A 41,741-nucleotide genomic window follows, 5' to 3' on the forward strand; every position below is an offset into this window, starting at 1 on the left:
CTTTCGTGTCCGAGATCGTCGCCAAACGCTCGAATACGAGTAGAATCAACACCGTGCGCCATGTCCACCAAATTTAAACCGGACAGCAGTGGGACAAGCCCGAGGATGACGTCGAGAGTAGGTAGCGGCTGGCAGCGATCTGGTGACGATAGCGCTCCGGCCACGGTCTTTTCCCCTTAAGCAGCCCGCCCATATTCCGCCTGCCGCCGGCTGGCCGTGGCGAGCTGGAACTGCGCGAGCAACTCGTTGAGCGCCGCCGCTTCCGAGGCGAGGCCATGACTTGCTGCCGTCTGTTCCTCGACCATGGCGGCATTTTGCTGCGTGCCCTGATCGATGGTGTTGATGGCGGTGTTAATTTCCTGAAGACCTGTCGACTGTTCGCGCGATGCGGTGACGATCGCGTCGATATGGCGGTTGATCTCCTGCACTTCGCGGACGATGGTTTCCAGCGCCTTGCCGGCATTGCCGACGAGTTCGACGCCGGACTGCACCTGCGATGTCGAGGCGTTGATCAGCGTCTTGATCTCCTTTGCCGCATTGGCTGAGCGCTGGGCAAGCTCGCGCACTTCCTGGGCGACGACGGCAAAACCCTTGCCGGCCTCACCGGCGCGGGCGGCTTCAACACCGGCATTCAGCGCCAGAAGGTTGGTCTGGAAGGCGATTTCGTCGATCACGCCGATGATGTTGCTGATCTCGGACGATGATTTTTCGATACCTTCCATGGCGCGCACGGCATCTTCCACAATGACGCCGGATTGTTCGGCATTGCCGCGGGCGCGGTCGACCAGACGGCCGACTTCTTCGGCGCGACGGGCGGAATCCTTCACCGTTGTGGTGATTTCCTCGAGTGCTGCTGCCGTCTCCTCAACGGAGGCCGCCTGCTGTTCGGTGCGTCGCGCCAGATCATCGGCCGACTGGCGGATTTCACCCGCACCCGCATCGATTGCGAGGGCGTTCTGGCCGACGGTGCTGAGGGCTGCGTTCAGCTTGGCGACGGAATTGTTGAAATCATCGCGCAGACGGTCGATGCGGGTCACGAAGGGCGTGTCGATGCGGTAATTGAGGTCGCCATCGGAAAGATGCGCCAGTCCCCGGGCAAGTGAATCGACTGCGAACTGGATATCCGCCGCGTCTTTTGCTGCCGTTCTTTCACGCTCGTTGCGCTCCTGTTCGGAGAGCGTACGGTTCTGTTCGGCGTCGCCTTCAAGGCGCAGTCGTTCCATGGCGTTCGAACGGAACACGGCAACGGCTGCGGCCATGGAGCCGATCTGGTCGGTGCGCTCCTGACCGGGAATGGCGACCTCGAGATTGCCCGCGGCAAGGCCTTCCATGGCGGACGTCATCTGCGTGACGGGGCGGACGATGAAGCGGGAAAGGACGGTTGCGAGAAGTCCGATCATGATCGTCGCTGCGAGGATCGTGGCGATGGTTGCCGCGAGCCGGAACTGGCCGATTGCGCTGTAGGCAACATCGGAATCGACGACAAAGCCGAGATACCAGTCGACCGAGGGCAGGCCGGCGACCGGAATGAAGCTGGTGATCTTGCCCTTGCCGTCGATCTCGGTCTGGGAGATCGCGGAGGAAATCGCTGGCGTATTGACCTTGAAGAGATCGGCCATCGGCTTGTCGACGAATTTTGGGTCGGGATGGATGAGTATCTTGCCATCCTTGCTGACGAGGAAAGCATATCCATCCGCGCCGGCATCCACCGACTTGATCATCTTCACCAGCGAGTCCAGCGAGAAGTCACTGCCTGTCACGCCAGCAAGCTTGCCATCGATGGAAACGGGAATGGCGGCGGTGATGATGAGGCCGCCGGTCGATGCATCATTGTAAGGTTCGGTCAGAACCGTCTTGCCGGCTTTCACCGCATCCAGATACCATGGGCGCTTGCGCGGATCATAACCCTCAGGCAGCGGCGTTTTCGGGAAGGTGGTGAAGCTGCCGGTGTCGGCATTGCCGAAATAGGTCGACATGAATTGTGCCGTCAGCACGTCGTTTTCCAGAAAATGCAGCTTTGCTTCGTTATCCGGAAGCTTGGCCAGCGTCTTTGCCACCGTTTCGGTCAGCATGATGCGGCCATTCAGCCAGTTGGCGATGCTTTGCGCCGCTTGTTTGCCGGATGAATCGATGTTTTCCGCCACCGCTTCCGTCGTGACGCGATGCTGAAGGCTGTCGATGTAAAAAGAGAAGCCGGCAAAGGCGGCGACGACAAGTGATGACGCAGCAACGAGAATGCGCGTCATGAGATTGGTTTTTTTAGGCAAGCTACACGTCCTTGAAACCGGGTGAATCCGTTCGGCTCATCTAGGGAAATGGTGGGGAGAGACATGCCTTAAAGGCGGGAATATTCTGCGTCATGCAGCTTTTGGTTTAGAAGAACTACGCAATATTCTAATAAGTAAATTGAAATGGTAAAATTCGGCTAAATTTGCCTTTCGTCACTGGATGTAGGCCAAAGGGCGCGTCGGATTGCCGTTTTGCGTAAATTTTGATCATCGATCTGCAAAGGTTGCGTGCAGGAGGGGAATATTTTATTCATCACCGTGCTGCCGTTGCGCAATTCGCGGGCAATGGCCAAAGTTCAGGTGAATTACAATGTCTTCGTCGGTTGTTGCAGAAACCGTTCCGTCTGGATCGGGGTCGTGGTTTTCGCATTTCAAGGCTACGCTTGTGCTGGGAATTCCGCTTATCGGCGCGCAGCTCGCGCAGCTTGGCATCCATACCACTGATATGGTCATCGTCGGCCAGCTTGGCGCCGAAAAGCTGGCGGCCATGGTGCTGGCCGGACAGTTCTTTTTCGTCGTCTTCATTTTCGGCTCCGGCTTTTCCGTCGCTGTTGTACCAATGGTAGCGCAGGCTTACGGGCAGGGTGACGCGACATCCGCGCGCCGCTCGCTGCGCATGGGCATGTGGGTGGCAATCGCCTATTGGCTGCTTGCATTGCCGATTTTCATCAATGCCGAGCGCATTCTCATTTCTCTTGGGCAGAACCCCAATGTGGCGGCGCTGACCGGCCATTATCTCGCCATCGCGAAATTCGGCCTTTTGCCGGCGCTGCTGTTTTATGTCCTGCGCGGGCTTGTCAGCGCCATCGGGCGCGCCGGCATCATTCTTTATGTCACCATCATCATGCTGGTGATGAACGGTGTGCTGGCCTATGCACTGGTGTTCGGCCATTTCGGATTGCCCGCCATGGGCATGAACGGTGCTGCCGTGGTTGCCGTCATCGTCAATGCCTTCAGTTTCATTTTCATTGTCGTCTATGTGCAGACGCGTGAGGAAACGAAGAGATACGAGCTGTTCGTGCGCTTCTGGCGGCCGGACTGGCATGCGCTCTTCGAAGTGCTGCGCCTCGGTCTGCCGATTAGCATCACCATTCTTGCCGAAGTGACGCTGTTCGCCGCCGCTTCGATCCTGATGGGGCAGATCGGCACCGTCCAGCTTGCGGCGCACGGCATCGCCCTGCAGCTCGCCTCCATCGCCTTCATGATTCCGCTTGGTCTTTCCCAGGCGGCGACGGTTCGTGTGGGCGTGGCGCGGGGGCAGGGGGATTTCAGAAATCTGATCCGTGCCTCGATCATGATTTACGCCATCGCCTGCGGCATCGCCATTTGTGGCGGCATCCTGTTTGCGGCGGTGCCGGAATTTCTGGCGAAGTGGTTCCTCGATCCGAAATTGCCTGAGGCCGCCGAGGTGCTCGCTTATGCCAGCAGCCTTGTGGTGATTGCCGGCATCTTCCAGCTTGTCGATGGCATTCAGGCGGTCACAGCAGGCCTGCTGCGCGGGTTGAAGGATGCGCGCATTCCGGCGATGCTGGCGCTGATTTCCTATTGGCCAATTGGGCTGGCGCTTGCCTGGACCATGGCTTTTCCGCTCGGTTTCGGCGGGCGCGGTGTCTGGTTCGGCTTTGTGATCGGTCTTTCGACAGCCGCCGTTCTTCTCACCATCCGCTTCGTGCTGCTTGTGAAGCGTGAAATGCAAACGGCCCGCTGAGAAGCGGGCCGCATGTAACGTCCGGATTGAAAAAGTATCAGCGCTCCGCGAGCGCTGCCTCGCCCTTCTTTTCACGCAGCAGGTTGACGAAGCGGCGGAAGAGATAGTGGCTGTCCTGCGGGCCTGGCGATGCTTCCGGGTGATGCTGGACAGAGAAGACCGGCTTGCCGGTGATGCGCAGGCCGCAATTGGTGCCATCGAACAGCGAGATATGGGTCTCTTCGACGCCCTCGGGCAGCGACTTGGTATCCACCGCAAAGCCGTGGTTCATCGAGACGATTTCCACCTTGCCGGTCGTGAAGTCCTTGACCGGATGGTTCGCGCCGTGGTGGCCCTGATGCATCTTCTCCGTCTTTGCGCCAACGGCAAGGCCGAGCATCTGGTGACCGAGGCAGATGCCGAAGATCGGCAGCTCGCTCTTGATGAGGTTCTGGATAACCGGCACGGCATATTCGCCCGTCGCGGCCGGGTCTCCCGGGCCGTTGGACAGGAACACGCCATCCGGCTTCAGCGCCAAAATGTCTTCGGCCGACGTTTGGGCCGGAACGACCGTGACCTTGCAATCCAGACCGGCAAAGAGGCGCAGGATGTTGCGCTTCACACCGAAATCCACGCAGACGACGTGATATTTCGCATCGGCTTCACCGAGCGTGCCGTAACCCTTGTTCCAGACCCAAGGCGTTTCCGTCCAGGTGGAGGACTGGCCGGAGGTGGCTTCGATGGCGAGGTCGAGGCCGACGAGGCCGCTCCATGCCTTGGCTTCCGCCTTCAGCGCTTCGATGTCGAAGACGCCGTTCGGGTCATGGGCGATCACCGCGTTCGGCGCGCCGTTTTCGCGGATCCACGCGGTGAGCGCGCGGGTGTCGATGCCGCAAAGTCCGATGACGCCGCGGGCCTTCAGCCAGGCATCAAGGTGCTTGACGGCGCGGAAGTTCGACGGATCGGTGATATCGGCCTTGAAGATGACGCCGACCGCGCCGCGACGGGCGGCGGGTGTCAGGTCTTCAATGTCTTCCTCATTGGTGCCGACATTGCCGATATGCGGGAAGGTGAAGGTGACGATCTGGCCGAGATAGGAAGGATCGGTCAGGATTTCCTCGTAACCCGTCAGCGCCGTGTTGAAGCAGACTTCGGCCTGAACCTTGCCGGTTGCGCCGATGCCCGTTCCTTCAATCACCGTGCCATCGGCAAGAACAAGCATTGCGGTCGGTTTGCGGGTAGTCCAGGGCGCTGTCTCGGTCATCTCGTTCCGTTTCTGCCGCTTCGCACCCCGCCTCTTGAAAGGCAGGGGGTAAGGGGCCATTTTTGTCGCAGGCTTCGTGACATAAAGGGGCGCGCGATAAAGCTCGCGTTCCGACCCTTCGTTAAAATCTCGTGCAGGTGCCGGAAAATAACGAAAGCAGCCCCAGCGGTCAACCGCAGGGCCAAGATTTACGTGGAATTAAACCACCGTATTTTCAAGGTCTTATGCATTTGATTTGCTTGAGCGTGTCTGCTCGTTTATGTCGTTTCGCAAAATGAGGTGGAAAGTTTCCGTATCGAGAAGCTGCGGAAAGCGCTTTCCCAAGGAGAAGAAAAATGATGCGCGACACGTTCGCAAACGCTTTGAAGGACGCATTGAAGGCTCGTGATGCACGCCGCACCTCGACCGTGCGCCTCATCCAGACCGCCATCAAGGATCGCGATATCGCCAATCGCGGCGTGGGCAAAGACCCCGTCAGCGATGAGGACATCATGCAGATCCTGACCAAGATGGTGAAGCAGCGGGAGGAATCCGCCAATATCTATGAAGGCGCCGGCCGCCCCGAGCTTGCCGCTCAGGAGCGCGAGGAAATCGTCATCATCAAGGAATTCATGCCGGAAGAAATCCCGGCCGAGAAGGTGCGCGAACTCTGCCAGGCCGTCATCACTGAGACCGGCGCGTCCGGCCTGCGCGACATGGGCAAGTGCATGAATGCGCTGAAGGAGCGCTACCCCGGCCAGATCGACTTCGCCAAGGCTTCCGGCGTCGTCAAGGATTTGCTGAAGTAAGTTCGGGCATCCTTAAAAAGTAAAGGCAGGGCAGATGTGGGCTGCCCTGCCTTTTTTCTGTCGACGAAAACGCATTCCGGCGGATCAAAATGCGGTCCTTCACAGGCTTTTTTCGGGGGACGTGCCTGCGGGCGTCGGCAGATTATACGGAGGTCAATTGCTGCCTTCGCTGATGTTTTTACATCGCCGCCGCGGCCGGCTCAAATTACAAAAACATAATTTTTGGTGATGCTGCGGTGCCATAAATTTGCCCGAAGCGGGCGCAATGGCGATGTGATTTCGCCGTCGTGGCCTGTGAATATCGGGTATTCCTGTTCTTTAAGTTTTGTGCCGGCCTCTTTCCGCGCTTATATGAAAGACTGGCCTCGAATAGGTAACCCATGCGCTTTTCCAACTCTTTCCTCGATGAGATACGCGACCGCGTGCACATCTCCGATGTGATCGGCCGACGTGTGTCCTGGGACAAGAAGAAGACCAATACGTCGCGCGGGGATTATTGGGCCTGCTGCCCGTTCCATGGCGAAAAAAGCCCGAGCTTCCACTGCGAGGACCGCAAGGGGCGGTATCATTGTTTCGGTTGCGGCGTTTCCGGCGATCACTTCCGCTTTCTGACTGAGCTTGAGGGCCTGAGTTTTCCGGAGGCCGTGCAGCAGATTGCCGATATGGCCGGCATTTCCATGCCGCAGCCCGATCCGCAGGCGGAAAAGCGCGAGCGCGAGCGCACCTCGCTTCAGGACGTTATGGAAATGGCGACGCTGTTCTTTCAGGACCAGTTGCAGACCGCTCTCGGTGCGCGGGCGCGGGCTTACCTGCGCGATCGCGGGTTGACCGGGCGCACCATCGAGACTTTCCGGCTGGGTTATGCGCCCGATAGCCGCAATGCGCTGAAAGAGCATCTGGCGAGCAAGGGTGTGACGAAGGAACAGATGGAGGCCTGCGGGCTGGTGGTGCATGAGAATGTGCCGGTCTCCTACGACCGCTTCCGCGACCGCATCATGTTCCCGATCCTGTCTTCGCGGGAAAAGGTGATCGCTTTCGGCGGCCGCGCCATGGCCGCGGATGCGGTGGCGAAGTATCTGAACTCCAACGAAACAGAGCTCTTTCACAAGGGCAATGTTCTCTACAATTTCGCCCGCGCCCGGCGCGCCTCGCAGGCGGCCGGCGGTTCGGTCATCGCCGTCGAAGGTTATATGGATGTCATCGCGCTCTATCAGGCGGGTGTGGAAAATGCCGTCGCGCCGCTCGGCACGGCGCTGACCGAAAGCCAGCTCGATCTCCTCTGGAAAATGTCGCCGCAGCCGATCCTCTGCTTCGATGGCGATGGCGCCGGCATTCGCGCCGCCAACCGTGCGGCCGATCTTGCCCTACCGCATATCAAGCCGGATCGTTCCGTCAGCTTCGCGCTTCTGCCCGATGGCAAGGATCCGGACGATCTCGTGCGGCTTGAGGGGCGTGCGCCTTTCGACCGGGTGCTGTCTGAAGCCAAGCCGCTGGCCGCGATGATCTGGAGCCGCGAGACCTCCGGCGTCACTTTCGATACGCCGGAAAAACGCGCGCAGCTTGAAAGCCGGTTGCGGCAGATCGTGGCCGTTATCGGCGACGAGACGGTGCGCCGTTTTTACCAGCAGGATATGCGCGACAGGCTGAACGGCTTTTTCCAGCCGCGTTTTCAGCAAGGCGGGGCTCAGAACGGCAATTTCCGCCGCAACGGCGCGCAGCCCGCGGGACGCGGCTTCCAGCGCAATGCGCCGGGGCGGGGCGGGGCGATGGCCGCGCCGGCCAGCAGCATTTCCGACCGGTTGGCGCAATCCGGTCTCGTCAGGGGCTATCAGACCAAGCCTTCGCTCCGGGAAAGCGTTCTTGCCATCACCATCGTCAACCATCCCGAATTGCTGCTCGAGGAATATGACGAGATCGCCGCTATCGACTACGAAAACCGCGATTTGCAGCGCCTGTGGTCGACGGTGCTGACCTATGCGGCGGAAAGTGCGGCGGATATTTCGCGGGCGGGGCTGATCGAGCGCCTGTCACAGCAGGGTTTCGAGGTGCTTTTGAAGGCCATGGACCAGCAGGTGCGCAATGCCCGCCTGTGGACGGCGACGGAGCAGGCGGCGATGGAGGATGCGCGCGAGGGTTATGTGCAGGCGCTTTCCCTGCATAAGAGGACGAAATCCCTGCTCTGGCAGAAAAAGGAACTGGAGCGGGAAATCGCCGAGGCGACGGATGACGAACGCGGTACATTGCTGGTGCGGGCGCTGGCCGAAGTGCAGCTGGAAATCGGCCGTATGGAAAATCAGGAGGCGATCATCGATGGTTTCGGGGTCATGTCCGGCCGGGTGAAGGGGCCGGCCGTCGGCCATGGCTGAGGGCGGGCGACAGAATTGAAAGGTGTTTGGGGTTGCCTTTTGCGGCAGGCATCCTAAATAGGGGATAGTCTGGTGATAATCCGCAAAATGCGGCTCTTTTTAAGAATTTCCTTGGCTGTCTCGCCCTCAAAGGCTTGACGGGGCGGGAAATAGCGGGAATCACCATTTCAGGAAAAGTAAGGTGGAATGAGCCTTGGCGGATAGAAATTGCATGAGCAAGCATTTCCGGGTGCACTGTCTTTGCATTCTGCCTGAGGCTGCCGTGGTTAATCGGCAATTAAAGATCACTCCGTTAGGTGTCTGACAGTGATTCGCGGCAATGCGCCGGATGCTCAAGGGGCGGACGGCGATGCTGCGGAACAGGTGTTAGCGTCAGGGAAAGCGACGAGATAGATGGCAACCAAAGTCAAAGAAAACGAAGAAGCAGAAAACGAACGCGACGGTGCGACGGACGGCCCGCTTCTCGACCTTTCGGATGACGCGGTCAAGAAAATGATCAAGGCCGCCAAGAAGCGCGGCTATGTGACGATGGACGAGCTGAATTCCGTTCTGCCGTCTGAAGAGGTGACCTCCGAGCAGATCGAGGACACGATGGCGATGCTGTCCGATATGGGCATCAACGTGATCGAGGACGAGGACGCCGAGGAAGCCGCCAGCAGCGACGACGACAGCGATTCCGATAGCGACGATTCCGAGGGCGGGGAACTTGCCCCTTCCGGCGGCACCGCGCTTGCGACCGCCAAGAAGAAAGAACCGACCGACCGTACCGACGACCCGGTGCGCATGTATCTGCGCGAAATGGGTTCCGTGGAGCTTCTGTCGCGCGAAGGCGAAATCGCCATCGCCAAGCGTATCGAGGCCGGCCGCGAAACGATGATTTCGGGCCTGTGCGAAAGCCCGCTGACGTTCCAGGCGCTGATCATCTGGCGCGACGAACTCAACGAAGGCACGACGCTGCTGCGTGAGATCATCGATCTCGAAACCACCTATTCCGGTCCGGAAGCCAAGGCGGCTCCCCAGTTCCAGAGCCCGGAAAAGATCGAAGCGGACCGCAAGGCCGCTGAAGAGAAGGAAAAGACCCGCAAGCTGCGTGCGCCGACCGGCGACGAGGATGTGACGGATGTGGGCGGCGATGGCCTTCCGCCGGAAGAGGAAGAAGAGGACGACGACGAGTCCAATCTTTCGCTTGCCGCGATGGAAGCCGAACTGCGTCCGCAGGTCATGGAAACGCTCGACACCATCGCTGACACCTACAAGAAGCTGCGCAAGCTTCAGGATCAGCAGGTTGAAGCGCGTCTTGCCTGCACCGGCACCCTGTCTTCCGGTCAGGAGCGTCGTTACAAGGAACTGAAAGATCAGCTAATCACGGCCGTCAAGTCGCTGTCGCTGAACCAGAACCGTATCGACAGCCTTGTCGAGCAGCTCTACGACATTTCCAAGCGCCTGATGCAGAACGAAGGCCGGCTGCTGCGCCTTGCCGAGTCCTATGGCGTCAAGCGCGACAGCTTCCTTGAGCAGTATCACGGTGCGGAACTCGATCCGAACTGGATGAAGTCGATTGCCAATCTGGCCGCGCGCGGCTGGAAGGAATTCGCCCGCGAGGAAAGCAACACGATCCGGGAAATCCGTCAGGAAATCCAGAACCTCTCCACGGAAACCGGCATTTCCATCGCCGAATTCCGCCGCATCGTTTCGATGGTGCAGAAGGGTGAGCGCGAAGCGCGCATCGCCAAGAAGGAGATGGTCGAGGCCAACCTGCGTCTGGTGATCTCGATTGCGAAGAAATACACCAACCGTGGTCTGCAGTTCCTCGATCTCATTCAGGAAGGCAATATCGGCTTGATGAAGGCGGTCGACAAGTTCGAATACCGTCGCGGTTACAAGTTCTCGACCTATGCGACCTGGTGGATCAGGCAGGCGATCACCCGTTCGATTGCCGACCAGGCCCGCACGATCCGTATTCCGGTGCATATGATCGAAACGATCAACAAGATCGTTCGCACCTCGCGCCAGATGCTGCACGAGATCGGGCGCGAGCCGACCCCGGAAGAGCTGGCCGAAAAGCTCGCCATGCCGCTGGAAAAGGTGCGCAAGGTTCTGAAGATCGCCAAGGAGCCGATCTCGCTCGAAACCCCCGTGGGTGACGAAGAGGATTCGCATCTCGGTGACTTCATCGAGGACAAGAACGCGCTGCTGCCTATCGACGCCGCCATTCAGGCGAACCTGCGCGAGACGACAACCCGCGTTCTGGCTTCGCTGACGCCGCGTGAAGAACGCGTTCTGCGCATGCGCTTCGGCATCGGCATGAACACGGACCATACCCTGGAAGAAGTCGGGCAGCAGTTCTCGGTTACGCGTGAACGTATTCGCCAGATCGAGGCGAAGGCGCTGCGCAAGCTGAAGCATCCGAGCCGCTCGAGAAAGCTCCGCAGCTTCCTCGACAGCTAAGCTTTTGGCTTTATAAAAAAATTGAACCCGGTCAGTCGGCTCTGGCCGGGTTTTTTATTTCCCGCACTGGCGAAGTCTGCGACAAGCTTTATGTGTGAAAGTGAGCATGTCGTTCTGATGGACATGCTCAGCCTCGATCTGGTTCGATGAGATGCAACATGTTTCGGCAGGCAGGTGGCGACGCGGAGGATGGGCTGTGCCCGTCTCCGTATTGCTGCATCTGGCAATTGTCGCGCTGTTCTTTTTTGAATTGCCGGAGCGGATAGACGAACCGCAGGAGCCGGAGAGCGTCAGCGTCGAACTGGTGCCGCCGCCCGAGGAGAAAAAGGCGGAAGAACCGCCGCCACCTCCTGCGCCGACCGAGGAAGAAAAGCCAAAACCGCCGCCCCCGCCGCCGCCGCCGCCGCCCGCGCCGCCAAAGGACGAGGCAAAACCAATGCCGCAACCGCAGGCAACGCTGCCGTCTATTGCCATGCGGCCGGAAGAGGCTCTGGCAGACCCAAAGGATAAGCCGGGCAAGATGGAGGAAGCGGAAAAGACGCAGCCATCGGCCGAACCGGCGAGCCAGCCGGAGAAAACTACGGAAGAAAAGCCGGCACTTGCTGCCGCGAACAGCGACCTTGAGGCTTCCGCCGAGCAAGGAGAAATCGCAGTTTCCAGCGTTAAAGAGGAGGCTCCACCGAAAGAGCCGCCTGTTCCCCATGAAAAACCAGCAGAGGAAAAGCCTTCGGAGGTGGAGGAAAACAAGGTTGCGCAACTTCCCGCAGCCAAGAACTTGCTGTCATCAACTCTTCTGACACCGGCGCAGAGACGGCAGATGTTCGGCGACCTACCGCCTCGACGGCGTATCGTGCAGCTCTGCAGCACGGAAGCACTGGCGCAAATTCAGGGTGCTGGTTTTGCCGCCAGAGGCATGATCCCATATTCCGATACGGGCGGCAGAATTTCCGGCAATACGATTGATGCTTCCGGGGGGGCATTCAATACCGGCAGTGGCTGGCACGACGTGTCGTTCCAGTGCGAGGTTGATCTGGAGAACTACGCCGTAACGGGCTTCCGATTCAAAATCGGGAATGAAATAAGCGCGGAAGATGCGAAAAAGCGCGGCTTTACGAGATTCCAGTGACCGCGCTTTTTTCGGTAGTCGAGGGCCGATGGCGGTCTTGCGATATCCCTCGCTTTACCCATTTGCTTGTCCGCCTCTTATACCCGTTCGATATTCCCCACCAAAACCGCAATACCTGCCATCAGCGCGTCCTCATCATAAGGCTTCCTTATCACAGGCACCGTGCCAAATTCGTCAGGCACCATGCTGCCATCGGCGTAGCCAGTGGCGAACATGAACGGGATGCCGCGGCGGTGGAGTTCGCGGGCAACCGGGATAGAAGTGTCGCTGCCGAGATTGATGTCGAGAATGGCGACATCAGGCTCATACGTCTTCAGCTTCTCGACCGCCATCGCTGATGATGTCGCCGTTTCGATCGTCTCGATGCCGTTATCCTCCAGCATGTTCTCGACGTCCATGGCGATCAGCATCTGATCTTCTACGAGTAAGACTTTCAACGGCTCCTCCCGATTATAGCGCTTGGGCTGCGGCGCGGGTTCATTCTCGGCTGGCGTGTCGGCACTCGGCGTGGCTGATGAGACGTGACGGAAAGGCAGGAGGATTTCCGCCTCCAGCCCATCTTGCAGATAGCGCAAGGTGCTGCGCCCGCCGAGATCATAGGGAATGCTGCGGCTGATGAGCGCCGTGCCGAAACCAGCCCGGGATGGCGTTGGCAATTTTCTCGGCAGTATTTCCCGCCATTGGATCTCGCAGTCGCGGTTTTCGTTGACTTGCCAGCGCACATGCAACTGGCCGCCATTTTGCGACAATGCGCCATATTTGGCGGCATTCGTCGCCAGTTCGTGCAGAACGAGCGCCATAACGGAGAAAGCGCGGGAATCCAGCGTCACCTGGGGTCCCTCCAGATTGACCGTGGTTTCTGGAGAACGATGCGGCGACAACTCCGCCTCGAGAAGATCGCGCAGGGCACCGCCACCTTCGCCGCGTATGATCTGGTCGTGAGCAAAGGATAGCGCCTGAATGCGGCCCTTGAGCGCCGTTACATACTCCTGAAGCGTCTTTCCCTCCTGAGAGGGATTGCCGACCAGCGATTTGATGATGGCAAGGACATTCTTGACGCGGTGGTTGAGTTCTTCGTTCAGCATGCGCTGGCGAACTTCCGCGCGTTCTCTTTCACCGGCCATAAGTTCGCTGTGGTGAAAGGCAACTTCGACCAGGGCTATTCTGGCTGCCTCGGCAATTTCGCGGTCGTCTTCCGACCAAGGCTGCGCTTGCAACCGAACCGTTTCTTTCCAGATTGCAAAGCTTTTGCGGGGCGTCAGCCGGTCGCCCATCGGACCGCTTTCGTACTGCTTTTCGGGATTCCCGGCCCAGTTCAGGTTCTGCACGATCTCCTTGCGGAAGAAAAGCAGGTAATCGTCCTTTACCTGGGAGAGCGGGATGGCAAGCATGCCCGCAGCCGTGTCAGCGTAAATTTCGGCTTCCGGTATGGCATGCGAGAGGGCATGGGTCGCCCAGACCCTGCCTTCAGATGCAGATGCAGCGAAACGCACCAACCTTGGAATAAAGTCCTGGGGCGGTGTAGCGCCATGGCCATGCCAGTTGTTTCCCACCCAGAGGCCGACGCCGTCGCAAGGCATAAGCTCGGCAAAATCCTGAAAACTGTCGATCAGCAGCTCTTCGATATTAGCGTGATGGGCGGCAAGGTGAAGAAAGCGGTCAAGCGCCGCATGGGCGCGGTTTATCGTGTCGAGCCGGCGCTTCTGCTTCAGGACTTGCAGATGCATCGAGAAAAACTCGCCGAACATTTCCGCTGCGATCCTGACCGGCATGGAGAGCACGCGCGGCGAATAGTGGTGACAGGCGATCAGGCCCCACAGGGCGCCGTCAACGATCACCGAAATGGACATGGAGGCACCGACGCCCATATTGCGCAGATACTCGCAGTGAATGGGAGAGACGCTGCGGAGATGCGCGTAAGAGAGATCGAGCGGCTCACCGGAGGCATCGATTTCCGGAAGGACTGCGACGCGTGCGCCGCTGGCATCGGAGATGATACGCAGCGTGTTTTTGAGATAGAGCACACGTGCCTGTTGCGGTATGTCGCCCGCGGGAAAGTATTGCCCGAGAAAGCTTTCCAGTTCTGGCTGCTTTGCCTCCGAAACGACCTTGCCTGCGCCATCCTCTTCAAAACGATAGATCATCACCCTATCATAACCGAGCGTTGCCTTGATCAGCCGGGTCGTTCGGGAAATCAGACTTTCGACGCTATCGGCCTCGCGAATGCGGTCTACCATCTTGCGCGCTGTGCCAAGCGGCTGCGTCTCTTCTCTCGACGGTTCAAACTCGATGATCGTCGTGGACTTATAGCGATGAAGCGCGATGTCGAAGCTTCGACCGTCCTCCATTTCCGTGGCGGGCAACATGGCCGGACGCGTGGTTCTGCCGGTGACGGTGAGCGCGTTGCGAAGGTCGTGGACGAGTTTTTTGCCCAGCACCTCTTCGGCGGATTTGCCGTTTATCTCGCCTTCGATCCCTAGTATGTCGCGACAGTTCTCGGAGTGCCGCAGGACGACGCGCATGACGTTATCGCACGCAATGAGACAGCCGTGCGGTTGTATATTGCCTGGAATGTGTATGGGTTCGCGATCGCAGTTGGTGAGGTCTAGTCGGTAATCACTGGGCGCCATCTATCAGTCTTTCGCGGCCAGTTCGTGTGAGCGGCCAAGGCATTGCTTTCGCTCAAGGTAAGGGAAGCCGAAATCATTCATTCTGGTAGGTCTGCCCTTCCTCGGTGTGCAACCAATAACGGCTTTCTTTGTTCTGGAATTCAGACACCGCAGCTGCGTTACTTCTGTATACCTAGCGATGCCGGATACATTTTGACACTACAAAACGTGGAAAATGCTAATTTTGTTCCGACTAAAAAGAGAGAAAACATGTGCCGCAGAAGAAAATAGCCATCTCGACGCGCGGGCAGGGGCTTTACGAGTTCACACGCCAGGCAAATGAACTGGTAAGGGATGTGGGGCTCGAAGAAGGGTTGCTGACGATCTTCGCCCGGCACACATCCTGCTCGCTGCTTATCCAGGAAAATGCCGATCCCGATGTGCGGCGCGATCTCACGGTGTTTTTCTCCCGTCTCGTGCCGCCTTCGGACGATCCTTCCATGCGCTGGATCATCCACACGCTCGAAGGCCCTGACGATATGCCCGCTCATATCAAATCGGCGCTCACCACGGTTTCCATCGGCGTGCCGATCAGCGATGGCAGGCTCGTGCTCGGCACCTGGCAGGGCCTTTATCTTTTCGAACACCGCGATGAGCCGCATCGACGCGAAATCGTGCTGCATATCTCGCCGTGATATCCGGATCCGGATCGAGGCGTTCCGCGTTAACCTCCCTGAACGCCTGCTGAACATTCGGTTCTGCTGATATTCAGGCGGGCGAGTCTAGGGTCTCGTCAATCGCCGGGGGATGTGCCCCTGTCGGCAAAGAAACAACGGAGTGAGTTCATGTTCAGCACCTTCGCAAAAGCCGGCCTGGCTGCCCTCATCGCCCTCGGTGGAATTTCCTTTACTGCGCCGGCGGCTTCCGCTGGCTCGGATGTTCAGTTCAGAGTTCAGGTTCAGGATGGCTATGGCCATCGTCCCGGCTGGGGTCGCCCGGATCGCCCGCGCCGTGGCTGCTCGCCCTGGCTGGCGGAAGAAAAAGCGAGCCGCATGGGCCTTCGCCGCGCCCGCGTGGTTGATGTATCGCCGCGCCGTGTCGTTGTGGCAGGCTTCAACCGTTACGGCCGCGACCGCGTCGTTTTCGCCAATGAGCGCGGCTGCCCCGTCATCCGCCGCTAAAATGTAATCCGCCGCTAACAGCGGCGACCTTATCGATCTGCCGATATCCCCGTATGGTAGATGGATCAAAAATGCCCCTCGCTTGTCCGGAAAGGCAGGCGAGGGGCATTTTATTTCGGGTTATGTGAATGGCTGAACGCAAGATGGGGCAGGAGCGGCGCCGAGGCGCCGCCCGCCGTCGATCTTATTGCTCGAGAGCGAAGGTGACGTTGACCACCACGCTGTAGTTGTTCTCGCCCGAAGCGATCGGAACGCTGTCGGCTTCCTTCATCATCGAAGCGCGCATCGCGCCCGCCGGTACCGGCATCGGGCGCTGCGAGTTTTCGCTGATCTGAATGACCCGGCCAAGCTTCACGCCCGCCGCTTCCGTCAGCGTCTTCGCCTTGGCCAGCGCATCGGCAACGGCCAGCTTGCGGGCATCGGTCACCGTCGCTTCGGGCTTGTCATTGGTGAAGGTGATGTCGCCGCCCTGGTTGATGCCGAGCTTGACGGATGTATCGAGGATCGTGCCGAGCTTTTTGAGGTCGCGCACCCGCACAGTCAGGCCGTTGGACACCTGATAACCGGTGATCTCGGGCGCGACATAGACACCATCCTTGGGTTCATAGTGCTTGTAGAGCGGCTGCACCGAGAAATTGCTGGTCTGCAGGTCGCGCTCCTCGATGGCGGCTTCTTTCAGCGCCTTCAGAACATCGGCAAGCGCCTTGGAGTTTTCGGTCAGCGCCGCAGCCGCGGTCTCCGCCTGCTTGACGACGCTAAAGGACAGGATCGCCATGTCGGGGGCAATGGCCGACTGGCCCTCACCGGAAACACTAATGGTGGCTTCGCGAGGAGTAGCCTCCTGCGCAGACACCTGGGCGGCGAGCGGCATCATGGCTGCTGCGGTCATTGCGGTGAGTGCGAAAAGGCGGGCCGTTTTTGTCTTCATGGTGTTTCCTCGTTGATTGAGTCCCTTTGAAGGGTATTGCCTTAGATTGTGTAGCTAATACGGCGGCACTGCTTTGCGAAAGCATCATTGGCTTGTCGGGCTCAAAAAATTACGTTAGAGCGTGACCCACCGGATTCGAGCCATTGCGAAACCGGTGTTTCGGACTGGTTTTTCCGAAAAGGGCCTGTAGCTCAATGGTTAGAGCCGGCGGCTCATAACCGCTTGGTTGGGGGTTCGAGTCCCTCCGGGCCCACCATTTTCTTTCAAGATCAATTGCTTGGGATGTTTTACGGCTCTTCGCGAGCGCGCGTCTGTCACGTCTGACGCGTGATCTCTGCTATGCCGATGGCACAGCCCGGCTGGGGAATGAATGCGTCGGAGCCGATCCGGCGTGCCGATGGGGCAAGCCGGATCGAGAAAGCTTTAATATCAGTTGCAGACCCGCATACTTTCCGTATGCCAGCCGCCGTCATAGGAATTGGGAACGCGGCGGTCTTCGAACCAGCAGCGCGGGCGGGGCGGCGGTGGCGGCTCGTAGTAGCGCGGGCCGTTATTGCTATTGGCGATGGCGCCGCCGATCAGGCCGCCGATGACGCCTGCGGCGAGGCCGCCGGCAATCGCTGCGCCGTCATTGTGGCGGCGGTGTTCGCGGTAGGGCGGCGGGGGTGGGCCGCCGCGGTCGTAGCCACGGTCATAGCGTGGGCGATAGGGATAGTCCTGCGCGGCAGCGGTGCCATAGGATGCAAAAATGCTGCCGGTGGCGACAAGCGCGGCAATAGTGGAAAGAATTATCTTTTTCATCGGGGCTACTCCATAAGCCTGCTTCGGGAGATAGAGGCTCATTATGCCCGGATCATGGCACGGGACGGGTGAACGGCCTGTGAATATTCCATTTCTGCACAGTTCATATTTCTCTGATTTCAGAATGTAAGAATTCAAGCCGGTTCAGGTTTTCAGTGACGAAAAAGCCCGGCGGATGGCCGGGCTTTTTGTCGAAGTCCATTGGTCGCGATCAGAACTTCACGCCGAGACCGACCTTCACAGTGTGCTGATCGACATCGGTGTTGATACCGAAGATGTCCTTGTCGCTATAATCGTTGTAGCGATATTCCAGCCTGCCGAACACATTGTCGGTGAAGGCATAGTCCAGACCCGCGCCAACGGTATAGCCGTTGAAGGTAGTGCTGTCCTTGCCGGCGCCGGGCGTTTCGATAAAGCCGCGAGTCGCGGTCCAGCCGGCGGTGGCATAGAGCAGGGCGTGGTCGAAGGCATAACCGACGCGGCCGCGGACGGAGCCCTGCCAGTCGGTGCCGATCTGCACACCGGCATAGTCATTGTCGTTCCAGTTATAATCGACGTCACCTTCGATGCCGACGACGAAATTATTGTCGAACTGGTAATTGTAACCGGCAAAGGCGCCCAGAATGCCGCCATTGAAATTATCCGAAGCGACGGGGCCGCCCGCCGAAAAATCGCCATTCGCCCAGCCCGCGCCGCCTTGGATACCAAGATAGGGGCCAGACCAGGTGAAGACCGGCAGGGTTTCCTGAGCGACCGGAGGTGCCGGCGTTTCGTAGACGGCATCCGCGGCCATTGCGGTGCTGGCGGAAAGGGCCAGAAGTGACGTTACGATCAGCGTTTTCATCGTTTTCTCCCTGAGCTGACTGACATCCATAGCATAGATTAGCTGCTTTTAATATGGGGCGGGGTTCGGCGGTTCCAAGATGCGCTCGTGTCCTCCCGGCGTTGCTGGCCGTCTTGCCCCGGATCGCGGCTTTTTATCGCCCCGCCATGCTGTTCTGATGCGGCGAACGTCTTCGGCCGTGTTTGGTTCCCTTCGCCGTTTCGTCAAAAGTCCGGCAGGGTGGCCGGCCGGCGTCACGCTTGGTTGTCTTGACAGCGCAGGGCGCGACCATAGAGTTGTGGTAGACTATGGCGGTGCCGATGTTTTTCGCCGCATCGCCAGCGGCATAAGCTGCGGTTGAGACTACACCGTTGCGACTTCCCGGCGAGGGGATCGTTGCGGGCGGAAAGGGCATGGGAGGATGAGATCGCATGAGGCTTTATTTTAGCGGAGGAGGGGCGACGTGATTGTCGGAGCCGTTCTCAGCGCCATTCTTCTTCTCACCCTCATTGCATTTCCGCGGCATCTCAAATCCGTCGTTGTCTGCCTGTTGTTGATCTGGACGGCCACCGCCGCCTTTGTGATTTATGACTGGTGGCGCGGCAACCAGCGGCTCGACCATATCGTCGCCAGCGCCGGATTCGATGCGGCCTGCCCGGATGCGGCATTGCCGATCCGCGTCAGCTTCCGCAACGACAATAATGTCGCCGTACATCGGCTGACCTATACGCTCGAAGGGTTTGAACCGGCCTTCCGCGCCTCCGTTTCCTTCGATCCCTATCAGGTGAGCGAAAGACGGATCGAAGCTGGGGAGACTTTCTCGGCCTGCCGGGCGTTCCGTATGCGCAACAATGAAAGGGTGGAGCCGCAACGGCTGGAATGGCGTGTTACCGTCATTTCCGCGGAATTCGACTGAGCGGTTCGTGTGGCTGCCCGTTATCACGGCATTTTGAAAAATTTCGCGCCGGTGAGCGGCGGCCGGAAAATCCCTGCATCACAGCGGTTTCGGGCGGATGGGTAAATTCCCATCGTCCGCAACGGAACCGGCTGGGGCAGTCGCTGACTTGTTTTCGTCCATTTGCGATGCCATCTCCCCCTCCATTCGATGAATGTCGCGGGTTGATGTTTTGCGTAGTGTTCTGAAGTTTCTGAAAATAACCGCCATCGGCCTTGTCGCCCTGCCGGTTCTGGCGGGTGCGCATATGGGCATCGGTCAACTGACCGGAAATTTTCACGAAGTCATTCCCGGAGAGCTTTATCGTTCGGCCCAGCCGAGCGGCAAGGACATCGCCGCCTATGCCAAGGCTTATGGCATCAAGACGATCATCAACCTGCGCGATGAAAAGCGTGAAGGCTGGTATGATGCCGAAAGCCTTGCGGCCAGGAACAACGGCATCCGGCTTGTGGATTATCCGCTGAGTTCAAGCGAAAAGGTCTCGGTGGACGATTCGGAAACGCTGGCGGCCGTGCTGCGCAATGCGGAAAAACCTGTTCTCATCCATTGCGAACATGGCGCCAACCGCACCGGGCTTGCCTCCGCCATCTATGTGGCTGCCGTGGCCGGCAAGAGCGAGGCGGCCGCAGAATTTCAGCTTTCCCCCTATTACGGGCATGTGCCGATCCCCGGTATCGGGCGGTATGAAATGTACCAGTCCTGGGATGATTTCGAGGAAACCATCGGGTTTTGACGCCGCCATACATCGTCACCCCGGACTTGATCCGGGGTCCAGTGCGATCAAGTCATTGATCGCAAAAGACTCTTTTACGGCGCAGACGCGCCGTGGCTGGATGCCGGCTCAAGGCCGGCATGACGGACGGTTGCGCAGCGCGCCTCAATAATCCCCGCCACTTTCCCTGATCACCTTCGTCAGGCTTCCCGTCGCCGGGAAAAGCGGGATGAGGCAGGCCTGCAGCGCGTGGTAGATATCGCCCTTGCCGGGGAACAGCGTGTGGGCGGGAACCAGATCTTCCGTCAATTCCTCGTGCCAGCCGCCATTCTCATGGTCGATGAAATTGTTGGCGATGGTGCTCCAGATGCGGCGATAGCTGTCTTCATAGAAGTTGTCCGCCGGCAGGTTCTCGTTGAGGAAGTGGGCAGCGCCCGCCGCCTCGGACATGGGCCACCAGAGCTTCGCCCGCTTGTCGGGATTGTCGTTCCAGTCGAGCGTATAAAAGAAGCCGCCCTTTTCCCGGTCCCAGCCGAGCGCCATGGATTGCACGAACAGCGATTTCGCAGCCACCGGCATCCAGTCATGGCGGCGCTCGCCCAGCACCCATAATTGCAGGATGAGGCGCGCCCATTCCAGCCAGTGGCCGGGGGTGGAGCCGGAGGGGCGGAACATTTCGTTGCCGCGATACTCCTTGTCGAGTGTCCAGTTCTCGTCGAAATGCTCCGGTACACGGAAGTCCAGCTCGCCGGCGCGGCGGCGAATGACGAGGTCGGCGATGCGCTCCGCCTTGCTGAGGTAGCTATTGTCGCCGGTAACCTCATAGGCGGCCATCAGCGCTTCGGTCAGGTGCATGTTGGAGTTCTGGCCGCGGTAATTCTCGATGGGCGACCAGTCGCGATGGAATTCCTCGGCGATGGCGCCGTGTTTTTCTTCCCAGAAGCGGGTTTCCAGAACCTCGGTAATATCGGCCAGCATCTTGTCGGCCAGCGGGTGGCCGACGGTCTTGGCGGAAGAGGCGGCCAGAAGCACGAAGGCATGGCCGTAGCCCTGCTTGGTGGCGTCCACTGGGCCGGCATCGTTCACCTGCCAGAAATAACCGCCATGCTCGCCATCGCGGTGCCTGTTCCAGAGGTAGGTCATGCCGTGATCGACGATATCGCCGCAGCCCGGACGGCCAAGCAAGTGGCCGATGGAGAAGCAATGCACCATGCGGGCCGAAGCATGGATGCCGCGCACGGGGTCGTTTGGCTGCAACGGCGCGCCTTTGGCATCGAGATCGAAGAAGCCGCCGGCAGGGTTGAGGGCACGATACTGGAAGAAATCGAAAAGTCCCTCGGCCTGTTTTACCAGCCATTGGCGATGCCAGGGCAGGGTGTTCCAGTTGCGGCTGTTGTGATCGTCCTCGGGCATTCTCGTCCTCCATGCGGTTTGCTGCTTCGGCTTATATCCTTGCTGTATAAACCTGTCATCTGTCAGCGATATTTCGTAACGTGCTGCAACTGCGCAAAGCCATGCCTGTCCCTTGAAGATATATTGACATAAACATATCTTTATGTGACTTGACGGCTTGCGATCTTGCAAATCGAAATGAGGAGTATGCCCGTGTTTGACGATCTGTTCGGCCCTGAAGGGGCAAAGCGTGACGGCGCGGAAATTTTCAAGGCGTTGCGCGATGCCGCCAGCGAACGCATCCTCATTCTCGATGGCGCCATGGGCACGCAGATCCAGGGGCTGGGTTTTGACGAAGACCATTTTCGTGGCGATCGTTTTATCGGCTGTGCCTGTCACCAGAAGGGCAATAACGACCTTCTGATCCTGACCCAGCCTGATGCCATCGAAGACATCCATTACCGCTACGCCATGGCGGGTGCGGATATTCTCGAAACCAACACGTTTTCGTCGACGCGTATCGCGCAGGCCGATTACGAGATGGAAAACGCCGTCTACGACCTTAACCGCGAGGGTGCCGCGATTGTCCGCCGTGCCGCCCAGCGCGCCGAGCGGGAAGATGGCCGCCGCCGTTTCGTGGCGGGCGCCATCGGCCCGACCAACCGCACGGCCTCCATTTCGCCTGACGTCAACAATCCCGGTTACCGCGCCGTCAGTTTCGACGACCTGCGTATCGCCTATGGCGAGCAGATCGACGGCCTGATCGATGGCGGCGCCGACATCATCCTCATCGAGACGATTTTCGATACGCTGAACGCCAAGGCTGCGATTTTCTCCTGCGAGGAGCGTTTCGAGGCCAAGGGCATCCGCCTGCCGGTGATGATCTCCGGCACGATCACCGACCTTTCCGGCCGCACGCTTTCCGGCCAGACACCTTCGGCGTTCTGGAACTCGGTGCGCCACGCCAACCCCTTCACCATCGGCCTGAACTGCGCGCTGGGTGCCGACGCCATGCGTCCGCACCTGCAGGAACTGTCTGACGTGGCCGATACATTCGTCTGCGCCTATCCGAATGCCGGCCTGCCGAATGAATTCGGTCAGTACGACGAAACACCTGAGATGATGGCGCGTCAGGTCGAGGGCTTTGTCCGCGACGGTCTCGTCAACATCGTCGGCGGCTGCTGCGGTTCGACGCCGGAGCATATCCGGGCGATTGCGGAGGCTGTGAAAGGCTACAAGCCGCGCGAAATTCCCGAGCACAAGCCCTTCATGTCGCTTTCGGGCCTCGAGCCTTTCGTGCTGACCAAGGACATTCCCTTCGTCAATGTCGGCGAGCGCACCAACGTCACCGGCTCGGCCCGCTTCCGCAAGCTCATCACCGCCGGTGATTACACGGCGGCGCTGGCTGTTGCCCGCGATCAGGTGGAAAACGGTGCGCAGATCATCGACATCAACATGGATGAGGGTCTGATCGATTCCGAAAAGGCGATGGTGGAGTTCCTGAACCTCATCGCCGCCGAGCCGGATATCGCCCGTGTGCCTGTGATGATCGACTCATCCAAGTTCGAGATCATCGAGGCCGGCCTGAAATGCGTTCAGGGCAAGTCGATCGTCAATTCCATTTCGCTGAAGGAAGGCGAGGAGAAGTTTCTCCAGCAGGCGCGGCTCGTCCATAATTACGGTGCGGCGGTCGTGGTCATGGCCTTCGATGAGGTCGGGCAGGCGGATACTTATGAGCGCAAGGTCGAGATCTGCTCGCGCGCCTACAAGCTCCTGACCGAGAAGGCGGGCCTGTCGCCGGAAGACATCATCTTCGACCCCAACGTCTTTGCCGTTGCGACGGGTATCGAGGAGCACAATAATTACGGCGTGGATTTCATTCAGGCCACCAAGACCATCCGTGAAACCATGCCGCTGACGCATATTTCCGGCGGCGTTTCCAACCTGTCCTTCTCCTTCCGCGGCAATGAGCCGGTGCGTGAGGCGATGCATGCCGTGTTCCTTTACCACGCCATTCAGGTCGGCATGGATATGGGCATCGTCAATGCCGGGCAGCTCGCGGTTTACGACAATATCGACCCTGAACTGCGTGAGGCCTGCGAGGACGTGGTGCTGAACCGTCGCGACGACGCGACGGAACGGTTGCTGGAGGTCGCGGAGCGTTTCCGTGGTACGGGCGCCAAGGATACCAAGGTTCAGGACCTTTCCTGGCGCGAACTGCCCGTCGAGAAGCGGCTGGAACATGCGCTGGTCAACGGCATCACCGAATATATCGAGGCCGATACGGAAGAGGCGCGCCAGAAGGCGGAGCGTCCATTGCACGTCATCGAAGGGCCGCTGATGGCCGGCATGAATGTGGTCGGCGATCTCTTCGGTTCGGGCAAGATGTTCCTGCCGCAGGTGGTGAAATCCGCCCGCGTGATGAAGCAGGCGGTTGCCGTGCTTTTGCCTTACATGGAAGAGGAAAAGCGCCAGAACGGCGGTGCGGAACGCAGCGCTGCCGGCAAGGTGCTGATGGCGACCGTCAAGGGCGACGTGCACGATATCGGCAAGAACATTGTCGGCGTCGTTCTCGCCTGCAACAATTACGAGATCATCGATCTCGGCGTCATGGTGCCGACGACGAAAATCCTCGAAACGGCGATTGCCGAAAAGGTGGATGTGATCGGCCTTTCCGGCCTCATCACCCCGTCGCTGGACGAGATGGTGCATGTGGCGGCCGAAATGGAGCGGCAGGGTTTCGACATCCCGCTGCTGATCGGCGGCGCGACGACGAGCCGTGTGCATACGGCGGTGAAAATCCATCCGCGTTACGAGGCGGGGCAGGCAATCTATGTCACCGACGCCTCGCGTGCGGTGGGCGTCGTGTCGGCGCTTCTCTCTGCCGAGCAGAAGCCCGCTTACATCGACGGTATTCGCAGCGAATATGCCAAGGTGGCAGAGGCGCACGCCCGCAATGAGCGCGAGAAGCAGCGCCTGCCGCTTTCCCGCGCCCGCGAGAATGCGCACAAGATCGACTGGTCGAGCTATAGCGCCGTCAAGCCGCAATTCTTCGGCACCAGGGTGTTCGAAACCTATGATCTGGAAGAGCTTTCCCGTTACATCGACTGGACGCCGTTCTTCCAGACCTGGGAATTGAAGGGTCGTTTCCCGGCCATTCTCGATGACGAAAAGCAGGGCGAGGCGGCGCGGCAGCTTTACAGCGATGCGCAGGCGATGCTGAAGAAGATCATCGAGGAAAACTGGTTCCGGCCGCGCGCGGTGATCGGCTTCTGGCCGGCAAACGCCGTGGGTGACGATATCCGGCTGTTCACGGATGAAAGCCGCGGCGAAGAGCTCGCCACCTTCTTCACGCTGCGCCAGCAGCTTTCCAAGCGCGACGGTCGCCCCAATGTGGCGCTGTCGGATTTCGTCGCACCTGTCGATAGCGGCGTTGCCGATTATGTCGGCGGTTTCGTGGTGACGGCGGGCATCGAGGAAGTAGCGATTGCCGAGCGTTTCGAGCGGGCGAATGACGATTATTCGTCCATTCTCGTCAAGGCGCTGGCCGACCGTTTCGCGGAAGCCTTCGCTGAGCGCATGCATGAGCGGGTGCGCAAGGAGTTCTGGGGTTATGCGCCGCAGGAAAACTTCAACGGCGATGAGCTGATTGGCGAAGCCTATGCCGGCATTCGCCCGGCGCCCGGCTATCCTGCCCAGCCCGATCATACCGAAAAGAAGACGCTGTTTGCCCTGCTCGACGCCACCAATGCGGCGGGTGTGGAATTGACGGAAAGCTATGCCATGTGGCCGGGCTCCTCCGTCTCGGGCATCTATATCGGCCATCCCGAGAGCTATTATTTCGGTGTCGCCAAGGTGGAGCGTGATCAGGTGCTGGATTATGCGCGCCGCAAGGATATGCCGGTTGAGGAAGTGGAGCGCTGGCTCGGCCCTGTCCTCAACTACGTGCCGACAAATGGTGCTGATGAAATCGACAGCGCGGCGTGATGTTCCGGTGTGCGGCCATTCAATAAAAAAGCGCGGGTCTTGCCCGCGCTTTTTGCATTCAGTCGGTGTTTAAGACCGTAACGCCGCCAGTTCCTCGATGCCGACATGGCTTTCGACCTCGCTGCCGCGCAGATAGAGGTAAAGGCCAATGCAGAAGGCGAGGACGGCGATGAAGACCAGATACCAGGCATGAGCCATGGGGTTGATGGCAAGCGCCGTGGTCACGCCAATCGGCGTCAGCCCGCCGAAGACGGCATAGGAGACGTTATAGGCAAAGGAGAGGCCGGAGAAGCGGACCGAGGCCGGGAAGGCGCGGACCATGACATAGGGCACCGCGCCTGCCATGCCGACCGAAAGGCCCATGACGCCGTAAAGCACGAACATGGTCTGAAGCGATGTGCCGGCATAGCTGTAGAAGGTGAAGGTAGCGATGCCGAAGAAGATGCTTGCCCCCATAAAGAAGATGCCGGAGCCGAGACGGTCGATCAGCGCGCCGGCGATGATGACGCCGAAGATCAGGAACAGCGTGCCGAAGCTGGTGCCGGCGAGTGCCTGCGTCGGAGTATAACCGTAAAGCTTCTGCAGGAAGGTGGCCGTCATCAGCGTGGTGACGACGATGGCGGCCGAGAGAACCCAGGTCAGCAGGGCGGAAATGACCACGCCGCGCATATGGTGCTTCAATACCAGCCCGAGCGGCAGCTTGTCCGTCAGCGATTTCGACTTTTTCATTTCCATGAAGATCGGCGTTTCTTCCAGCCAGCGGCGCAGATAAACGGCGATGAGGCCGAAAATGCCGCCGAGGAGGAAGGGAATGCGCCAGGCGTAACCGGCCACGTCTTCCGGTGTGAAGAGCGAGTTGATGGCGAAGGCGATCAGCGAACCCAGCATGATGCCGAAGGAAAGGCCCGATGTGAGGAAGCCGCAAGCGAGGCCAACGCGTCGGAAGGGCACATGTTCGGCAACAAAGGTCCAGGCGCCCGGCACTTCACCACCGATGGCCGCGCCCTGCAGCATGCGCAGGATGATGAGCAGGATGGGGGCGGCCACGCCGATGGTGGCATAGGTCGGCATCAGCGCCATACCCAGCGTGGAGAGTGCCATCAGCAGGATGGAGAAAGCGAAGACGCGCTTGCGGCCATAACGGTCGCCATAATGCGCCAGCACGATGCCGCCGAGCGGCCGCACCAGATAACCGGCGGCGAAGATGCCGAAAGTCTGGATCATCACCAGCCAGTCGGGCATTTCTGGCGGGAAGAACAGATGGCCGATGACGGTGGCGAAAAATACGAAGATGATGAAATCGTAAAATTCGAGCGCGCCGCCCAGGGCCGAAAGGCCAAGAGTTTTGTAATCCTGACCGTTAAGAGGCCGGGCTGCCGCCGGTGTGGTGGTGGGAGACATGAGGCTGCTTCTTTTCTAAATTACGTAGTACTTATGGGCATGCGGCAAGAGCGGCACGATTTCAAGCCTTATCGACGCTCAATCACTCAGGTATTTCGAGGGACGATCGAGAAAGCGGCGGAGAAAGCTGATGTTTTCTAGCTCGTCATAGAGGCGCTCGGTGATGCCATCCTCATCGAAGTAATAAATCGTGGCCTCGGGAATCGCCAAAAGCACCGGCGAATGCGTAGCGATAATCAATTGTCCGCCGCTATCGGCGGCGTCGCGGATAAGGGCTGCCAGTTCGAGCTGCTTTTGCGGCGAAAGCGGGCTTTCCGGTTCGTCGAGAAAATAGAGGCCGGCGCCATGCACGCGCTGATGCATGATATCGAGGAAGCCTTCGCCATGCGATCGCCGGTCGAGGCTGTTGTTCCTGACAATCCCGCGAAATGTCTCCGGCGTTTCCTCCGGAAAATACTCGCCGTTTTTTAAAGCCTTTTCCCGCTCCCAGCGAAAATCGTCCAGTGCTTCCTCGTTCTGTCGACGGATATAGCCAAGCACGTCTTCCGCGCGCAGAAACATGCGGATCTTCGGATATTTTTTGCGGGCAAAATAGAAGGCCTTCGCCACGGTTTCGGCATGCTGGAGATAGAGATCACCCTTGACCTGGCCATGATTGCCGATGGCATAGGCCGTCATTCCCGCCGCCAGACCCTCCAGCAGTGTCGATTTTCCCGAGCCGTTATTACCGGCGAAAAAGGTGATCGGCGTCTTGAATTCGAGGCGTTCCAGGTGGCGTAGCGCCGGAACGGAGAAGGGATAGTCGTCTCTTCCGTCCGGGGTCTCTTTCATGGTTACGCTATCGAGAAACAGCATGTCGCGTTCCTTATCTAATCCGTCATGTTCGCCGACGTTGCGCTCTGTCGCATCATCGCGGCGCTATGCTCAAAGCAATTGCGTGTGATTGCGGCTTAACGTGGGGCGCTGTTCGCACCAATGGTTTGGCACTTTGGCGGAGATACGTCATGCCGAATCGTTCGAAGTTCATTTTATTATAAATTAGTACAGTACATTTCTGGTAATAAATCGATCAATATTAGATATATGCAATACTTATCTTAAACTTAGGATATTATCGTAAGTATAAACTTCAAATTAATTCAGCAATGCCAGTTGTTGTCATTCTCGTTGTTGTTGGAGAGAGTGAATGAAGCATGTTGCGCTTTTTTCGGTCGCGTTTCTATTTTCCGCGATATTCGCGAGCGAAGCTGAGGCGCGGAAGTCCCGGTTTTTTGCCATCCCCGGATTCGGCGGCGGCGAGACAATCGATCTCGTTTATGACCTGCCGGATAACGAGGCTTTTCTTCGCGACGGGGAAGCATTTGACATTGGTTATCTCAACAGCGGGGATAGGAGCGGTTATGTGCTGTATCGCGGCGAGCGTTACAGCAGGCTCAGCGATGCGGATATCGCCAGGGTGAAGGCGACGCTCGGTTTTGATCCGACGACAAAAGACCGCATGGAGCGGGCGGCGAGGGCCAGCGACGCGCCCTGGAACCTCGTGATTATCATAGCGGTCGCAATTGTTGGTATCTTTGTGCTTGTGCACAAGGGCATGCAGCTTGTGCGGTGGATTTCGCGACTGGCGACGATCTCCGCAATTGCGGGAAATAAGCGGCAGGAGGAGGAGGACACCCCCGACCCGCTGGAGGTCCGCAAGAAACAGCTGGTAACCCGTCAATGGAGCGATAGCCAGACGGATCACGCGGCGCGTGTCCCGGCAGCATCGCCGGCCCATGCGTCTGCCCGAGGAACCGCTGCGGTCCGCACATTCGGACGCAGGAGCGCCTGAGCGGTGCGAAATCCCTGAACCTCAGGCGGTCTCAGGAGCCTGCACTATTCGAACCGGTCGATGATGCTGATGCCGCTTTCTTGGAAACTGTCCATGGCGGGCAGGGCCGTGATGGCGTCGGAGAGGGTGATGTGGCGGCCGATCAGCTTTTCCGGCGCGAGCCTGCCGCTTTCGATCATCGCCAGCATGTCCTCATAACGCCATGCCTGCATGCCGTGGCTGCCGTAGATCTCCAGCTCATGGGCGATCACCCGGGCCATGGGGATGGCGGGCATGGCGTGATCGGCCAGCATGAGGCCTACCTGCACATGGCGGCCGCGCCGACGCAAGTTGCTGATGGAGTTGCAGCAGGTCTGCGGGTGGCCAAGCGCATCGACAGAGACATGTGCGCCGCCGCCCGTCACCTCGCGAACCGCCTCGGCAACATCGGCAACCGCGCGGCTGTTGATGGTGGCGGTCGCGCCGAGCTGCCGCGCAAGTTCGAGCTTGTCTTCGGCAATATCGATGGCGACGACCTGCGCGCCGAGGCCAGCGCCGATCATGATGGCGGAGAGGCCAACGCCGCCGCAGCCATGGACCGCCAGCCATTCGCCGCCCTTCAGGCGTCCCTGATCGGTCACGGCCCGGAAGGAGGTGGCGAAACGGCAGCCGAGGCCGGCGGCGGTGGCATAAGTCATCGATTCCGGCAGGTGCACCAGATTCTGATCGGCATAGTCGATGGCGACATATTCGGCGAAGGAGCCCCAATGGGTGAAGCCGGGCTGGAACTGCGCCTCGCAGACCTGCTGGTTGCCGGAGCGGCATTCATGGCAATGACCGCAGCCGGAGACGAAGGGCACGGTGACGCGGTCGCCGGTCTTGAAGCGGGTGACGTTTTTGCCGACGGCGGCGACCACGCCTGCGAATTCGTGGCCGGGAACATGCGGCAGGCGGATATCCGGGTCATGCCCCATCCAGCCGTGCCAGTCGCTGCGGCAGAGGCCGGTCGCCTTTACCTCGATGACCACGCCGCCATCGGTCGGTTCCGGATCGGGCAGCGATGCAACAACCGGGGTTTCGCCGAACAGTTCGTAAAAAAGCGCGCGCATCATGGCCTCACATGTTTGGTATGCAGGTTCGAAGTCATACCTGCTCTACCATGTCCCGCAAATGGGCGAAGCGGTTTTACGTCTGGAAAAGCGCTTTAGTCCTTGATGACCATCAGGTCGCCGGCTGCGAATTTCAGCGTCACCTGCTCGCCGACGGCGGGCGGTGCTGTGCCGGGATCGTTGAACATGTCGAAAGACAGGGTCGAGCCGCCGAGATCGAGGCGGGTGCGGATCACGGAGCCGAGGAACTGGCTGGAGGTGACGAGGCCGGAAATGGCGACATCGCCTTTCGCATCGCTGCCGAGCGAACCCGCTTCCGGCCGAAGGGCAAGGGTGATTTTTTCGCCGTTCGCCGCATCGACTGGCTTGTTGAGGGTGATCTGCTGCTCTCCGACACGGATGGTGTTGGATGAGGAATCGACCACAGTGGCGTCGATGAGGTTCAGCGTGCCGACGAAAGAGGCGACGAAGCGGGTCGCGGGCTTGTTGTAGATATCGAAAGGGGAGCCGATCTGGTCGGCGCGGCCGCCATTCATGACGACGATGCGGTCAGAAATCGACAGGGCCTCTTCCTGATCGTGGGTCACGAAAATGGTGGTGATGCCGAGTTTCTGCTGAATCTGGCGGATTTCTTCGCGTAGCGACACGCGAATCTTCGCATCAAGCGCGGAGAGCGGTTCGTCCAGCAAAAGTACTTCCGGCTTCGGCGCGAGCGCGCGGGCAAGCGCCACGCGCTGCTGCTGGCCGCCGGACATCTGGTAGGGGTAACGGTCCGCCAGATGCTCCAGATGGATAAGCTGGAGCATTTCCTTCACGCGGGCGTCGATCTCGGCTTTCGGCTTGCCGGCGACTTTGAGCCCGAAGGCGACGTTTTCATAGACATTCATGTTGGGGAACAGCGCATAGGCCTGAAACACCATGCCGATATTGCGCTGGTTCGGTCTGAGCGCCGTCTGGTCCTTGCCGTTGATGACGATCGATCCGCCACTCGGGGTTTCGAAGCCGGCGATCATGCGCAGCACGGTGGTCTTGCCGCAGCCCGATGGCCCGAGGAAGGAGACGAATTCGCCCTTTTCGATGGCCATGTTGAAATCATGGACGACCTGCACGGAGCCGAAGGATTTCTTGATGTTGCTAAGTGTCAAAAAGCTCATGAAATATTGTCCTCAGGCCTTGGGAGGCGCGCCCTTCTGGTAGCGTGAAACGAGTTGGATCAGACCCAGGCAACCCCAGGTGATGCCGAAGGAAATCACGGCAAGTGCGGCCGGTTCATAGGCGCGGTTGGCGCCGAGCAGCTGCATGTAGGGGCCGAAGGCCGGGCGGTTCAAAAGGGCCGCCATGGTGAATTCACCGATGACGATGGCGAAGGTCAAAAACGCACCGGACAGCACCGCGACCAGAACGTTGGGAAGGATGATGCGCGACAGGATGGTCGTCCAGCCCGCCCCGAGACTTTGGGCTGCTTCCGTCAGCGTCGCCACGTCGATGGTTCTGAGACCGGTATCGACGGCGCGGTACATATAGGGCAAGGCCAGCGTGGCATAACCGAACATCAAAAGCAGGTTGGTGCCGAAGCTCGTGCCGGTCAGTGGCAGCCAGCTCGAGGTGTTGTAAAGCCGGATATAACCGAAGACGATGACGATGGCCGGGATGACCAGCGGCAAGAGCGTGACGAATTCGATATAGGGCCGCAGACCCGGCAGTTTCAGGCGCACCCAATAGGCGGTGGGCACCACCAGCAGAACGCCGAAAACGATGGTAAACAGCGCCATCACCACAGAATAGCTGAAGGTCTCCTGAAAACGCGGATCGGTCAGCACCTTGCCATAGGCGTCGAATGAGTATTCGCCGCGCCGCATTTTCAGCGAGAAGTTGGTCATGCCGATCAGCGGCAGGGCGAAATAGAGCAGGCCGAAAATCAGCGCGCCCCAGGCGAAGAAACGCTTCATTTCAGCCACCTTTCGCTGCGGGCGCGCAGCCAGATATAAAGTGTGTTGGCGACACCGGTAACGACGATCATACCGAAGGCAAGCGCGTAACCGAGATGGGGATCGCCGAGCACGTCGCCGCGTATCTGGGCGAAAAGCAGAATGGGCGCAATGTTAAGCGAAGAGCCGGTCAGCGCTATTGCTGTTGCAACAGCACCGAAAGCATTGGCGAACAGGAGCGCGAATGTGCCAAGCAGTGACGGCAGCAGGATGGGAAATGCGATAAATCGCCAATATTGCGTTCCCGTCGCGCCAAGAACTTCCGCCGCCTCACGCCATTCACGCTTCAACCCATCCAGGGCAGGAGCGATGATCAGTATCATCAGCGGAATTTGGAAGAAGAGATAGGTGATTGTCAGCCCCCAGAAGGAGATGAGGTTGAAGCCCATCAATCTGAGGTCTATCCCCAGCTGGGATTTCAGGAACACCGTCAATATGCCGACCGGGCCGAGCGTGGCGAGAAATGCGAAGGCCAGCGGAACGCCGGCAAATTGCGACGCGACCCCGGAAAAGGTCATCAGCGGCCCGCGCAACGCATTGGGAAGGCCGCCAAGTATGACGGCGGCTGCGACGGAAAAGCCGATCAAACACCCGAGCAATGACGACGCGAGGCTGATTTTTATCGATATCGTAAAAGCGCCCATGATCGCCGGCGTGAAAAGCCCTGCAATATTGGCGAGGGTGAAACTGCCGCTCGGATCCTGAAATGCACCGATGACGATCTTCATCGTCGGCATGATCAGAAACATCGCAACAAATACGACAAATGGCAGCACACCTATCCAGTGAAGCGGCAGCTTTCTGCCCGCGTCGGATGGTCCGCCGGTGTTGGTTGATGGCATGCCTTGTCCCCACACGCCGTTTTAAAACGGTCTATATATTGCGGTTATCACGAAAGAAACACCCCGGCCTTTCTTCAGCCGGGGTGCGTTTTCAACAACTTACTTGACGTTCGCGCCGACTGTCTTGTCCCAGCCACCGGTAACGGCAGCCTTGTTGGCGTCAACTTCCTCGAGCGTCGGGAAGATAGCCTTTTCGTAGGCCGCTGCCGGCGGCAGGCTGTCGATCAGTTCCTGCGGAACCTTGCCGGCCTTGACCATTGCGTTGAAGCGGATCGGGTGGCAATAGCCCTTCAGCCAGCCGAGCTGACCGTCGTCGGAATAGAGATGCTCCATCCAGAGCTTCGCTGCGTTCGGATGCGGTGCATAGGCAGAAATGCCCTGCACGTAAACGCCGGCCAAAACACCCTTTTCAGGCACGACGACTTCTGTCGGCGGGTTGTCGTTCAGCGTCTTTTTCCAGGACAGCGCGTTGTAGTCCCAGGCGATGATGATTGGTGTCGAACCCTGTGCGAGCGTACCGGCCTTGCCGACGGTCGGAACGAAGTTGCCTGCCTTGTTGAGGTCGGCGAAATACTTCAGACCTGCTTCACCGGCTTCCTTGCCGGACTTTGCGCCCTGGCCAAGACCGGCGGCGAGAACGCCGAGAATTGCCTGGTTAGATGTCAGCGGGGGGCCGGCAAGTGCGACCTGACCGGAATATTCCGGCTTCAGCAGGTCGGCCCAGTCCTTCGGCGTGTTCTTCACGAGGTCCTTGTTCACAAAGAACGACATGACGCCGTAATAGTCGCCGTACCAGTAACCTTCCGGATCCTTGACGTTGTCAGGAATTTCGTCCCAGGTCGAGACCTTGTAAGGCTGCAGGAGGCCTTCGGCCTTCATCTGCGGGCCGAAAGCGAGACCGACGTCAACGACGTCAGGAGCCTGCGGGCCCTTGTTGTCCTTGTTCGCCTTGATGGCTTCGACTTCGTCGGCAGAGCCGGCGTCCGGGTTCAGTTCGTTGACGGTGATTTCCGGGTACTTCGCCTTGAAAGCGGCGATGACGTCGCCGTAGCCGCACCAGTCGTGCGGCAGGGCGACGGTGGTCAGCATGCCTTCCTTCTTGGCGGCCGCGATCAGCTCGGCGCTCGGTTCAGCGGCGGCAATTGCGGTGGAGGCGATGACCAGTGCAGTGGTCGTAGCAAGCAGTCGGCGGCAGTGAGAGATCACTTTTTTCTCCTCTTCGTGTTCTCATATTGCGGACGCTGATACGGATTCTCGATGAAGCTAATGTGACGGCTGGATTGCAATTTATTTATCCGGATTCCGTCACTTTACGCCCGTTTTCCGCCATCACCCGGCTTTTTTGCCTGCAATTGCGGGAGATTCCCTCATGATCCGTGGTGGCCAGATACGTTCCCCAGCTTGGTTTCTTATCCTGTTTTATCGTGCTGGTAGCGATGACAGGTATCCAATCAGCGTGCGGCATCCGCGTCAAGCAAGTTGCCCGGCTATGTAGTTTCATGTTCTGTCCGGCCTGCGGAACAGCCGCGTCTGTTCAAACAGGCCTTCAAGCGCGTTCATGCGTTCCCTGGTTTCATCCCAGGTGCCGTTCTGCACCGCTTCGATCAGCGCTTCGACCACGAACAGCGTAACGACCGAGGAATCCCATGCCGAGGGCGCTTCGATCCTGACACGGAAAGTGTGCAGCGCATGGCGCGCCACCGGCGATGTCCATTGATCGGTGAAGAGAATGATCTGCACGCCGTTAGCCTTGGCCACTTCAGCCAGCGTCGTCATGTCGTGCTCGTAGCGGCGAATGTCGAAGATAACCAGTATGTCGCCGGCGCTCATGTTCAGCATATATTGCGGCCAGGCGCTGGAATTCGACGACATCAGCGTCGTCTTCGGCCGGATCACCTGCATGTGGGTGAAGAAATATTCGGCTATCGCGCCGGTGATGCGCCCGCCGACGAAATAGATGCTGCGCTTGCGATCGGAAAGCAGCGCTGCGGCATTGTCGAAGACGGCGGTGTCGAGATCGCTCAGCGTATCGCGCAGATTGCCGGTGATGGCATCGGCGAAGCGGTTGAGAATGTGCAGGCCGGGCGCATTGGTTGCCCAGCGATCATGTTTGGCGATGGGGCCGGAGATCGTCGCTTCCAGTTCCTGGTGCAGATGCGCCTGAAATTCCGGATAGCCCTTGTAGCCGAGCTTCTGCACCATGCGCGCCACCGTCGGCGTCGAAACGCCGGCATTTTCCGCAATGGTGGTGATGCTGCCGAGGCCGGAGACGGGGTAGTTGCCGAGCAGGCTCTCCGCCAGCCGTTTTTCCGAACGGGTCAGTGCGTCGTAATGGGCATGAATGACATCCGACACGGTCGCCGTCGTGCTGCGCAAATTTTTCCCCTTCCGGTCTTCTGCCGGTGCATGGCTAAAATAAACATCTGTGCCAGCTATCGAGTCAATGGGAAAATGAAGAGAAAATTTCAAAATTCCATTTGACACTCGCAATAATGTGAAGAATTCTTTTCGGCGTTGACGGAACGCGGGGGTTCCGGGTGGGGTTCGTGCATGACGCTGCGGTCACGGTTTTTCACAGAAGCAGAAGGGCAGGCCGTCGGTATCGAGAATGCGGCGGCGAAGGGCGACGTCCTTCTCGTCTGCGAACATGCCTCTGCCACCATTCCGCAGAAATTCGGCACATTGGGTCTTTTGCCGGAGGTGCTTTCGAGCCATGCAGCCTGGGATCCGGGCGCTCTGGCCGTTGCCCGGCTGCTTTCGGAAAAACTTGACGCCACGCTCGTCTATCAGCGGTTTTCGCGTCTCGTCTATGATTGCAACCGGCCGCCCGAATCGCCTTCCGCCATGCCGGTGAAAAGCGAGATTTACGATATTCCCGGCAATTTCGATCTCAGCGAAGCGGAGCGGTTCGCCCGCACCTCCGCACTTTATGTGCCGTTTCATGACCGGGTGAGCGAGATCATCGCCGCGCGGCAGGCGGACGGCCGCAACGTGGTGGTGGTGACCATCCACAGTTTCACACCGGTTTATCACGGCCGGTTCCGAAAGGTTGAGATCGGCATCCTGCACGATACCGACAGCCGCCTCGCGGATGCGATGCTGGCGGGTGCCGACGGGTCCTCGCTCACGGTCAATCGCAACGATCCTTACGGCCCAGAAGATGGCGTGACGCATACGCTGCGGCTGCATGCGCTGCCGGATGGGCTTTTGAACGTCATGATCGAGATCCGCAACGATCTCATCACCAATGAAGGAGAGCAGGCGGCAATCGCCGGTTTTCTCCACGAGCTTATGGGGAAGGCGCTCTCATCGATCGATGAGTGAGGGAGCTATGGCCGGCCGATGGTGAAAACACCGGGGCCGGCTGCCAGATGAGACTGCCGCCATTTTTATAAAAGCCGGCCATGCAGCCGGAAAAACACGAAGCGGCAAGGGAACAGCAAGTGCGTGCGGCCAATCGCGGGAGACTCCCGGGTGAAGCCGGAAACTGGGGCACAATCGGCCAATAACGGCTGACTGGCTTGTTTTTTTCTTATTCAGGAGAGAAGGGCATGGACAGTTCATCGTCAGGCGTCAGCTACAAGAAGGCTGATGCATCCTATTTCGAAAAACGCGGACTATCCCGTTATGCGGGCGTGTGGTCGCTCTGGTCGCTCGGCGTCGGCGCGGTTATTTCCGGGCATTTTTCCGGATGGAATTTCGGCTTTTCCACCGGCGGCTGGGGCGGCATGCTGGTGGCGGGCATCATCATCGCCATCATGTATCTCGGGCTGACATTTTCTATCGCGGAAATGAGCCCGGCCTTGCCGCATACCGGTGCGGCCTATTCCTTCGCCCGCACGGCCATGGGTCCATGGGGCGGCTTCATTACCGGGCTTTGCGAGAATGTCGAATATGTGCTGACGCCGGCGGTCGTCGTCACCTTCATCACGGCCTATGTGAACTCCATTCTCGGGCTCGATCCGGCCTATTCACCTTTCGTGTGGATAGCGTTTTACGCGATATTCCTTGCGCTCAATGTCTTCGGGCTCGAGCTTTCCTTCAAGGTGACGCTGGTCATCACGCTGATTTCGCTTGCCGTTCTGGTGTTCTTCTGGATCAGCGCCATCCCGAACATCGATTTTTCGCGTTTCGCACTCAATATCGGTGTCGGACCTGACGGCAAGGCGGTGGAGTTGCCGGAGGGCGGCGGTTCCCTCTTCCCCTTCGGGTTCTCAGGCGTTCTCGCCACGCTGCCTTTCGCGGTCTGGCTGTTCCTCGCCATCGAGCAACTGCCGCTGGCGGCGGAAGAATCGGTCGATCCCAAGCGCGACATGCCGAAGGGCATCATCCTCGGCATGGTCACGCTGATGGTTTCGGCCTTCATGATCGTATTGCTCAACCCGTCCCTGCCGGGCGTCGGCGCCTTCCATCTCAGCTCCTCGCTTGAGCCGCTGCTCGATGGTTTCAAGGCGATCTATGGCGATGGCGGCGTGGTGGTGCTGGGTCTCGTTGCCTTGACCGGCCTGATCGCCAGCTTCCATACGATCCTCTACGCGCAGGGTCGCCAGATCTATTCGCTGTCGCGTGCGGGTTACTTCCCGACCGTGCTGTCGATTACCCATTCCAAGTATCGCACGCCATACGTTGCCAACATCACCGGCGCGATTGTCGGCTTGGCGGTCATGCTCGTCATCTGGTTCGCGCTGGGTGCGGAACAGGGCGGCAGCATCATCGGCAGCGTGCTTTTGAACATGGCCGTCTTCGGTGCGATGTTCTCCTACATCATGCAGGCGATTTCCTTCATTCTGCTCAGGAAGAACCTGCCGCATATCGAGCGGCCGTTCCGCTCGCCTTTCGGCATTCCGGGCGCGGTGCTGACGGTGATTATCGCCATCGTCACGCTGCTTTACCAGATCCAGGATCCGAACTTCACCAAGGGCGTGCTCTGGGTCGCGGTCTGGTTTGCCGTGGCAATCGCCTACTTTGCCTTCATCGGCCGCCACCGCCTCATCCTGTCGCCGGAAGAGGAGTTCGCGCTGGAGCACAAGCAGGCTGCGGTTGCCGCAGCGGCTGCAAAGGCCTGATGCTCAAACGAAACGGGCGGCCGCATCCCGGCCGCCCGGCCACGACAATAAAGGGAACGGACAAAATGACGAGCTACACATTCGACGCGCTTAAAATGGATGTCGCCGAGGGGCGCATCGACACGGTTCTGGCCTGCCTTGTCGACATGCAGGGGCGTCTGATGGGCAAACGGTTTCAGGCGGAGTTCTTCGTTGAAAGCGCCTTCGAGGAAACCCATAGCTGCAATTACGTGCTTGCCACCGACATGGAGATGGAAACCGTTCCGGGTTACAAATCCTCCAGCTGGGAAAAGGGTTATGGCGACTATGTGCTGAAACCCGATCTTTCGACGCTGCGGCGCGTGCCGTGGCTGGAAGGCACGGCGCTGGTGCTGTGCGATGTGCTCGATCATCATACCCATGAGGAAGTGCCGCATTCGCCGCGCGCGCTCTTGAAAAAGCAGGTGGCGCGACTGGAGGCCATGGGGCTGAAGGCCTTCATGGCGACCGAGCTGGAATTTTTCCTGTTCGACCAGACTTTCGACGCGGCGCGCGCCAGCGGCTACAGGGGGCTGAACCTCGCCAGCGGTTACAATGAGGATTACCACATCTTCCAGACGACCAAGGAAGAAGACGTCATGCGGGCGCTGCGCAAGGGCCTGCAGGGCGCGGGAATTCCGGTCGAGAATTCCAAGGGCGAGGCCTCTCCCGGTCAGGCGGAAATCAATGTGCGTTATGCCGAGGCGCTGACCATGGCCGACCGGCACGCCATCATCAAGAACGCCACCAAGGAAATCGCCTGGTCCAAGGGCAAGGCGGTGACTTTCCTCGCCAAGTGGAACTACAATGCCGCCGGCAGTTCTTCACACATCCACCAGTCGCTATGGAGCCTCGACGGCAAGACCCCGGCGTTCCTGGACAAGGACGCCGAGCATGGCATGTCGGAGCTGATGCGGCATTATGTTGCCGGGCTTCTGGCCCATGCCAGCGAGATCACCTATTTCCTCGCGCCCTATATCAATTCCTACAAGCGGTTCATGGCCGGCACTTTTGCGCCGACCAAGGCGATCTGGAGCCTCGACAACCGCACGGCCGGATATCGTCTCTGCGGCGAAGGCACCAAGGGCATCCGCATCGAATGCCGTGTTGGCGGCTCCGATCTCAATCCCTATCTCGCCATGGCGGCTTTGCTTGCGGCAGGCATTGACGGCATCGAAAATAAACTCGAACTTGAGCCCGCTTTTGTCGGCGATGCCTATGGCGGCAAGGACGTGCGCGAGATACCCAAGACCCTGCGTGACGCCACTGCCTTTCTGGATGGATCGAAAATGCTGCGCAACGCCTTTGGCGACGATGTGATCGATCATTACGTCCATGCCGGACGATGGGAGCAGGAAGAATACGACCGCCGCGTGACCGACTGGGAAGTGGCGCGCGGTTTCGAACGAGCCTAATCATTACGGGAAAACATCATGACCATGATCCAGAATATCTCGCCCATCGACGGCTCGGTTTACGCCGAGCGGGAGGCGATGTCGCTGGAGGCGGCGCGTGCCGCCGTTTCGAAAGCGCGCAAGGCGCAAAAGGACTGGGCGCGGCGTCCGCTTGAGGACCGCGTTCAGCTGGTTCTGAAGGGTGTCGCCCGCCTCAACGAAATGGTGGATGAGGTCGTGCCGGAACTTGCCCATATGATGGGTCGTCCGGTGCGTTATGGCGGCGAATTCAAGGGCTTCAATGAACGCTCCAACTATGTCGCCTCCATCGCCGCCGATGCGCTGGCACCCCTCGTCATCGAGGAAAGCGGCAATTTCGAACGCCGCATCGAGCGCGAAGCGCATGGCGTGGTCTTCGTCATCGCGCCGTGGAATTATCCTTACATGACGGCGATCAACACCGTCGCGCCCGCCTTGATGGCCGGCAATACGGTCGTCATCAAACATGCGGCGCAGACGCTACTGGTGGGCGAGCGCATGGTGCGGGCTTTCGTCGAGGCTGGTGTGCCTGACGATGTCTTCATCAACGTCTTCCTCGACCATGGCACGACCTCGGCGCTGATTTCCGAGGGGCTGTTCAATTTCGTCAACTTCACCGGTTCGGTGGAAGGCGGCCGTGCCATCGAACGCGCCGCTGCCGGCACCTTCACCGGTCTCGGGCTTGAACTCGGCGGCAAAGATCCCAGTTACGTGATGGAGGACGCCGATCTCGACGCCGCCGTCGATACGCTGATGGATGGCGCGACCTATAATTCCGGGCAATGCTGCTGCGGCATCGAGCGCATCTACGTCAATGAAAACCTCTATGACGCCTTCGTTGAGAAGTCCGTGGCGTGGGTGTCCAACTACAAGCTCGGCAATCCGCTGGTTGAGGAAACGACGCTCGGGCCGATGGCCAACAAGCGTTTCGCCGAGGTGGTGCGTGCGCAGATCGCGGACGCCGTCGCCAAGGGCGCCAAAGCGCTTGTCGATTCGAAGCTTTTCCCCGCCGATGATGGCGAAAGCGCCTATGTCGCGCCGCAAGTGCTCGTCAATGTCGATCATTCGATGGAGTTCATGACCGAAGAAACCTTCGGCCCGGCGGTCGGGATCATGAAGGTCAAGAACGACGACGAAGCCATCGCGCTGATGAATGACAGCAAATACGGGCTGACCGCCTCGCTCTGGACGCAGGATGCCGCCCGCGCCGGGCGCATCGGCCGCGAGATCGAAACCGGAACCGTGTTCATGAACCGCGCGGACTATCTCGACCCGGCGCTTTGCTGGACCGGTGTGAAGGAAACTGGCCGCGGCGGTTCGCTCTCCGTTCTCGGTTTCCAGAACCTGACCCGTCCGAAATCCTACCATCTGAAGAAAGTCACGAAATGAATATCGTCGCCAACTGGAGCTACCCCACCGCCGTCAAGCTTGGCCGTGGCCGGATCAAGGAACTGGCGGAAGCCTGCAAGACGCTCGGCATCAAAAAGCCGCTGCTTGTCACGGATCGCGGCCTTGCCAATATGGCGATCACCGCGCATGCGCTCGACGTGCTGGAAGAGGCGGGTCTCGGCCGGGCGATCTTTGCTGAGGTCGATCCGAATCCCAACGAGATCAACATGGAAGCCGGCGTGAAGGCCTATCGCGATGGCGGCCATGACGGCGTCGTCGCCTTCGGCGGCGGCTCTGGCCTCGATCTCGGCAAGACCATCGCCTTCATGGCCGGGCAGACGCGCCCGGTCTGGGATTTCGAGGATATCGGTGACTGGTGGACCCGAGCGGACGCTTCAAAGATCGCGCCCATCGTCGCGGTTCCGACGACGGCGGGCACCGGTTCGGAAGTAGGCCGCGCCAGCGTCATCACCAATTCGCAGACCCATGTGAAGAAGATCATCTTCCATCCGAAGCTTCTGCCCGGCGTCGTCATCTGCGATCCGGAACTGACGGTCGGCATGCCGAAGGTCATCACGGCGGGCACGGGCATGGATGCCTTTGCCCATTGCCTCGAAGCCTATTCGTCACCCTTCTATCACCCGATGAGCGCCGGTGTGGCGCTGGAGGGGCTGCGGCTCGTCAAGGAATTCCTGCCGCGCGCCTATAAGGACGGCACGGATATCGAAGCGCGCACCAATATGATGGCGGCGGCGGCGATGGGGGCGGTTGCCTTCCAGAAGGGTCTCGGCGCCATCCATTCGCTCTCGCACCCCATCGGCGCGGTCTACAACACCCATCACGGCATGACCAATGCCGTCGTCATGCCGGCGGTGCTGCGCTTCAACCGTCCAGCCATCGAGGACAAGATTGCCCGCGCGGCCGCCTATCTCGGTATCTCCGGCGGTTTCGACGGCTTCTATGACTATGTGCTGGAGCTTCGCAGGGAACTCGGCGTGCCGGAGAATCTCACCGCCATGGGCATCAAGCCGGATCGTATCGACGAACTGGCGGCGGAAGCGATCAAGGATCCGAGCTGCGGCGGTAATCCGGTGCCGATGACGCTGGAGAATACGAAGAAGTTGTTCGAGGACTGCTTTTGATGAGCGACCTTTATTCGTCAGGTTTGTGAGAGGTTGAGAGGGTGCCGCTTGTTTCTTCTCCCCGCCGGGGAGAAGGTCGCGGCAGCGGGATGAGCGACTGTCTTTGATGTCAAGCGTTTTGCCATGGTTTGTTGTCTCTGATGATGGCGTTGAGCATTGTCAGAAGCTTTCGCATGGTTGCGACGGTA

31 protein-coding genes and 1 tRNA gene are annotated in these 41,741 nt (G+C 59.2%); 17 read left to right on the plus strand and 15 right to left on the minus strand.

Features of this window, described 5'->3' with window-relative positions; all coding sequences use genetic code 11:
* Positions 1–176: 176 nt before the first annotated feature.
* Positions 177–2,267, minus strand: coding sequence for a methyl-accepting chemotaxis protein McpU (gene mcpU, locus PH605_RS23450; protein WP_142846450.1), 2,091 nt, complete (start codon positions 2,265–2,267; stop codon positions 177–179).
* A 331-nt stretch (positions 2,268–2,598) separates the two neighbouring features.
* Between mcpU and PH605_RS23455 the strand changes: the two genes are divergently transcribed.
* Positions 2,599–3,996, plus strand: a complete 1,398-nt coding sequence (locus tag PH605_RS23455; protein WP_142846452.1) for an MATE family efflux transporter — start codon at positions 2,599–2,601, stop codon at positions 3,994–3,996.
* Positions 3,997–4,033: 37 nt separating this feature from the next.
* Here PH605_RS23455 and carA read toward each other — a convergent pair whose 3' ends face one another.
* Positions 4,034–5,239: a glutamine-hydrolyzing carbamoyl-phosphate synthase small subunit gene (gene carA, locus PH605_RS23460; RefSeq protein WP_080856598.1), complete on the minus strand. Its 1,206-nt coding sequence runs from the start codon at positions 5,237–5,239 to the stop codon at positions 4,034–4,036.
* A 335-nt stretch (positions 5,240–5,574) separates the two neighbouring features.
* On the opposite strand from carA, the gene PH605_RS23465 reads away from it, so the two are divergent.
* The 4 genes from PH605_RS23465 (at position 5,575) to PH605_RS23480 (ending at position 11,967) form a co-directional block, all read left to right on the plus strand.
* Complete coding sequence (locus PH605_RS23465; protein ID WP_003522833.1) at positions 5,575–6,027, plus strand: GatB/YqeY domain-containing protein; 453 nt, start codon at positions 5,575–5,577, stop codon at positions 6,025–6,027.
* Positions 6,028–6,407: 380 nt separating this feature from the next.
* On the plus strand, positions 6,408–8,393 hold the full coding sequence (gene dnaG, locus PH605_RS23470) for a DNA primase (RefSeq protein WP_125145561.1): 1,986 nt from the start codon (positions 6,408–6,410) through the stop codon (positions 8,391–8,393).
* 393 nt (positions 8,394–8,786) lie between these two features.
* Complete coding sequence (gene rpoD / locus PH605_RS23475; RefSeq protein WP_065655752.1) at positions 8,787–10,841, plus strand: RNA polymerase sigma factor RpoD; 2,055 nt, start codon at positions 8,787–8,789, stop codon at positions 10,839–10,841.
* 196 nt (positions 10,842–11,037) lie between these two features.
* Positions 11,038–11,967 carry a DUF930 domain-containing protein gene (locus PH605_RS23480; protein WP_161988010.1) on the plus strand — a complete coding sequence of 310 codons (930 nt, stop codon included), beginning with the start codon at positions 11,038–11,040 and terminating at the stop codon, positions 11,965–11,967.
* 77 nt (positions 11,968–12,044) lie between these two features.
* On the opposite strand, the gene PH605_RS23485 is transcribed toward PH605_RS23480, so the two are convergent.
* On the minus strand, positions 12,045–14,597 hold the full coding sequence (locus tag PH605_RS23485) for an HWE histidine kinase domain-containing protein (RefSeq protein ID WP_142846455.1): 2,553 nt from the start codon (positions 14,595–14,597) through the stop codon (positions 12,045–12,047).
* 251 nt (positions 14,598–14,848) lie between these two features.
* Here PH605_RS23485 and PH605_RS23490 point away from each other — a divergent pair, with 251 nt between their 5' ends.
* A complete protein-coding gene (locus PH605_RS23490; RefSeq protein ID WP_142846457.1) occupies positions 14,849–15,271 on the plus strand; it encodes a secondary thiamine-phosphate synthase enzyme YjbQ in 423 nt (140 codons plus the stop codon).
* 150 nt (positions 15,272–15,421) lie between these two features.
* Entirely contained in the window at positions 15,422–15,757 is a 336-nt protein-coding gene (locus tag PH605_RS23495; protein WP_065655756.1) for a hypothetical protein, read from the plus strand.
* A 184-nt stretch (positions 15,758–15,941) separates the two neighbouring features.
* Here the strand turns inward: PH605_RS23495 and PH605_RS23500 are convergent, their stop codons facing one another.
* On the minus strand, positions 15,942–16,685 hold the full coding sequence (locus PH605_RS23500) for an SIMPL domain-containing protein (protein ID WP_142846459.1): 744 nt from the start codon (positions 16,683–16,685) through the stop codon (positions 15,942–15,944).
* 180 nt (positions 16,686–16,865) lie between these two features.
* On the opposite strand from PH605_RS23500, the gene PH605_RS23505 reads away from it, so the two are divergent.
* Positions 16,866–16,941: transfer RNA gene (locus PH605_RS23505), tRNA-Ile, on the plus strand.
* A 173-nt stretch (positions 16,942–17,114) separates the two neighbouring features.
* Here the strand turns inward: PH605_RS23505 and PH605_RS23510 are convergent.
* Together PH605_RS23510 and PH605_RS23515 are read right to left on the minus strand one after the other, a co-directional pair.
* Positions 17,115–17,486 (minus strand): hypothetical protein, encoded by a 372-nt coding sequence (locus tag PH605_RS23510; RefSeq protein ID WP_035261012.1) that lies wholly within the window; start codon positions 17,484–17,486, stop codon positions 17,115–17,117.
* Between the two features lie 211 nt (positions 17,487–17,697).
* Positions 17,698–18,330 carry an outer membrane protein gene (locus PH605_RS23515; protein ID WP_065655776.1) on the minus strand — a complete coding sequence of 211 codons (633 nt, stop codon included), beginning with the start codon at positions 18,328–18,330 and terminating at the stop codon, positions 17,698–17,700.
* Between the two features lie 442 nt (positions 18,331–18,772).
* Between PH605_RS23515 and PH605_RS23520 the strand changes: the two genes are divergently transcribed.
* Together PH605_RS23520 and PH605_RS23525 are read left to right on the plus strand one after the other, a co-directional pair.
* Positions 18,773–19,225: a hypothetical protein gene (locus tag PH605_RS23520; RefSeq protein WP_142846461.1), complete on the plus strand. Its 453-nt coding sequence runs from the start codon at positions 18,773–18,775 to the stop codon at positions 19,223–19,225.
* A gap of 211 nt (positions 19,226–19,436) precedes the next feature.
* Positions 19,437–19,997: a dual specificity protein phosphatase family protein gene (locus PH605_RS23525; RefSeq protein WP_080857058.1), complete on the plus strand. Its 561-nt coding sequence runs from the start codon at positions 19,437–19,439 to the stop codon at positions 19,995–19,997.
* Between the two features lie 144 nt (positions 19,998–20,141).
* Here PH605_RS23525 and PH605_RS23530 read toward each other — a convergent pair whose 3' ends face one another.
* Entirely contained in the window at positions 20,142–21,389 is a 1,248-nt protein-coding gene (locus PH605_RS23530) for an AGE family epimerase/isomerase (RefSeq protein WP_065655778.1), read from the minus strand.
* A gap of 192 nt (positions 21,390–21,581) precedes the next feature.
* Here PH605_RS23530 and metH point away from each other — a divergent pair, with 192 nt between their 5' ends.
* The gene (gene metH / locus PH605_RS23535; RefSeq protein WP_142846463.1) at positions 21,582–25,355 is read left to right on the plus strand and encodes a methionine synthase; all 3,774 of its coding nucleotides are present in this window, start codon (positions 21,582–21,584) and stop codon (positions 25,353–25,355) included.
* Between the two features lie 69 nt (positions 25,356–25,424).
* Here the strand turns inward: metH and PH605_RS23540 are convergent, their stop codons facing one another.
* Positions 25,425–26,756, minus strand: coding sequence for an MFS transporter (locus PH605_RS23540; RefSeq protein ID WP_142846465.1), 1,332 nt, complete (start codon positions 26,754–26,756; stop codon positions 25,425–25,427).
* A gap of 78 nt (positions 26,757–26,834) precedes the next feature.
* Positions 26,835–27,611 carry an AAA family ATPase gene (locus PH605_RS23545; protein ID WP_078051824.1) on the minus strand — a complete coding sequence of 259 codons (777 nt, stop codon included), beginning with the start codon at positions 27,609–27,611 and terminating at the stop codon, positions 26,835–26,837.
* 331 nt (positions 27,612–27,942) lie between these two features.
* Here PH605_RS23545 and PH605_RS23550 point away from each other — a divergent pair, with 331 nt between their 5' ends.
* On the plus strand, positions 27,943–28,587 hold the full coding sequence (locus tag PH605_RS23550) for a hypothetical protein (RefSeq protein ID WP_080856593.1): 645 nt from the start codon (positions 27,943–27,945) through the stop codon (positions 28,585–28,587).
* 44 nt (positions 28,588–28,631) lie between these two features.
* On the opposite strand, the gene PH605_RS23555 is transcribed toward PH605_RS23550, so the two are convergent.
* From PH605_RS23555 to PH605_RS23580, 6 genes are all read right to left on the minus strand, one after another.
* Positions 28,632–29,675, minus strand: a complete 1,044-nt coding sequence (locus tag PH605_RS23555) for a zinc-dependent alcohol dehydrogenase family protein (protein WP_080857056.1) — start codon at positions 29,673–29,675, stop codon at positions 28,632–28,634.
* A gap of 95 nt (positions 29,676–29,770) precedes the next feature.
* Entirely contained in the window at positions 29,771–30,829 is a 1,059-nt protein-coding gene (locus tag PH605_RS23560) for an ABC transporter ATP-binding protein (RefSeq protein ID WP_080856592.1), read from the minus strand.
* A gap of 12 nt (positions 30,830–30,841) precedes the next feature.
* Positions 30,842–31,624: an ABC transporter permease gene (locus PH605_RS23565; RefSeq protein WP_078051828.1), complete on the minus strand. Its 783-nt coding sequence runs from the start codon at positions 31,622–31,624 to the stop codon at positions 30,842–30,844.
* Positions 31,621–32,505: an ABC transporter permease gene (locus tag PH605_RS23570; RefSeq protein ID WP_078051829.1), complete on the minus strand. Its 885-nt coding sequence runs from the start codon at positions 32,503–32,505 to the stop codon at positions 31,621–31,623. The genes PH605_RS23565 and PH605_RS23570 overlap by 4 nt, the downstream gene beginning before the upstream one ends.
* A 99-nt stretch (positions 32,506–32,604) precedes the next feature.
* Positions 32,605–33,711: an ABC transporter substrate-binding protein gene (locus PH605_RS23575; RefSeq protein ID WP_065655786.1), complete on the minus strand. Its 1,107-nt coding sequence runs from the start codon at positions 33,709–33,711 to the stop codon at positions 32,605–32,607.
* A gap of 291 nt (positions 33,712–34,002) precedes the next feature.
* Positions 34,003–34,881: a MurR/RpiR family transcriptional regulator gene (locus PH605_RS23580; RefSeq protein WP_003522811.1), complete on the minus strand. Its 879-nt coding sequence runs from the start codon at positions 34,879–34,881 to the stop codon at positions 34,003–34,005.
* Between the two features lie 174 nt (positions 34,882–35,055).
* Here PH605_RS23580 and PH605_RS23585 point away from each other — a divergent pair, with 174 nt between their 5' ends.
* The 5 genes from PH605_RS23585 to PH605_RS23605 all read left to right on the plus strand — a co-directional run bounded on the left by PH605_RS23585 (position 35,056) and on the right by PH605_RS23605 (position 41,553).
* Positions 35,056–35,829 carry an N-formylglutamate amidohydrolase gene (locus PH605_RS23585; RefSeq protein WP_142846467.1) on the plus strand — a complete coding sequence of 258 codons (774 nt, stop codon included), beginning with the start codon at positions 35,056–35,058 and terminating at the stop codon, positions 35,827–35,829.
* Positions 35,830–36,056: 227 nt separating this feature from the next.
* Positions 36,057–37,571, plus strand: a complete 1,515-nt coding sequence (locus PH605_RS23590; protein ID WP_142846469.1) for an amino acid permease — start codon at positions 36,057–36,059, stop codon at positions 37,569–37,571.
* Positions 37,572–37,636: 65 nt separating this feature from the next.
* On the plus strand, positions 37,637–39,004 hold the full coding sequence (locus tag PH605_RS23595) for a glutamine synthetase family protein (protein WP_142846470.1): 1,368 nt from the start codon (positions 37,637–37,639) through the stop codon (positions 39,002–39,004).
* Positions 39,005–39,022: 18 nt separating this feature from the next.
* Positions 39,023–40,411, plus strand: a complete 1,389-nt coding sequence (locus PH605_RS23600) for an aldehyde dehydrogenase family protein (RefSeq protein ID WP_142846472.1) — start codon at positions 39,023–39,025, stop codon at positions 40,409–40,411.
* A complete protein-coding gene (locus PH605_RS23605; RefSeq protein WP_078051835.1) occupies positions 40,408–41,553 on the plus strand; it encodes an iron-containing alcohol dehydrogenase in 1,146 nt (381 codons plus the stop codon). Before PH605_RS23600 ends, PH605_RS23605 begins: the two co-directional genes overlap by 4 nt.
* Positions 41,554–41,741: the final 188 nt, after the last annotated feature.

Origin of the sequence: Agrobacterium sp. CFBP 3001 (assembly GCF_027871605.1) — a bacterium.
In the GTDB taxonomy this organism is placed as follows: Bacteria; Pseudomonadota; Alphaproteobacteria; order Rhizobiales; family Rhizobiaceae; genus Agrobacterium; species Agrobacterium leguminum.

What these genes read in the sequence shown, in the direction of transcription:
- PH605_RS23595 (WP_142846470.1), top strand. Translation starts at nt 37,637, where the DNA reads ATGACGAGCTACACATTCGACGCGCTTAAAATGGATGTCGCCGAGGGG.
- PH605_RS23540 (WP_142846465.1), bottom strand. Translation starts at nt 26,756, where the DNA reads ATGTCTCCCACCACCACACCGGCGGCAGCCCGGCCTCTTAACGGTCAG.
- PH605_RS23600 (WP_142846472.1), top strand. Translation starts at nt 39,023, where the DNA reads ATGACCATGATCCAGAATATCTCGCCCATCGACGGCTCGGTTTACGCC.
- PH605_RS23590 (WP_142846469.1), top strand. Translation starts at nt 36,057, where the DNA reads ATGGACAGTTCATCGTCAGGCGTCAGCTACAAGAAGGCTGATGCATCC.
- PH605_RS23510 (WP_035261012.1), bottom strand. Translation starts at nt 17,486, where the DNA reads ATGAAAAAGATAATTCTTTCCACTATTGCCGCGCTTGTCGCCACCGGC.
- PH605_RS23530 (WP_065655778.1), bottom strand. Translation starts at nt 21,389, where the DNA reads ATGCCCGAGGACGATCACAACAGCCGCAACTGGAACACCCTGCCCTGG.
- dnaG (WP_125145561.1), top strand. Translation starts at nt 6,408, where the DNA reads ATGCGCTTTTCCAACTCTTTCCTCGATGAGATACGCGACCGCGTGCAC.
- PH605_RS23560 (WP_080856592.1), bottom strand. Translation starts at nt 30,829, where the DNA reads ATGAGCTTTTTGACACTTAGCAACATCAAGAAATCCTTCGGCTCCGTG.
- PH605_RS23550 (WP_080856593.1), top strand. Translation starts at nt 27,943, where the DNA reads ATGAAGCATGTTGCGCTTTTTTCGGTCGCGTTTCTATTTTCCGCGATA.
- PH605_RS23555 (WP_080857056.1), bottom strand. Translation starts at nt 29,675, where the DNA reads ATGCGCGCGCTTTTTTACGAACTGTTCGGCGAAACCCCGGTTGTTGCA.
- rpoD (WP_065655752.1), top strand. Translation starts at nt 8,787, where the DNA reads ATGGCAACCAAAGTCAAAGAAAACGAAGAAGCAGAAAACGAACGCGAC.
- PH605_RS23485 (WP_142846455.1), bottom strand. Translation starts at nt 14,597, where the DNA reads ATGGCGCCCAGTGATTACCGACTAGACCTCACCAACTGCGATCGCGAA.
- PH605_RS23585 (WP_142846467.1), top strand. Translation starts at nt 35,056, where the DNA reads ATGACGCTGCGGTCACGGTTTTTCACAGAAGCAGAAGGGCAGGCCGTC.
- PH605_RS23455 (WP_142846452.1), top strand. Translation starts at nt 2,599, where the DNA reads ATGTCTTCGTCGGTTGTTGCAGAAACCGTTCCGTCTGGATCGGGGTCG.
- carA (WP_080856598.1), bottom strand. Translation starts at nt 5,239, where the DNA reads ATGACCGAGACAGCGCCCTGGACTACCCGCAAACCGACCGCAATGCTT.
- PH605_RS23605 (WP_078051835.1), top strand. Translation starts at nt 40,408, where the DNA reads ATGAATATCGTCGCCAACTGGAGCTACCCCACCGCCGTCAAGCTTGGC.
- PH605_RS23495 (WP_065655756.1), top strand. Translation starts at nt 15,422, where the DNA reads ATGTTCAGCACCTTCGCAAAAGCCGGCCTGGCTGCCCTCATCGCCCTC.
- PH605_RS23515 (WP_065655776.1), bottom strand. Translation starts at nt 18,330, where the DNA reads ATGAAAACGCTGATCGTAACGTCACTTCTGGCCCTTTCCGCCAGCACC.
- PH605_RS23500 (WP_142846459.1), bottom strand. Translation starts at nt 16,685, where the DNA reads ATGAAGACAAAAACGGCCCGCCTTTTCGCACTCACCGCAATGACCGCA.
- PH605_RS23565 (WP_078051828.1), bottom strand. Translation starts at nt 31,624, where the DNA reads ATGAAGCGTTTCTTCGCCTGGGGCGCGCTGATTTTCGGCCTGCTCTAT.
- PH605_RS23545 (WP_078051824.1), bottom strand. Translation starts at nt 27,611, where the DNA reads ATGCTGTTTCTCGATAGCGTAACCATGAAAGAGACCCCGGACGGAAGA.
- PH605_RS23465 (WP_003522833.1), top strand. Translation starts at nt 5,575, where the DNA reads ATGATGCGCGACACGTTCGCAAACGCTTTGAAGGACGCATTGAAGGCT.
- PH605_RS23570 (WP_078051829.1), bottom strand. Translation starts at nt 32,505, where the DNA reads ATGCCATCAACCAACACCGGCGGACCATCCGACGCGGGCAGAAAGCTG.